This is a genomic window from Ligilactobacillus salivarius DSM 20555 = ATCC 11741, assembly GCF_001435955.1.
Lineage (GTDB): Bacteria > Bacillota > Bacilli > Lactobacillales > Lactobacillaceae > Ligilactobacillus > Ligilactobacillus salivarius.
This window is the reverse complement of the sequence record NZ_AYYT01000009.1, coordinates 1-57,671: the sequence shown is the minus strand read 5'-3', so window position 1 is coordinate 57,671 and position 57,671 is coordinate 1. Positions and strand designations below refer to the sequence as shown.

Sequence of the window (57,671 nt, the reverse complement as noted above, 5' to 3'; positions counted from 1 at the left end):
TAGGTAAGACAGCTTTCGCCTTGAATATTGCTCAAAATGTTGCAACGTCTACGGATACAAGTGTTGCTATTTTTTCTCTTGAAATGAGTGCTGAGTCTTTAGTAAATCGAATGTTGTGTGCAGAAGGTTCAATAAATGCTAACCATTTACGTACAGGGCAATTAGATGAAGGAGAATGGCAAAATTTAATCGTTGCAATGGGGGCTTTATCAAACACCTCAATCTTTATTGATGACACTCCAGGCATTAAAATGGCCGAAATCAGAGCAAAATGTCGTCGACTAGCAAAAGAAAAGGGTAATTTAGGTTTGGTAGTTATCGATTATCTGCAATTAATTGAAGGTAGTAATAAAGAAAGTCGCCAACAAGAAGTATCTGAAATTTCACGACAATTAAAGAAATTAGCTAAAGAATTAAGTGTGCCAATTCTAGCCTTATCCCAACTTTCACGTGGAGTAGAGCAAAGACAAGACAAACGTCCTGTATTATCTGATATTCGTGAATCTGGATCTATTGAACAAGATGCGGATATAGTTGCTTTTCTATACCGTGATGATTACTATGAACGTGGTGAATCAAAATCAGAGGAAGATGGCGATGATCAGGATTCATTAAATCAAGATGTTGGTGAGGTTGAATTAATCATTGAAAAGAACCGTGCTGGAGCTAGAGGAACGGTTAAATTATTGTTTATTAAATCCTATAATAAATTTTCAAATATTTCATATGCTCAAGAGCCACCAATGTAGAAAATATTATTCATAAAACTTTTCCTATGATAGAATATAATTATACAAATAATTATAGATAGGATTGATTAGAATGTTAATTTTGGGCATTTTAGTAGTAATAGTGATTATTGCTTTAATATGGCGATATTTTTCACACTTAGTAAACCCAACTGATACTAAGGTAGAAGGTGGGATCAATAAATCTTTAATACTATATTTCTCACCTGCTGGAAAAACTAAGCGTTTAGCTCATTTGGTTCAACAAGAAACTAGTGCAGATATTATTGAAATTGAAGGTGTAAAAGAATATAGTGGCGATGATAAAGCACGTGCTTTTCGTGAATGGATAACAGGTGCTACACCAGAAGTGAAGAACAAGCTTGATAATATTGATAAGTACGATATGGTTTACTTGGCTTATCCTATCTGGTACGATACTGCTCCAATGATTATGAAGCAAGTTATTAAAAAGCATAATTTTAGTAACAAGTATGTAGTCCCTGTAGTATCGCTTAATAAGGCTTCTCAAGGTAGTGGACGTAGTATACGTTTAATTAGACATCACGCACCTCGAGCAAAGGTATTGCCTCGTTTATTGTTACAAGACGACGGTAAAGATTTGCAACGAATTCAAGAATATTTGAAGCAAATTAACATTAAATAATATAGTTAAAAATACTCGGTTTATTGTCGAGTATTTTTTATTTATATACATGAATATATAATTAAAACACGAATTTAATTGATGATAATTTGCTAAAAAGGTTTTATTAAAGTTAAAATATTCGGTTTTTACTTGAATATAATCGTTTTTCTTGTTACAATTATCGAGGTTGCGTTGGTTTGATTGACGCAAAAGTTATGGTTATACATAAAATATAATTACGAGGTGGATTATAATGTCATCAGTAGTAGTCGTTGGTAGTCAATGGGGAGACGAAGGAAAGGGTAAGATCACAGACTTTCTTAGTCAAAATGCTGAAGTTATTGCACGTTACCAAGGTGGCGATAATGCAGGACATACAATTGCATTTGACGGAAAAACATATAAATTACGCTTGATCCCATCAGGTATTTTTTATTCTGATAAGATTAGTGTTATTGGTAATGGGGTAGTTTTAAATCCAAAATCCTTAGTTACAGAATTAAAGTACCTTCATGATAATGGAGTATCAACAGACAATCTTCGTATTTCAAATCGTGCTCATGTTATCTTGCCATATCATATCGTTTTAGATGGCTTACAAGAAGCTGCTAAAAAAGATAATAAGATTGGTACAACAAATAAAGGTATTGGACCAGCTTATATGGATAAAGCAGCTCGTGTAGGTATTCGTGTTGCAGATTTATTAGAAAAAGATACTTTTGAAGAAAAATTACGTACAAACCTTGAAGAAAAGAATCGTTTATTTGAAAAAATGTATGGTCACGAACCATTAAAATTCGAAGATATTTTTGAAGAATACTACGAATATGGACAAGAACTTAAAGATTATGTGACAGATACATCTGTTATTTTAAATGATGCTTTAGACTCTGGTAAACGTGTTTTATTTGAAGGAGCACAAGGTGTAATGTTAGATATTGATCAAGGTACATATCCATTCGTTACATCTTCAAATCCAGTTGCTGGTGGAGTTACTATCGGTAGTGGTGTAGGACCAGCTAAGATTGATAAAGTTGTTGGTGCATGTAAGGCATATACTTCTCGTGTAGGTGATGGTCCATTCCCAACAGAATTACATGATGAAATTGGTGATCATATCCGTGAAGTAGGTCATGAATACGGTACAGTTACTAAACGTCCTCGTCGTATAGGTTGGTTTGACAGTGTTGTTATGCGTCACTCAAAACGTGTTTCAGGCTTAACTAATTTGTGCTTAAACTGTGTTGATGTATTAACAGGTCTTGATGAAATTAAGATTTGTACAGCATACGAATTAAATGGTGAAAAAATTTATCATTATCCAGCAAGTTTGAAGGAATTATCTGCATGTAAACCCGTATATGAAACATTACCAGGTTGGAAAGAAGATATTACTAACTGCAAGACATTAGAAGATTTACCTGAAAATGCTCGTAACTATATTCACAGAATTCAAGATTTAGTAGGTGTAAAGGTATCTACATTCTCTGTAGGTCCAGATCGTGAACAAACAAATGTCTTAGATAACGTATGGGCACATATTTAATTTAGGATAAAGATATTAGAAGAAAAAGATGTAATAGGGGCTAATACAGCTTTTATTTCATCTTTTTATTTTTTATTGAATTATAAGTTGAAAATTATATAAAATTAGAAATAATTCTGTGAATAACACAAAGAAGTTAGAGTATACCTTTATATGAAGAATTCTTCAATATTTAAATGGAAAGTTACATACTATAAAAATATGATTAAATCAAGGTATTTGCTTAAAAATACAGATAATTTTCTAAATCCATATTAAAATAATTTTTTCTAAGGCTAGAAAACTGATTAAATTAACGATAGGGCGGATATATCTAAAATTAGAACAATATTAAGGCTTTATTTTTATCTGAAATAGATATACAATAAAAAAGTGCTAATTAACTAGAACGGATGTTTGTATATAGGAGGAAGAGTTATGGCAATGACAGAAGAGCGTTTGAGTTCAACTCAAAAGATAATCCAGCAGGTAATGAATGAGCGAAAGCTATCTTATAAAGAAGCTATCGCTTTCCTTCTAGAATATACAGAAAAAAGGTAGTGATTTTTAATCACTACCTTTTTTGTAACTCATTAATTTTTATCTTTCAAGCTTTCAATATAAGCAAATGCTTCTTGTCCTGCAATACCTGCATCACCAACAGCTGTTGTAATCTGACGTAGGAACTTAGAACGAACATCACCAATAGCAAAAATACCTGGAACACTTGTTGCCATGTGATCGTCAGTTACAATCCAGCCCTTATCATCAGTAATGCCAAGTTTTTGGAATGGTTCACTCATTGGAACTGAGCCAACGTAGATAAATACACCATTGGCTTCGATTTCACCATCTTCACCAGTCTTTTTATTATGGGTCTTTACACCTGTAACCTTTTTATCATCACCAACAATTTCAGTTACAATTGTATCCCATGTGAAGTGCATTTTATCATTAGCAAAAGCACGATCTTGTAAAATCTTTTGTGCACGTAGCTCATCACGACGATGAATTACATTAACAGAAGATGTTAATTTAGCAAGATACATACCTTCTTCAACGGCAGAATCGCCGCCACCAATAACTACAACGGGTTTATCACGGTAGAAAGCACCATCGCAGACAGCGCAGTAAGATACGCCACGACCACTATATTTTTCTTCACCAGGAACACCTAATTTGCGATATTGAGAACCTGTGGCAATAATAACAACGGGTGCTTCCAACTCGCCATCATCAGTCTTAACATGCTTAATGCCATTATCATCAACGGTAAGATCTTCAACATTACCATAGACAAATTCGGCACCAAATTGTGTAGAACTTTGGAACATCTCTTCAGCTAAATCTGGACCTAAAATAGATTTAAAACCAGGATAATTTTCAACCTCAGCTGTGTTATTCATTTGACCACCATATACGCCACGGTCAAGCATAGCTACTTTTAAATTAGCACGAGAGGCATATAAAGCAGCTGTCATACCACCAGGGCCAGCCCCAATCACAATTACATCGTATTTGTCAGACATTCAGTGAAACCTTCTTTCTTTTTAATTATCTTAACTATCATATCATACTTATTAATAATTGAAGTAAAGTAAGTCTTAGAATGTTAATTTATTATTACTTACTTTTTACAAGTAATAATATAATACAAGATAATATATTTTGCAACATGTTTGTTTGCTAATTCTTATCCCAAGGTAAATGTAAAGATATATGCTGGTTTAATTCTTTTTGACGAGCAAATTTTTTAGATTTTTCTAGTTTACGATCTTTGTATCCAGCACAAATAATTTTTTCTTCTTCAGTTATAGGAGTAATTTGGGGTAGAATAATTTGTTTATCTGGTACAACAAAAGTTAAAAATGCCGTTAATCCTAAAAATCTTTCGCCAGTAGTTAAATGCTCACCGATAATTTTCGCAAAAACCTCAATTGAACGAGAGCCAACGCCACTAACGTATGATTCGATACATAAAGAATCATTAAGGATAAATGGTGCTAAAAAATTAAGTTCATCAACTGATGCTGTAACATTGCTAGCTCTAGCAAGACGAATGGCGGAAATGGAGGCAGTTCCATCTAACATTTCTAAGAGTCTACCACCGTATACGGTTTCATGTTCATTTAAATCACTAGCTAAAACACGATGGCTAGTAATAGCTAGAGTTTGTCTACATGTTAAATCTTCCAAGTATAACAACCCTTTCATAAAAATTACACATATAATTATAACAGTTAATGATTGAAATTAGATTATTAAGAATAAAAATGATAGATTTAAAATAGATAGTGGAAAGGAATGAAACTATGGAAAAGAAGACATTTATAATTCCGGTAGGGTTAGTGGGGCTATATGCAGTATTACTAGTTATTAGTGGAATAATAGTTCAGTTATTAAGTTTAAATTCCAGCAATAGTAAGACATTTGCCTCTGTAATAATTAATTTTGTGATATGTGCGTTATTTTTGTGGCTCAATAAAAAATATATAAGAGTAAAAATCGACTTTAAATTTACTTTTAGCTTTTTTAAGAGACATATAATATTGGCTACAGTTTTAGCAATTATCACAATCTTAATTGTTATAGGTAATGTAAAAAATCTTCCACTGGCATTAATGGTATCTTTACAGGCAGGAATAGTTGAAGAGGTAATATGTCGAGGTATTATTAGTAAATATATTTATAATGATTTAAACAAAGTAGAGGAAAAAAGAAGAATATGGATAAGTGCGATTTCTTCAGGTCTAGCATTTGGAATGTTACATTTTATCAATCTTTTTAGGCAAGGACTACTACCTACTATTAATCAAGTTATAGCGGCTACAGCAATAGGGATGTTTTTTGGGGTAATATATTTAGTATATAAAAATTTATTTGGAACGATTTTTATTCATTTTTTGAATGATTTTTGGATTATTGCAGTAACAGGTACAATTACTGAGCAAGATTCAGGTACTATAGCGATGATTATTTCTTCAGTGCTATATTGGATAATATTAGGATTTATTGCATGGCGAATTATCAAGAAAAAAGTAGCATAGAATAATGTAGAAGGGAAATAACCTAAATGAAAATAATAATTTCTCCAGCTAAGAAAATGGTAGAAGATACGGACAGCTTTGATATTAGTAAATTGCCAATATTTAAAGACAAAGCGGAAGTGTTATTAACATGGTTAAAGAGTAAAAACTATGATGAATTAAAGAATATTTGGAAATGTAATGATAAAATTGCCAAACTTAACTATGATAGAGTTCAAGATATGAATTTAGATGAAAACTTAACACCAGCAGTTATGGCATATTCAGGAATTCAATATCAAGCGATGGGACCACAAGTTTTTACGCAAGAAGCACTACAAAGAGCAGCAAAAGATTTATATATCATATCAGGATTTTATGGAATTTTAGGAGCGATGGATGGTATTACGCCATATAGATTAGAAATGCAGGCAAAAGTAGATATTAATGATCATCATACTTTGTATCAATTTTGGGGTGACAGTATATATCAAGAATTATATAGAGATAATGAATTAGTAGTAAATTTAGCTTCTAAAGAATATTCTAAAGCCATTGAGAGATATCTAAAGCCTCAAGATAAATTCATCACTTGTTCGTTTAAAAAGGAAAAGAATGGTAAATATGTACAACAGGCACCAGCTGCTAAGCAAGCACGTGGTGATATGGTAAGGTATATTTTAGAAAATAATATTAAAGAAATTGATGAAATAAAGAACTTTTCAGTAAATGGATATCAATATGAACCTCAATTTTCAACTGATACTGAATTAGTGTTCATTAAAAACTAAGTGCGTTTCACGTGAAACAAAGTATAAGTGTGTTACACTATACTTATAAATAGTTAGCAAAGGGGTGGGATTTATGATTGAAAATGAAACAATTAAACATCAACTAAATCATCGTGCAATTAGGGCTTTTAAAGATCAAACTTTGTCAGAAGAACAATTAACGACTTTATATGAAGTAGCTAGACATACAGCTACTAGTATGTTTATGCAACAATTTAGCATCTTACATATTACTGATGAGGAGAAACGTAAACAAATTAGAGAAATAACAGGTCAAAAATACGTAGGAGCTAACGGTGATTTATTTATTTTTGTCATTGATTTATATCGAAATAAACAAATTCGCAAACAAATGGGAAATGATGATGGGCGCTTGCATACAATGGATATTTTCTTTCAAGCATTTCAAGATACAATGTTAGCAGTCCAAAATGTAATTAATGCTGCTGAGAGTATGGGACTTGGAATAGTACCTTTAGGGACGGTTAATGATGATCCTAAAGCAATGTTAAAAGTATTAGATTTACCAGAACTCACATACCCAGCTTTGGGCTTACAAGTTGGTGTACCAGATCAAGAACCACAATTAAAGCCAAGACTTCCATTAGAATTTACAACTTTTGAAAATGAATATCCACGTGATTTTGAAGTTAGTGAGCTGAAAGATTACGATGAAATAGTACAAACATACTATGATTTACGTGATGCTAATCGAAGAATTGATTCATTTACTAATCAAATTAACGGAAAAAAATTGAATACACATCAAAATAAACGTGATGACATTGTAGAAGCTATTCATAGTCAGGGGTTAGCACTAGATTTTAATTAATTTATAATTTAGGGTTGACAGCGGGTAACATAAAAGATATTATTATGACATAATAATTAGAAATAGCTAAGAAAAGATGAGTAATTAATGTGAGTATTACTAAAGAGAGTCGTGAATGGTGAGATGCGATGTGTTGAAAGCTTAATGAAGATGGTCTTGGAGCTAGATTATCTGTGAGCCATGGCAAGCAGATAACAGGGGTCGCCTGTTATAGCGAACGAGTATAGCTTGTATAGTGTACTTAGTGAGGATATTACTGTGAGGTAGTATCGAATAACGGGTGGTAACACGTGAATAAGATGATGACACGTCCCTAGAACAACATTTGTTGTTCTAGGGACTTTTTTATTTTTATACGAAAGAAAGTAGGAAAAAATTATGACAAAGACGATTAAAGATTTAGCACATTATGATATTGTAGGAAGTTTTTTAAGACCTGAAGAATTAAAAAAAGCACGCAAAGATTTTTCAGAGAGAAAGATTTCTCAAGATGAATTAAAGGAAATTGAAGATAGACTAATCGATGAGTTGGTGGAAAAAGAAAAAAAAGTGGGGCTAAAGGCTGTGACAGATGGAGAATTTAATCGAGGCTGGTGGCACATTGACTTTCTAGAAAATTTAGATGGAGTAGAAGGATATGTTCCACAAACAGGATATAATCAACAATTTAAAGGGACTGATGCACCTGCTTATAATGTTCGAGTAGTAGGGAAAGTAAAATTTAATCCTGATCATCCATTTTTGAAGAATTTTTCTTATCTTAAAGAAGTTGCAGATAAAAGAAATCTCATAGCTAAAGCTACAATTCCTAGTCCAACAATGTTATATCGTCAGGAAATTTTAGCTAACGATGGTTCTTCAAAATTGAAAGAAATTTATCCCAACGTAGAAGAATTCTATGCGGACTTATCGCAAACTTATGCTGATGCAATTAAAGCTTTTTATGATTTAGGTTGTCGATATCTACAATTTGATGATACAAATTGGGCGTTTTTAGTTGATAAAAATAAACGTGAATCTTTATTAGAAAAAGGTATTGATCCCAAAGAAGCAACAAAAATTAGTAAGGAAATTATCAATAATGCATTAGCGAATAAGCCTGATGATTTAATAATTACAACTCATGTATGTCGTGGGAATCATGCATCTTCTTGGTTATTCTCAGGCGGGTATGAAGCTGTTGCAGAAGATTTATTTGACACAGATTATGATGGATATTTCTTAGAATTTGATGATGCACGTTCAGGTAGTTTTGAGCCATTGAGATTTGTTCCTGCTGGTAAAAGAGTGGTATTAGGACTAGTAACTAGCAAAAAGCCTGAATTAGAAGACAAAGATGAATTGAAACGAAAAATTCAAGAAGCAACTAAATATGTTGATTTAGATGATTTAGCATTAAGTACACAATGTGGATTTGCTTCAACGGAGGAAGGAAATAAACTTACAGAAAAAGATCAAGAAAACAAACTGAAATTAGTAATTGAGACAGCTAAGGAAGTTTGGGGAGATTAAAAGAAGGTGAGAATGATGACAGTACAAGCTGTAAATGGAATAGCTTTAGCACAAAAACAATGGAAGAATAAACTGAACGATAAACAAAATTTAGAAATATTAATTGTAAATTTAATGCCAACCAAGGAAACAACAGAATTACAATTTTTAAAGTTATTGGAAAAAACAAAAATTAATTGTAGAGTGACTTTTGCATATCCTGATAGTCATCATTTTCATCATGGTAATAGTGAAATTATAAAGAAACATTATCTGCCCTTGAGCAAGGTTTTACAACAAAACTTTGATGGGCTAATAGTTACAGGTGCACCAGTAGAACATCTGGATTTCACAGAAGTAGACTATTGGGATGATTTTCAAAAGTTGGTTGAATGGAGTAGACAAACAAAAATTTATACGATTTTTGAATGTTGGGCTAGTCAAGCAGCTTTGAAAGTAAAATTTGATATTGATAAGTTACCTTTAGTTTCTAAATTATTTGGGGTCTATCAAGCAGAAAAAATAGACATGAATAGTTCCTTCTTATTAGGTTTTGGAAGTGGGGGACCAATTCGAATGCCACAGTCTCGACATACTAAATTAATTTTACCGGCAAAATTACCTGATGAGTTACAGGTATTGGCTAAGAGTCAGGAAGTAGAGGCATTTCTATTAGCGACTACTGATCAAAAAAATTTATTTATTACTGGTCATCCAGAATACGATACAAGAACGTTAGATAGAGAATATAAACGAGATTTAGAAAAAGGGAAACCAATTAGTAAACCTAACAATTACTATCAAAATAATCAGATAGTTAATCAGTGGTTTCAAAGTAGTGTCAAGCTATATACGAATTGGTTGAACCTAATTCACACAACTTAGAAAAGAGGATAATTATGACAATTCAAGATCAAACAAAAGCAACAGATAGATTCGAAACTTTACAAGTACACGCTGGACAAACAATTGATGAAACAGGATCAAGAGCAGTGCCTATTTACCAAACAACATCATATGTTTTTAAGAATGCACAAGAAGCAGCAGATAGATTTGCATTGAGAGATGCAGGAAATATTTACACTAGGTTAACAAATCCTACCACTGATGTAGTTGATAAAAGAGTAGCAGCGTTGGAAAAAGGAAGTGCAGGTATAACATTAGCAACTGGATCAGCAGCTATTACATATGCGATATTGAATATTGCAGGACAAGGCGATGAAATTGTTGCTGCTAGCACACTTTATGGTGGTACTTATAACTTATTTAGTATTACTTTAAAACGATTAGGGATTAAAAAAAATTTCGTAAATCCTGATAATCCTGCAAACTTTGAAGCAGCAATTAATGATAAGACTAAGGCAATTTATGTAGAGAGTATTGGAAATCCCGGAATTAATTTAGTCGATTTTGAAGAGATTGGGAAAATTGCTCATAAATACGGTATTCTCTTTATTGTTGATAATACTTTTGGAACACCATACTTAGTACGACCACTTGAACATGGAGCAGATATTGTCGTACATTCTGCTACAAAATTTATCGGCGGTCATGGGACAACCATGGGTGGAGTAATTGTTGAAAAGGGAGATTTTGATTATGAAGCTAGCGGACGTTATCCTGATTTCACAGAACCTAATCAACAATATGAAGGATTGAAATTTGCAGATATTAAAGGTGCAGCTTTCACTACTAAGGTACGAGCTGAAATTGGTCGTGATACTGGTGCTTCAATTAGTCCTTTCAACTCATTTTTACTATTACAAGGTTTAGAAACATTATCCTTGCGAGTAGAACGTCATGTTGAAAATACAAGAAAACTAATTTCATTCTTGAAGTCTCGTCCAGAAGTAGCATGGATTAATTATCCAGAGTTAGAGGATAGCCCTTACTATGATTTGGCACAGAAATATTTCCCTAAGGGTGTAGGTTCAATCTTTACTTTAGGATTAAAAGGTGGCAAAGAAGATGGTAAGAAATTAATTGAAAATTTACGACTATTTTCTCTATTAGCAAATGTTGCGGATGCTAAATCTTTAATTATCCATCCAGCTTCAACAACACATGCACAATTAAGCGACGAAGAATTGAAGGCAGCTGGAGTAACGCCAGAATTGTTAAGAATTTCAGTTGGAATTGAAAATGCAGATGATTTAATTGATGACTTTGCTCAAGCTTTGGATAAATTGAAAGATTAAAAATATAAGTTATAAAAAATGAGGCTAGAAAAAAACTATATTTTCAGATGAATTTTAGAAAATGGTTATATTAAAAACCGCTAGGAATCAACGCTTTTAGTAACGTGATTTCTAACGGTTTTTAAGTTTTGAGACTTTTTTCCCAGCCTCATTTTTTATGATTAATCGATGACTAACAGTGATTTAATAGTCTTACGATCTGCCATGTCTTTATAAGCTTGATTAATTTCATCAAGACTATAACTATGAGTAAAAACTTTTCCAGGATTGATTTGTCCATCAAGTACAGCTTTAAGTAAAACTTTTTTATCATAAGTTGTAACAGAAGCAGGACCACCAGCTAGAGTAACGTTGCGATAGAATGTAGCAGCAGGGTTCATATCTTTTCCGTGAGGTAGACCAACTCTACCAATAAAACCACCAGGACGGACAACACCCATAGCTTGTTCAGTAGATGCTTGAGCGCCTACACATTCGAGAACAGCATCAGCACCTGTTCCACCAGTTAGAGCAATAACTTTAGAAATACCTTCTGCTCCACGTTCAGCAACAATATCAGTAGCACCGAATTCTAAAGCTAAATCTTGGCGATCCTTATGACGACTCATCATAATAATTTGAGAGGCACCTAACATTTTAGCTGCAATAACAGCACATTGACCAACAGCTCCGTCACCGACAACAACTACTTTATCTCCAGGCTTAACATGAGCTGTGCGAGCAGCATGATAACCAGTAGCCATAACGTCAGATAGAGTAAGTAATGACTTCAACATTCCTTCACTATAATCTTCAGGTTTACCAGGAACTTTAACTAAAGCCCATTGAGCATACGCAAAACGAATATATTGAGATTGGAAACCAACGCTAAAATTATCTTCATGATCTTGACATACACCATCGAAACCTGCCAAACAAGCTGCACAATGACCGCATCCATGTGTAAATGGAACAATCACAAAATCGCCAGGTTTTACAGTTGTTACATCAGAGCCTACTTCTTCAATAATACCTAATGCTTCATGACCACTATTAACGGAATGTGTTTCTTTACTGTCCAATCCAGAATAAGCCCATAAATCAGAGCCACAAACACATGCACGAATAACGCGGATAATAGCATCACCACTATCTTGAATTGTAGGTTTACTAATTTCTTCTAGACTGACTTTTCCCTTATTTTCAAAAACTGCACTTTTCATTGAAGATACCTCATTTTTTAAATCTATTCTATAGTTTGAATTCTAAACCTTTGAGTTAACTCCAAGGCAAGAAAAAAGTTATTTTAATTTTGGTAAATGTTGATTAAGAAAGTTGTAGAAAAGTTTATTTTCTTTTGAATAGTGTTTCTTATTTAATCTAGCTAAAAACAAATTAAATGATGCAGGATTTTTAATTCGTTTAATAATAATGTTATCAGTAGAGGAAAATGTTGGGACTAGCGATGGCATTAAAGTAATTACAAAATTGCGTTGAATAGCATCTGTTAGATATTGCCATGAAGATGATGTGTATGCAAAATGAGGCTCTAGTCCACGTATTCTAAATTGTTCCATTACTTTAAAGTAGGTCTGATATTTGTCTGATAAAGAGACAAGCGGATATTCAGCTAGATCTTCCCAAGTTAGTATTGCTTTTGAAGTGAGAGGATGTCCTAGGGGAAGAAAGGCAACAATCTCATCTTCAGCAACTAAATGCACATCAGCTAAATCAGGTGGTAATTCAAAAGGATTAACTAGTAAAGCAAAATCAAATTTTTTTTGTAAGAAATCATGTAAGATATTTACACCACCATCCTCAATAATTTCAATGTGGATGTTAGGATGTGTACTTTCAAAATCAATAAAGAGACCAGGAAATAAAATCTGTGGGGTACTAGCAATGGCTCCAAATTTAATAAGCGAAGGTTCAGTTCCAAGTTGATGCAATTCATTTTCTAATTCTTCGTATTTCTCTAGAATATCTAACATCATGGCATAGAGAATTTTACCTTGTTGACTTAGTCCAACTAATCGATGCTTATCTCTTGTAAAAATATGTACATGATATTCGCTTTCAATTAAATTAATTGATTTACTGAGAGCGGGTTGACTGATATGTATTTTATGAGCCGCTGCAGTAATATTGAAGTCATTTTCAACAATGGCTTGGATATATTTAATATGATTAATTTCAAAACTCATAACAGATTCTCCAATATAACAGTGATAGTTACTAAAATTTTTATGATTAACTAAATTTTTAATCATAACCTAAAGTTATAATAACATGATTAATAGAAATTAGAAAACGATTACTTTTATACCTATAGTATTTTATAATTATATATGTGAAATATGTAACTTGATAAATCCTATGAGGAGGAATTTTAGATGGTTAAAGTAAATAATTGGGATGCTGAGTATGATGTAGTTGTTTTAGGATTTGGTGGAGCTGGAGCCACAGCAGCCAGATTCGCTGCAGATGAAGGGGCAAAAGTTTTATTAGTTGATGCTGCTCCTGAAGGTAATGAAGGTGGTAACACTCGTTATTCTGCTCAAATGATCAGTGCAAGTGATGACTTTGAAGCTGAAAAGAAATACTTCGCAGCTCTAACAGATCCGATGACACTTGACCAAGAAATAGCTGATACTTATGTTGAAGGTATGGCAAATATGGCTAAATATTTAAAGGAACATTTAGGCGTGGAACCTTATCAATATAAGCGCGATTATTGGAATAATCCTAAATTTGCAGCATTGAGAAAAGCTATTATTGATAATACAGTGGAATATCCAGAATTTGAAGGTAGCGAACACCATGATATTTTATCAGTTAGTTTGGGATTCTTTGATGGTGCTTTGTGGAAGATGCTAAGACAAAATGTAGTTGATCGTTCAGATAAGATTGACGTATGGTTTAGTTCACCAGCTCGTCATTTAATTCAAGATCCTGCAACAAAAACTGTAATAGGGGTTCAAATTGAACGTGATCATGTATTGAGAAATATTAAAGCTAATAATGGTGTAGTTATGGCTACTGGTGGTTTCGAAAATAACCCAGAAATGTTAGAAGATTACCTGGGTGCATCTAAGTTAGTACCATTAGGAACCTTATACAATAAAGGCGATGGAATTAAGATGGCAACTGAAGTCGGTGCTAGTTTATGGCACATGAATAACTATGAATCTTTAGGAATGCTTCATGGACTAGCATTTACGGTTCCAACTGGTAAACGTGGTAAATTAATTTTGGGAGATTGGAAAGCTATTTATGACGGCAGTGTCTTCCTTGCAGGAGATGATGGTACACGCTATTATCCTGAAGATATGACTAATAGACATGGCCATGTTTATAGCCATGGTTATTGGAAAGTTCCACAAAATAATCATCATCCACATATTATTTTTGATAAAAAACAATACGAAAAATTTGCAGATAAAGAGACAAGTATCTACCCACAAGCACTAGATATGGTGATTGAAGCTAACACACTAGAAGAATTAGCTAAAAAGATAGGTGCTGTACCAGAAAAATTGCAAGAACAAGTGGCAGAGTTTAACTTCTTTGCAACTGAAGGAAAGGATTATGCATTCCACCGTAATCCAGAAACGATGCAAGCATTTGATGCTGAGGGTCCATACTATGCCTTATCAGTATCACAAACAGTTTTAAACACACAAGGTGGGCCACGCCGTAATGCACGTGCTGAAATTTTGTCCAATGATGGTACACCTATTCCACATCTTTATGGAGCTGGAGAACTCGGTGGAATTTCTGCTGGACGTTATCAAGCTGGAGAAAACATTGCTGAATGCTTAATTTTTGGTAAAATTGCAGGCTTAAATGCAGCTCGTGTTAAAGAAGAAGTTTTTGAACACATGACAGAAGAACCTGACGCTGTATCTTCAGCATCTCAAACTGAAAAAAAGGTCAATTTAGGTAGTGACTTAGATGTTAAAGAAACTTATATGGTGGGTGCTAACCAATATTTAGGAAGAAGTAATGCTGGTGTAGGTAACGAAGTTGTAGTTAGAATTACAGTAGATGATGATAAAAAATTAAAAGATATTGAGATTTTAAAACAAAGTGAAACTGGAATTGGAGCCCAAGCAATTGAGAGTATGCCAAAAGAAATGATCAGTAAGAATACTTACGACGTTGATAGCATTTCGGGAGCATCAGCAACAAGTAGAGCTTTAAAAGAAGCTGTAAAAGATGCGATGAATAAAATTTAATTGAAAAAATTGAAGTCCAAAAAATAGTGAAGTAATACGATTTTTTTGGGCTTTTTATTAGATTAAGATAATAAAAAAATGAATAAACGTAGTTGACAGATTATAAAAAAGTGTTAATATGATGACAACGAATAGAGAGATTAATAGCAATGACAAGGACAGTAGTAAATTTTTACGCTTAAAGAGAGTTTTCGGTTGGTGTAAGAAAACAGTATGGAAGTTTACGAATATCACCTTAGAGCTAAAAATGCGAAGAGTGTTTTTAGGTTGTACCCTTTAACGTACTAGCGTATCGCTTAGAGAAGTCTAGGCCGCACGTGAAAAGAGATGTTGATTAATTTTTGTTGATCAATAAAAATAGGTGGTACCGCGGAAACGCCCTATAGAAGTAATTAAACTTCTATAGGGCGTTTTTAATTGCTTAATAATTTTCTCAATAAAATTATGAGGTGAATTACTAATGAAACAAGGAACAAAACTTTTAGAACTAGATAATGGGTACCATCTATTTACTCGAAAGGAAGGGAAAGGTCCCGTTAAGATGTTATGCGTGCATGGTGGTCCTGGAGGAAATCATGAAGAATTTGAAAATTTTGCTCAAAATTTAAATGATAAGGGTGTAGAAGTTTATACCTACGATCAATTAGGTTCGTTTTATTCAGATCAACCAGACTTTTCTTTGGAAGAAAATAAACATTATTTAACGCTTGATTATTATTTGGAAGAACTAGAAGAAGTTAGAAAAAAATTGGGATTAGATAATTTTTATTTAGTTGGACATTCATGGGGCGGACTTCTAGCACAAGAATATGCTTTAAAATACGGAGAACATTTAAAAGGTTTAGTTGTTTTCAGTATGATTGATAATATTGAAGAATATACAACTCATATCAACAAGTTAAGAGAAGAAATGTTTAACAGTTTAGAAGTTCAATATATGAAAGATGTTGAAGAAACTGAAAATTTTGATGATCCAATGTATCAAGAATTGTTGAAAAAGCTCTATGCTAAATATGTTACTAGACATCCAAAAGTTTCACATATGGTCAATACAATGGCAACAGATGTATACAATTATTTCCAGGGAAATAATGAATTTGTGATGGTAGGAACTTTGAATGGTTGGAGTGTACGAGATAAGTTAGCAAATGTAAAAGTACCTACTTTATTGACATTTGGTGAATTTGACACAATGCCATTAGATGTAGCTAGAAGAATGCAAGATACTTTGCCAAACTCTAGATTGGTATTAACTCCGGACGGTGGACATTGCCACAATGAAGATAATCCAGAAGCATTCTTCAAGAGCTTATACGAGTTTGTATCAGAAGTAGAAGACGGAACATTTGGGAAAGAATAATAACGATTAAGAGAAGAGAGAAGATGAGGATATGAAATTCAAGAAAGTATTACGATTAGTTCCAGTTGTTTTAGCAGGCACATTCTTACTAGCATCATGTTCAGGAAAGAATAGTTCAAAGGACACATTAAAGTTAATGCAAACAGCTGAAATTCAATCGTTGGATAATTCTAATGTAGCAACTTTGCCTCAATGGAATGTGCTAGTTCAATCAATGGAAGGTCTATATAGAATGGACAAAAATGGTAAACCAGTAGCAGCGATGGCTACAAAGGTTGTAAAACCAACTAACAATGGTAAGACTTATACCTTCCATATCAGAAAAGATGCTAAGTGGTCTGATGGTTCTAAAGTTACAGCTCAAGACTTTGTAACTTCATGGAGAAGATCAGCAAGTCCATCAGCTAAATCAGGATATAACTACATATTTACTGGAATTAAAAATGCTACTAAAGTTTCGAGTGGTGAATTGCCAGCTTCTGACTTAGGTGTAAAAGCATTAAATGACACTACACTTCAAGTTCAGTTAGAGTATCCAATGCCTTACTTCAGCCAAATGATGGTAATGCCAGCTTTCTTCCCACAAAGTACAAAATACGTTAACAAAGAAGGAAAAAGATATGGTACTTCAAGTACAAGATTAGTATATAACGGACCATTTAAGGTAACAGGTTGGACCGGTACTAATGAAAGTTGGGATTTAACACGTAATAAGTACTACTATGATAAGAAAGATGTTCATTTGAAGAAGATCTCTATGCAAGTAGTTAAAGATTCAAATACTGCTCACCAATTGTTCCAAGATAATAAGTTAGATGATGCATTAGTTACAGGAACTACAGCTCAAGGTTTGCAAAAAGATAAAGATTTGAAGCACGTATACAGAGCAGGAACATATTATTTAAGACTAAATCTACAAAATAATAAAGCATTCCAAAATCAAAAATTAAGACAAGCTTTGTATCTAGTTTTAAATAGAAAACAATTAGCCAATAAAGTACTAAGTGATGGATCAACAGCAGGAGATACTTATGTTGCTCCTAGATTAGCTAAAGATCCTACTACAAACAAAGACTTTGCAACAGAAATGAAGCCTTCTACAACTTATGATTTGAAAAAAGGTCAAGAATTATGGAATGAAGGTTTGAAGGAACTTAATAAGAAGAAAGTAACATTGACACTTGTTACAGATGATCAAACAATTTCTAAGAATGTAGGTCAATTTGTTCAATCACAAGTTGAAACAAAATTAAAAGGTGCAGAAGTGGATGTAGTATCTGTTCCTGACAAGAGTGCTAATGATAAAGTAAGCAACGGTAATTTTGATATGAATTATACTTTGTGGTTAGCTGATTTTGCAGATCCAATCAGTGATTTCGATGTATTATCTAAAACTAATCCACAAAATTATGGTAAGTATGCTAGTGAGTATTACAACAAGCAATTGGAATTAGCTAAGCAAAATGGTACTGATACTAATAAGTATTGGGAAAATATGAGAAACATGCAAAAACAATTAAATGATGACATGCCAGTAGTACCATTGTACACAATGACAGAAAGTCACTTAGTAAATAGCAACTTAAAAGGTGTTATGTGGCATTCAGTAGGTGAAACAGACTATACAAGAGCATATTTCGGTAAGTAATAGATAAAGATTGAGATTTAGATCTCTAAACTAAAATAATCGCTAAAGATTAACGTTTTAACTACGTAATCTTTAGCGATTATTATTTTGTGTATTATATTTTATTGATATAAAGCAGTAGAAAGATAACGTTCACCATTGTCAGGAGCAACAGTAATAACTTTCTTACCTTTGCCTAATTTTTTAGCCAATTCAATTGCGCCATGAATGTTAGCACCAGCAGAGATACCAGGTAGGAAACCTTCTTTTTTAGCAACTTCACGTGCAGTTTCAAATGCTTCATCGCTTGAAACTTCTACAACATCATCATAAATTTCACGATCTAAAGTATCAGGGATAAAGCCAGCGGAGATACCTTGAATTTTGTGTGCACCTTTTTTGCCTTCTTTGAGTAGTGGGGATTCAGAAGGTTCAAGAGCATATACTTTTACGTCTGAAGAAGCCTTCTTTAAAGCCCGACCGATTCCAGTTAGGGTACCACCAGTACCTACACCAGCGACAAATGCGTCTGGTAAATTATCGCTACCAAAAGCAGCAACAATTTCTTTACCAGTTGTAAGTTCATGAATTTCAGGGTTAGCTAAGTTCTTAAATTGCATAGGCATGAAGTAACCTTTAGTTTGAACTAATTCTTCAGCTTTAGCAATGGAACCTGCCATACCTTCAGAACCTGGTGTAAGAATAAGTTCAGTGCCATAAGCACGCATTAATTTTTTACGTTCGTCACTCATAGTTTCAGGCATAGTAATAATTAAATGATAGCCTTTAGCAGAAGCTACTGCAGATAAACCAACACCGGTATTACCAGAAGTTGGTTCAACAATAGTATCACCTGGTTTTAAAATGCCATCTTTTTCAGCTTTTTCAATCATTGCTAAAGCAATTCGATCTTTAACTGAACCTGCAGGATTAAAGAATTCAAGTTTTACATAAACATCAGCAGCATTTTCAGGTACAACATGATTTAATTTCACGATAGGTGTATTTCCAATAGTATCTAAGATAGAGTTATAAATTTTTGACATAGGGAGTCCTCCTTAATGATTAGTTATTGTAGTAATCCAATTTTTAAAGAATTTTTTTTGTGTATTTTCCCAAGTAAATTGGGGTTGGCTCATATTATTATCATCCTTAAAGTATCCTGTTGGTTTTGCCAAGCCAACAGCATCACCTCCTCGAGCATTTAATTCGCGGTGATATTCCTTTATAAAGGCATTAGGACCGTATTCTAGGTGTGAGAATAAGAAGTGTTGAGGCTTATTTTTTGCAGACACTAAGAATAAGTGTCCGGTTGATGAATAAGCATTAATAATTAAGTCTTTAGATGAAAGAATGTCATCTTTATTCATTTCAGCGTAACGTGCATGCGGTGCTAAGAAACCATTAGTCAAACCCTTAAGCAAATTACTTTGATTAGTAATTTTTTGCGGATAAATACCGAAAAGTTTAGTATCTAGCATTTCTTTATGAATACCATAGAAGTAATTAAGAGCAACCATACCACCCCAGCAAACATAGAGTTGAGAGATATTTTGCTTTTCTAGAGTATCCATTAGTCCCTGTAATTCATCAAGATAGGTAATATCTGAAAATGGTAATTTTTCCAAGGGTGCACCTGTAATGATGAAAGCATCCATCTGATGAACTAATTTTAAATCTAATGGTTGAGATATTTTAGCCACTAATTCTGGAACTTCACGATTCTTATAGTGGTTAACAGGATAGAAATAAGTTATTTCTAAATTTTCACCTGTATCTCTTAAGACTCTAGAAAATCTTTTTTGAGTATCTTCTTTGTCATGCATAAGATTTAAAATTCCGATTTTTAATGGTTGCCGCGACATTCTTTCCACTTCTTTCTACACCAAAATTTTCACTTATTTTATCAGTTTATGTATTTAAAACAATAAAAAAACACAGAACAAAATGAAATTGTCCTGTGCCCTTGATATCTACCAAAAGAATACAAGCATACTAAATGGTGGATGGCGTAGGGCACAATCCACAACAACAAATATCTGTTTTTACTTGATATTCATTAGACATTTAGTATTACCTCCGACAAATAAGTTACTTGAATTATAACTTACGAAAAGTTAGCTGTCAATTGTTACGCTTACAAACAAAAAAATATAATTTATAAAAACGCTTGCAATTAAAAAACGAAGGATTATAATAATAATTGTAACAAAACTTGAAACGTTTAAAGTTTATAAATTGTTAAAATAACAACAAATAAAAAGCATTAATTTAAACGTTATACTAGGAGGAAGAAAAATGACAGTAGTTTTAGCTAGGGTTGATGAAAGGTTAGTACACGGTGTTACAGTAAATCAATGGAACCGAGAATTACATCCTAAAAGATATATGGTAGTAGATAATGAAATTAGTAAAAATGAAATGATAAAGGCAACTATGAGAATGAGCAAGCCTGCAGGAACAGGAATGTCAATCATTGATGAAGAAAAGGCTATAACTAATTTTAATAATGGGAAATATGATTCACATGCTGTTTTCATTCTGGTTAAAGAACCGGAGACATTATTAAATATGATCAGGGGTGGTGTGAAAATACCAGCAGTCAACTTAGGAGCTATGTTTGAAGAAAACGATAGGAAATCTTTTACTTCCAGGATTGCCATGGATGATAAGGAAATTGAAGATTTGAAAAAAATCCAAGAGTTAGGTGTAAAGATATATGCACAGTATACACCTGATGATGAAAAAATTCTGCTAGATGATTTATTGAAGAAAGGGGAATAATAATATGCCACATTTTTTACAAGATATTTTAGTAATATTAATTGCAGCATACATGGCTTGGGATAATGGAACAGGAAACCAAATAACAGGTAACTGGCCAGTAACAATAGGATTACTTGTAGGGTTAGTAATGGGAAATGTAAGTGTTGGTTTAGTGATAGGAGGAACACTTCAATTAATGTCATTGGGTGTAGCAGGTATTGGAGGCTCTTCAGTTCCTGAATATGGAGTCGCTACGATTGTTAGCATTTATTTAGCAATTAGGACTGGGGCAAGTACAGGAACGGCCATTGCAGTAGGATTACCCGTAGGAATGTTAACGCTTCAATTAGATGTAGTTTTAAAGATTATTAATAACTTCTATGCACATTGGGCTCAAAGATTATTACATGAGAAAAAGTTCAAAAAAATTGATGCAGTATTTTATTTAACAGTTGTAACATGGATGCTTAAATATGTAATTCCTGTAACTTTAGTGGTACTCTTTGGAACACCAATTGTAAAACTTATATTAAATGTAATTCCAACTTGGTTTACTAATGGTTTGCAAATAGCTGGTGGTATGTTACCTGTTGTAGGTATTGGAATGTTGTTGAGATACATGCCAGTAAAAAAATATTTAACATATTTAATCATTGGATTTGTTGCTGCTGCATACCTTAAAGTTCCAGTACTAGGAATTGCCTTATTGGGTGGAGCTGCAGCTTATGCTGTATATATGAAAAATATTCAAAAGACAAATAGTACGGTAGCTACAGCAGAGCAAGATATTGTTAATGATGAAGGAGATGATTTTGATGAGTAATAATAAATTAACGGTAAAAGAAAGAAAAAATATGTTTAGAAGATGGATTTTTTCTGCAGGATTAGGGTATAACTATGAATCCCAACAGGCACCATCTGTTGCATTTTCAATGAGAAAGGCTTTAAGAAAGATTTATTCTAATGATGATGAATATATTGATGCAATGGATAATCATTATAAATATTTTAATGTAACTCCACAAATGGGAAATGTAATTTTAGGGGCAACTTTGGCGATGGAAGAGAAGGATGGTATTGAAGCTAAAGATGCTGTTCAATCTCTAAAAACATCATTAATGGGTCCTCTCTCAGGTGTAGGTGATTCTGTATTTTGGATATTAATTCCAACTATTATGGGATCTATTGCAGGGTATATGGCACTTCAAAAAAATGCTGTTGGAGCAGTTTTATGGATGTTAATGTATATAGCTTTTTATTGGCTAAAAATGTGGTTATTCAATTTAGGATATGAGTCAGGAACAAAATTAATTACTACGCTTGGAGAAAAAATTAATGTATTTACAGATGCAATTTCAATCATGGGATTGATGGTGGTTGGATCATTAGTACCAGCAGTTGTAAAAGTTTATACACCATTAAAATTTGCTACGGGTAAAGTTTCTTTGTCCTTGCAAAAAGGAATATTTGATAAAATCATGCCAGGATTACTTCCAGTTTGTTTAGCATTATTAGTGTATTGGCTTTTAGGGAAGAAATCATGGACACCAACTAGAATTATTTTATTAATTATCCTAATTTGTTTGATTGGTGCAGCAACGGGGATTTTAGGTATAGCTGCATAAATGTTAAGAGAAAGAGAGATAAATAGATGAATAGACATATAATTATAGCAAGTCATTCTACACTGGCAGCTGGGATAGCAGAAACACTTAGATTTTTCGAAGGAGAAGGATTGAAGTTAACAGTTATTACGGCCTATGTAGATAATAAACCAATTGAAGATACAATTAGAGATGTTTTTAAAGACTATAATGAAGATGACGAATACATTATTTTGACAGATTTAATGGCAGGGTCTGTAAATCAAAAATTTGTAGAAAATATTTTCAATAAAGAACATGTGCATTTAATTGCAGGAATGAATTTATCCCTTGCAATGGCAATAACGATGGAACCTAAGGATTCATATATATCAGAAAAAAGAATAAATGAAATTATTGAAGAATCTAGAAAACAAATTATTTATGTTAATGAATCTTTAGCGATAGTAGGTGAGGATGAGGAAGATGAATGATTGGAAAAAGAAAGGTGTAGTATATGAAATTTATGTTCAAAGTTTCAATGATACTAATGATGACGGTATAGGAGATATACAGGGAGTAATTCAAAAATTAGATTACTTAAAAGAATTAGGAGTAAATATTTTATGGCTAACTCCAATTTTTGAATCACCACTAGTTGATAATGGATACGATATTTCAAACTATCAAAGTATAAATAATATCTACGGAACAATGGAAGATGTGGAGGAGCTAATAAAAAAATCACATGACTATAATATAAAAATTGTGATGGATTTAGTAGTAAATCATACTTCTGATCAGCACAAGTGGTTTCAAGAATCAAAGAAAAGTAAAGATAATAAATATAGTGAATACTACATTTGGCGTGATCCTAGACCTGATGGGTCAGCACCAACAAATCATGGTTCCGCATTTGGAGGATCAGCATGGGAGTATGTTCCAGAAAGAGATCAGTACTATTTACACTTATTTGCTAAAGAACAACCAGACTTAAATTGGGATAATAAAGAATTAAGAAATGAAATTTATAATATGATGTCTTTTTGGGCAGAAAAGGGTATTGATGGGTTTAGAATGGATTCTATTAGCTTTATATCTAAACCTCAAAAATTTACAAATGCACCAGTGGTAGATAATAAAGAATATGGCGCATATTATTATGGAATAGCCAATGGAAATAATATTCACAGATATTTAAAAGAAATGAATGAAAGAGTATTAAGTAAATATGATCTTATAACAATTGGGGAAACTCCTCATACAAATACGGAAGAAGGATCCAAATTTTTAGATTCAAATGAATTAGATATGATCTTTCAATTTGAGCATATGCATGTAGACTATGGTAAGTATGGTAGATATTCTGATGTATCATTTAAGATGAGTGATTTAAGAGAAAGTATAAACCATTGGCAAGAAAATCTTACATGGAATTCTAATTATTTAGGAAATCATGATCAACCTAGAATAGTTTCAAGATTTGGAAATGACAAAAAGTATAGAGAAAAGTCAGCAAAAATGTTAGCAATGCTAACATTATTTCAACGTGGGACACCATTTATTTATCAAGGTGAAGAGATAGGTATGACTAATGTGGATTTTCAGTCTATAGATGATATGAAAGATTTAGAAGCGCACAATACATATGATTTTTTGACAAGAGTGGGTATATCAAGCGAAAAAGCCTTAGATATGGTTAACAGGAAGACAAGAGACAATAGTAGGACACCTATGCAATGGAATGCTAGCAAAAATGCAGGTTTCACTGACGGACAACCATGGATACGGATTAATAATAATTATAAAAATATTAATGTGGAAAAAGATTTATTAAATAAAGATTCCATTTACAAATTTTACCAAAAGTTAATTTCATTAAGAAAGAGTAATGATATTTTGATAAATGGCGATTGCAAATTGCTAGATTTAACAGATTCTGATATTATAACCTTTACTAGAAATAATAATGGGGAGAAAATCTTGGTGATTTGTTCATTTTCGGATAAAAAAATTAAATTCGATATTCCAAAAGAGTATAAAGCAACGAAATTATTAATAAGTAACTATGATAGCGCTGACTTTGAAGGGGATGTGACAACTTACCTGGAGCCTTATGAAGGGAGAGCTTATATAATTGGTTAATATGAAAGATGTAGCTAAAGATGCTAACGTATCTGTAGCAACAGTTTCAAATTATATTAATGGGAAAAAAGTTAGACCTGAAGTCGAAGAGCAAGTCAGACAATCTATTGAAAAGTTGCATTATGTAAGAAATGCAGCTGCTAGGGCATTGAAAACTAGTGAATCTAAATATGTAGTTTTTGTTTTACCTACAGTTTGGTCTCCGTTTTTTTCAGAACTAACATTTTGGGTACAACAATATTTAAATGATATGGGATATAAATTAATACTCAGTGTTTCTGAAAATAATTATTCTAAAGAGAAATCATATGTAAAAATGGCTGAAGAGCAAAGAGTAGCAGGGATAATATCAATTTCTTACTCTGATTTAAATAGCCATGTTCCAGCTAATATTCCATTGGTATCAATAGAAAAAGATGATACAGGAATGTTTCCATTAGTAACATCTAATAATTATGATGGTGGTAAAATTGCAGCATCTGAATTCCATAAAAGAGGAGTAACTAGTGCAATATATGCTGGTACATTACATGAAGAATTTTCACCAATGATTGCTAGAAAGTCTGGATTTATAGATCAGTGTAATAATTTAGGAATACATTATAGCATTTTAGATGTTCCATCTTCTAAAAATACTGAAGACTTTCATAAATTTTTAAACCAGCTATTAGAATCAGTAAAAGATAAAGAAGCAGATTTTGGAAAACTGGGAATATTTGCTTATTCTGATGAGGTTGCTATTCACATAAAAGAAAAGCTAGATGAAGAGGGAATAGAAGTACCAGAACAAGTTCAAATTATAGGCTTTGATGGTAGTAAAATATATCCTAATACAAGATTAACTGTGTCTTCTATTAGACAGGATGTTCAACAGATAGCAAATAAAGCAACTGAAATACTGGATAAACAAATAAAAGGAAATTCAGAAAGAGAAGCATCACGAATAATGGTTCCTGTAAATTTTCAACAAGGTTTAACAACTACATCAATATAGAAAATTTGTATCAAAAAGAAAGTGTCATATATCAAGTTAACAAAAACTTGATATATGACACTTATTGTTTTTTCGAACTTACGCTTACACACTAGCCTCACTAGTTATTGAATTGCTATAAGGAATAACCGTAATGTAATTGAAAAGCATATCAGCATAAGAAGGATCATGATAAAAATCATTTATTTTACTATCTAAAGCTGACAAATTATCGGTAATAATACCATCAGTATTTAACCACAAAATTCTATCCATTTCACTGTCAGTATTAACTGTCCAAGCATATACTTTTTGTTGATTAAAGAGAGAATCAACAATAAAAGAATCGTTTAATGTTGATTGCTCCATACTATATGCATTGGCAGATGTTTGAGGATAGGTGAAGTTATAAGGCAAGATATAACTTACAAATATTTTAGGAGCTTTAGCTTTAATTTGTTTAACAACATTGTAATCCAAGGAATGAACCTCGTGATGATGTTTCAAAATATCTTTCTTATACTTTTTCAAAAAGATATCAACGACATCTTTTGAATCGTGTGGAGTAGTTTTAACTTCAATTAACAACTTTTGGTGATGCTTATTAGCATAAGCTAAATAATCGTCAAAACTTACAACGTGAGCAGCATGACCATTCTCATGAGCTACTAATTTAGTAATTTGAGATAAAGTCAACTGATAAGGAGCTTTGTTGACGCCAGTAAGATTTTTAAGGTTTTCGTCATGCATAACGACAAATTGGTGATCTTTAGTTTCATGAATATCCATTTCAATAAAATCTGGATGTTCTTTAATAGTAGCAGCCATAGCTGGAATTGTATTTTGTACACCATTACCGTCATCAACACCGCGATGTGAGATGCGAAGGGGTGGGATATTATTACTATGTAAATAAAAGTAATCATTGGTTAGTGATAGTAATGCAATGAAACCAACCAAAATAACAGTAGTAATTCTGATCTTTTTCTTACGTTGATTGATACGATTACTATGGTAAAAAGTAGGATGTCCCTTAAATACTTCAGTTGGTAAAGTCATTTGAAGTAAGAGGAAACTAACAATTGTTGCAATAAAAGTACTAAAAATCTGGATAATTGCGAGCATGATAATAGCCATAATTAAGTCAAAAGGCTTAGGAAGTTTGTCAAATCCCACCTGAAGAAGTAAGACTAGTAAGTATCCAACCGCAGTAATGGCACCGAAATAAATAGAGATAACAGCCATTCTACGAAGATTAGCAAGATTTTGATGTCTAGTTAACTTAAAACTTTTAGATACAGCTTCGCGAGTATGATAATTTTGAATAATCATTAAAGGCAAAGTGTACAGTAATCTGAGTCCTAGGTAAAAGACGACAAGATAAGCAACTGCAAGTAATAAGGCAAATTGCCATTTAGCTAATAAGAAATCAACGATGAATGCCGGAATCTTAGCTTTATTCAGTAAAGGTGTTTTAAAAATTAAATTAGCAAAGGGCATAATAAGGGTAAAATATCCAATGAAGAATAGAATACTTGTTGGTCGGAGTTGAATTAAACGTTCCCAAGAAGTAAACCAAACTTCTTTAAGTGAAAAATTATCCCTAGAAATATTAGTAATACCTGTTAGTAAAAATGTAAATTGGAAGAAAATTACACCAACTATCAGAACTAATTCTAAAATGAGAGCCAATGATCCAACAGGATGATGAGTGATAATTTCTAAGATATTAGTATATGAAACATATGGAATATGACTTAGCTTTAAAATCCAACTAGTTAAAAACGTAAAAATGGGGATAACAATTGCCTCAATAAACAAATTAATCCCTAAAAAGAAAAACAAGTAGCTTCCCCAACTACGTTTGAAAACATTGATATAGTGATCGATAAATTGCAAATCTGAACGAATTTGTTGCAAAATAAACGCCTCCCTTAAATATATTTTCTACGGTCTAATTATAACATAGAGAATTTTCTGACCATAAAAATAAGCAAATGAAGTCTACGGTCATTTGCTTAAAAGAGATAGGATTTAATATTTAGGAGATTTTTTTTACTAAAAGGTCTGCAACAGCGAAGCCAGACATGGGGTTTTGGCCCGTAATAAATTGTCCATCTTGAACAGCAAAACTAGCAAAAGGTCTTTTTTGAACAAATTTAGCTCCGGCTTTCTTAGCTTGGTTTTCGGTTAAAAATGGTACTTTAAGTAATTTGCCACTGAGAATTTCTTCAAAGTTAGTAAAGCCAGTGATCTTCTTGTTATTGATTAAATAATTGCCTTGATCATCTTTAATTGTAACGAGTCCAGCTAATCCGTGGCAGATTGACATGATGAAGCCACCTTGCTTAAAGATGCTATTAGTTATAGAGCTAAGGGCTGGTTGATTAGGAAAATCCCATAATACCCCATGACCTCCAGTATAGTAAATTGCAAAATAGTCTTGAGGATCAAGATCAGAAACTTTTAAACTGTGTTTTAAAGCGCGATTTTGAAAGTCATTAGAATAATAAATTTCATCAACCTCTTTAGAACGATAAGTACTTTTTAAACTACGAGGATCTAGAGGAACTTCTCCACCATTAACACTGGCATAATCAACTTGATAGCCATGTTCTTGCACTTTATAGACAAATTCAGCAGCTTCAGCTAACCATAAACCTGTCTTATCTTTACTATTATTACCATAGTATCTGGTGTTAGTTAGAATAATTAATATTTTTTTCATTAATTTTCTTCCCCCAAATTTATTTCTTGAATCAAAGATATGATATCTTGTGATAATTTGGAAAGGTCATGCCATTGTTGAGTATTAGTTTCCAAATAATAGAAATTCTTAGTACCTTCTTTTCTCATGCCGACAATACCAACTTGTTTCAGCAGTTTTAAATGATGTGAAACAGCAGGTCGAGAAAGATGTGTCTTTTCTGTAATCTCTCCAACGCGGACACCACCTTTGGATTTGCAAGGAAGAGAAAAGAGAGTATAGATGAGATGTTGTCGATTTTGATCGCCCAATACTTCGAACAGTTGAGCTAGATTTTCAAAACTGAGCTTGATTTGTTTCATTTTTTCTTCTTTAGTCATAATAAAATTCCTTTCCACATCTTATTCGTTAATCAAATTAAACCATTCAACAATCATATTTTCAAGGAAAAGAGATATTGAGAAAGAAAATCGAGACGAAAGAATAAGTGTGTTAACTAATGAATCTTAAGTTGAGGATTTTTATGATTCAAATAGGTTAGTAAAGTTAAAAATAATTGGAATAAATCTGTAAATTTATGAGGATTTAGTCCAATTAAATTGTGTATTTTAGACAATCTGTATAGTAGAGTATTACGATGGATATGTAGGTCTGAGGCAGTTTTATTCATATTTCCACTATTTTTTAAATATGTTAATAGTGTGTTTAATAAATCTGTTCCAGATTCAGTATTATCAAGCATAGAAAATTTTTCTACTAATGTTTTATCTGCTAGATCAGAAGTAAGTAACTGTTGAATAAATTTAACCTCTCGATAATAAATATAGTCTTTATCTAGTAATGTAGAAATTTTAATAACTGTTTGAGCTTCATAAAAGGATTTTCCAATGTTTTTAGTTGTAGAACCTACGCCAACTCTATAATTATGATTATGCGCAAAATTTATGCATTTTTTGACTGTAGACAAATCTTTGCAAATTAAGACTTGTGTATTTACAGAACGATTGAGATGAAAATTATCTTGTTCTAGACGTAGGTCAAGTAATTTTTTTGCAGAGCATTTAATAATAACAACAGTTCGTTCGAAATAGAAATCAATATTTAGTTCTAAGGCCTCTTTTTCTAGATTTTGAGTTGTATCGAAATCTATATCTTTTTGTGTCCATCTAAATAGAAATCTAGTCAATTTATTTTGTTTGTTTTCTTCAATTTGTTGGAATGATTGCTGCTCGAGTAAGAGTTCAGTAGAACTTTTTAATAAAAGTGCAAAAGGTGTAACCTCTTGAGGATCACCAGTAATGCCGATGACACCAATTGTTTGATCATGAAAATTAACAGGAATATTCACACCTGGTTGAACATTCTCTTTTGGATCATTGTGTGAGAATTTAAGTATTTTGTTCTTTCTGAGTACTCTGATGGCTTCAGTGTGCAATTTTCCGATACGAGTATGATCACCGCTAGCAATGATAATACCTTCGTCATTCATCATATTTATGTTATAAGGGATAGTCTTCATCATTCTGTCAACGATTACTTGAGCTAGTTTTGTACTAAGTTCCATATGGAAAACACCTTCTAAATTAATTTGTGCAACTGCATAATGAAAATAGCAATTGTAATATGATAAATTATAACCTGTAAGCGTTAACGTTAAAAGAAAATAATTTAACATATGAGGTGTAAGTAATGGGAAGTATTACAATACCGTGGTTTTCTGCTATTTTCGGATTACTATTAGCAATATTTTTAATCTTAAAAAAATTTAATCCTGTATACTCTTTGTTTATCGGTGCAATTGTGGGTTGTTTGTTAGGTGGTATGTCATTTGCACAAACAGTTAATGTGATGATATCAGGCACTCAAAGTATTATTGGAACTGCAATTAGAGTTCTAGCAGCTGGAATGTTAGCCGGTGTTATGATGGAATCAGGAGCAGCTGAATCTATTGCACATGCAATTGTTACTAAAATGGGTAATAAGCAAGCGTTACTGTCGTTAGCACTATCAACAATGATAATCACAGCTGTAGGGGTATTTATTCCAGTGGCGGTTTTGATTGTTGCACCAATTGCATTATCTGTTGGTAAGCAGACTGGTATTAGTAAGTTATCTTTACTAGTAGCATTATCTGGAGGAGGAAAAGCAGGAAATATAATTTCTCCTAATCCTAATACAATTGCTGCAGCTAATGGATTTCACTTAGAATTAAGTCATGTAATGTTAGCAGGTTTCATTCCAGCTCTATTCGGATTAGCAACAGCTGTAATTGTTGCTAGTTTAGTCAAAAATAAGGGTGAATTTGTTAATTCAAAGGATATTGATGAGGAAGTAACAGAAAAGCATATCATTTCTTTAAAGAAAGCTTTAATAGCACCTGTATTATCAATAATTTTACTTTTAATGAATCCAATTGGAAGTATTTTACATATAGAAGTACTAGCTAATTTCAAAGTAGATGCGATGTATATTTTACCCTTTGCTTCCGTTATAGGTGCAATTGCGATGGGGCAAGGAAAGAAAATAGGTTCTTATGCAAAATTAGGATTAGCTAAAGTTACAGATACTGTTCTAATTTTGATTGGAGCTGGAGCAATTGCTGGATTAATATCAAGTTCAGATTTGTCGAAAGAAATTGTAAATCTTATTAATATGGCAGGAATATCTGGTACTTTCTTAGCTCCAATTTCTGGTATTTTAATGGGACTAGCTGTAGGTTCTACTTCAACAGCTGTAATTTTAGCTACTGGTTCATTTGGAAATGCAATTCTAGGTACAGGAACTTCAGCAATAGGTGCAGCTGTGATGGTACATACAGGTGCAACGGTAATAGATTCTGTACCACAAGGGAATTATTTCCATATAACAGCACAAAGTATGCATATGAGTATTAAAGATAGAATGAAAGTTATACCTTATGAAGCATGCGTTGGTGGAGTTATGACGATTGTAGCAACTATTTTATACGGATTTATTTTAAATTAGTGAGGTAATGATTATGAAGAAATTTGTATTAGCACCAGATTCTTTTAAAGAAAGTATGACAGCTAAGGAAGTATGTGTTGCTATGGAAAAAGGTATAAAAAAGGTTTTTAGCGATGCAGAAATTATACATGTACCAATGGCAGATGGTGGAGAAGGTACAGTGGAATCTTTAGTTGATGCTACAAATGGTCATAAAGAGTATCTTGAAGTTCAAGGACCTTTACCTGAACAGAAAGTAAAGGCGTACTATGGAATTTTAGGTGATGAAAAGACAGCTGTAATTGAGATGGCTCAAGCAAGTGGATTAATGTTAGTAGAACCTAGAGATAGAAATCCTCTGACAACTACTACTTATGGTACTGGAGAATTAATAAAAGCAGCACTAGATAAGGGAGTATCAACTGTTATTATAGGAATTGGTGGAAGTGCAACCGTTGATGGCGGTATAGGTATGGCCCAAGCCTTAGGGGTGAAATTTACTGATAAATATGGAAATAATATTGAGCCAACTGGTAGAGGTCTTACTAAGATTGATAAAATTTCAACGGAAAACATGGATAAACGAATCAAAAATGTAAACTTCATTATTGCTAGCGATGTGGAAAATACATTAACTGGTAAAAATGGTGCTGCAGCAGTATTTGGTCCACAAAAAGGTGCAACTCAGGATGAAGTTGAATTATTGGATAAAGGATTATCACATTATGCCGAGATATTAAGAAAGGATCTAGATAAAGATGTAGAAGACATTGCAGGCAGTGGTGCTGCAGGAGGCTTAGGAGCTGGTTTAATAGCATTCTTGGATGCTAAGTTACAATCTGGTGTGGAAGTAGTAGCTAATACAGTTAATTTAGCAGAAAAAATATCTAACGCAGACTACGTATTTACTGGTGAAGGTGGAATGGATTTCCAGACTAAATATGGGAAAACACCATTTGGAGTCGCACAAGTTGCTAAAAAGTATCATAAAGCAGTTTTTGCTGAAGCAGGATATTTAGGAGAAAGAATTGAAGACCTATACGATATAGGAATATCTGCAATTTTTGGAATTGTAGATAAAGCTGAAAGTATAGAAGAATCTTTAGAAAAAGGTCCACAAAACGTAGAAAGAACAACTGAAAATATTGCCCGATTAATATCGAGTATCCTAGATTAGGAAAAATATACTGGTATAGGTAAGAAACTTAGGCCAGTATATTTTTCTTTTATTGACAACTATAATTCTTAAGATTAATATATAGTTGTGATTACAAATGTAAATTAAAAAGGAGTGAGCCTATGATTACAAAAATTATTGCCTTAGTAATAGGGATTGCTTTAATAGGTTTTATTTCATGGTGGTTTTTTGGAAAACATGAAAAAGAGGCTGTTACAGCTGATGTTGCAGATAATGTTCAAGAAGTTACAGTTAAAGTTGACGGTGGTTATTCGCCAGAAACAGTGGTACTTAAAAAAGGAGTTCCAGCGGTAATTAATTTTTATCGTAAAGATCCTTCTAGTTGTTTGGAACAAGTTGTATTCTCTGATTTTGGTATCAGCAAGATGTTGCCAGAGAACGAGAATACTAAAATAGAAATTAATACTGATAAAGCAGGAGAATATGGTTTTGCCTGTGGTATGAATATGTTTCATGGAAAAGTAATTATTAAATAGAAAGTAGGAATCAAATATGAATAAAGTAGAAATAACAGTAGATGGTGGATACAAACCAAGTGAAGTTAAGGTTAAAGTTGGAGAACCAGTTAAATTAGTGTTTAATCGAATTAGCGATAAAGGATGTCTAGATCAATTAAATATTCCAGCATTGAATGTTAAGCAACAAGATTTACCATTAAATGAACCACAAGAATTTGAATTAGATACAAGTAAAGCTGGTGAAGTTGATTTTGCTTGTGGCATGAACATGTTTAAGGGTAAGGTAGTGATTGAGTAATGACGATTAAATCAAGATTTTGGATTTCATTGATATTCTCATTACCAATGTTTTTCGAAATGATATTAAAGCCATTTGGCTGGATGCTGCCAGGACATACCTATACAATGTTTATTTTAACAACAATTGTAATGGCAATTTCAGCAAGACCATTCCTTCATAGTGCATGGGCGGCTTTTAAAAATCATCATGCTAATATGGATACATTGGTAGCAATTGGAACAGCTACAGCTTATGTGTATAGTATTTATGCGATGTTTACAGGCCAAGATGTGTTTTTTGAGAGTGCAGCTTTTGTTATAACATTCATCCTGTTAGGTCAAGTTTTTGAAGAAAAGATGAGAAACAATGCTAATAGTTCAGTTGAAAAATTATTAAACTTACAAGTTAAAGAAGCTGAAGTAATAGTAGATGGTAAATCTCAAATGGTACCATTAGATGATATAAAAGTAGGCGACGTTATCCGTGTGAGACCTGGTCAAAAGATAGCTGTAGATGGAGAAATAATCGAAGGAAGTTCGACAGTAGATGAATCAATGATAACAGGTGAAAGTATGCCAGTAACGAAAAAAGTGGGCGATAAAGTTATTGGTTCAACATTGAATAATACTGGAACTTTCCTTTTCAAAGCTGACAAAGTAGGTAAAGACACAATGTTAGCTCAGATTGTTGAAATGGTTAAAAAAGCTCAGAATAGTCATGCTCCAATTCAAAAAACAGCGGATAAGATTGCAAATATTTTTGTGCCAGTAGTGCTAATTATTGCTATTCTTACTTATTTAGTATGGTATGTATTTTTAGGGAATAGCAATATTTCTTCATTATTATTTGCAGTATCAGTTGTTATTATTGCATGTCCATGTGCTTTGGGAATTGCAACTCCAACAGCCCTAATGGTAGGAACTGGACGTAGTGCAAAGATGGGAATTCTTATTAAAGATGGTGAAGTACTAGAAGCAACCGATAAAATTGATACCGTAGTCTTTGATAAAACAGGTACAATTACTGAAGGTAAGCCTAAAGTTACAGATATTATCGGTAATAAAGATGAAGTATTACAAATTGCTGCTAGCTTAGAGAAAAATTCTGAGCATCCATTAGCTACTGCGATTATGGATAAGGCAATAGAACAGCAACTTGAATTATTTGAAGTAAATGAATTTATGGCAGTTGAGGGAAAAGGAATTACTGGCTCAATTGCTGAGCAACGAGTAGTAGTGGGTAACACTAAGCTTATTGAAGATTGGAATATATTCCAAGAACTACAAGAAAAAATGAAGAACTTGCAATCTGAAGCAAAGACAGTTGTAGTTGTGGGTAAAAATGATGAAGTCATAGGTTTAATTGCAATTCAAGACATTCCAAAGGCAACTTCAGCTAAGGCAATTAGTGATTTGGAAAAACGTGGGCTAAAAACAGTTATGTTAACTGGTGATAATCAACAAGTAGCAGAAGTTATTGCCAACGAAGTAGGAATTGATGAAGTGATAGCGGATGTTTTACCACAAGATAAAGCACATCATATTGAAATGCTGCAAGATCAAGGTAGAAATGTTGCTTTTGTTGGTGATGGAATTAATGATGCACCAGCTTTAACAACTGCTAATGTCGGAATTGCTATGGGAGCAGGAACAGATATTGCAATTGAATCTGGTGGCATTGTTTTAGTGAAAAATGATCTAGAAGATGTAGTTAAAGCTTTAATGATGAGTGAAAAGACTTTTAATCGCATTAAGTTAAATCTATTCTGGGCATTTATCTATAATGGCTTGGGAATTCCAGTGGCAGCAGGGATCTTTTCTGGCATTGGTTTAACTCTAAGTCCGGAATTAGCAGGATTAGCAATGGCATTTAGCTCTATATCCGTAATGATAAGTTCTTTGATGTTGAATAGGGTAAAAATTGCATAAAAATTAATGACTAGGGAATTTCTCTAGTCTTTTATTTTGTAAAATTTTATTAACTAAAGTAACCGCTTTAAAAAGTGATATAATAGAATCAATGAGTTTAAATTTGGGAAGTGATAAAATGGCAATAACAGTCTACATTGTACGCCATGGGCAAACATTATTGAATCGTTATAAGAAGATGCAAGGATGGGTAGATTCACCGTTGACTGAAAAGGGAATTCAAGATGGTAAGCGAGCAGGTAAAATCCTAGAAAATATTAAGTTTGATAAAGCATATAGTTCAGATACAATGCGTGCAATTCGTACTTGTGAGTACATTTTGAGTGAAAATAAAGTATCAGGTGATTTAAAAGAACCGCAAGCAATGATGGAGTTTCGTGAACAAAAGTATGGTTATTTTGAAGGTAGTGATTCACCACAAACATGGATGCTAATTGGTGCAACGCATGGGGCAGGTTCATTTAAAGAACTTGTAAATAAGTATCCTTTAGATGAGATTAAGGATTTTATGCATGAGACTGATCCATTTCATGAAAGTGAAGATAGTAAGACGTACTGGAAGAGAATAAATTCAGGCTTTGACTATCTAAGAAAAAATCATAAAGATGGAGAAGCTGTTTTATTGGTATGTCATGGTAGTACAATTGCCAGTTTGGCTGACAAATATGGAGATAATATTAATGTTGGGGAAAACTATCCTCAGAATGGGTCAATTACTAAGTTAAAAGTAACAGAAAATGATATTGAAATTGAAGAATATAATAAAATAGATTAGAGATGGTGGGATTATTAGATGATACCTTTTAAAGCTGTAGCGATTGATATGGATGGAACCTTTTTAAGAGATGATAAAAGCTATGATAAAAAATTATTTTCTGAGTTATTAAATAAGATGAAAGAAAAGGATATCCATTTTATTGTAGCTAGTGGTAATCAATTTGAAAGGACGAGATTAGATTTTACTGAATATTGGAAAGATATGTCCTTCGTTGCCGAAAATGGAATGTACTTGGTAGATGATGGGAAAGATCTAAGCTATGAGCAATTGGACCGAAGTTTAGTTGAAGAGTTAGTAGAATTTATGGCACAAAGACCTGAATTAACACCAGCTTTATGTGGGAAAGAAAATGCATATCTAGAAAAGAATTCAGATTCAAAATTTGTCAAGATGATGAAATATTATTTACCTAAGCATAAAATTGTTGATAGTTTCAAGCAACTTCCTGATGATGTATTTTTTAAATTTACAGTTGATGTTCCTAAAGAAAAAACTTTATCAACGGTTGATGAAATTAACGAAAAATTTGCGGGAAGAGTTTTTGCTACTTCAAGTGGTTTTGGAAATTTTGATTTAATCTTGCCACATGTCAATAAAGCTGTCGGATTAGAAAAAATGCTAGCAAGTTGGAATTTAACCTTAGATGATTTAGTAGCTTTTGGCGATGGTGGAAATGATTTAGAGATGTTAAAAGCTGCAGGACTTAGCTATGCAATGGAAAATGGTAGCGATGAAGTGAAAAAGGTAGCTGATAAAATCGCCCCTAATAATAATGATTCGGGAGTATTGAAAGTTTTAGCTGACTATTTAATGTAAGTTAATCTAAACTACGGTATAATTAGAAGTATTACAATAGTAAAGCGAGGAAATTTTATGACACTAAGAGGATTCGCTTTACCACAGTCGCCTCCATCATTTTGTGACAATTAAACAATAAAATTATCACAAGAATAGGAGAAATTAGATTATGGTAGAAGCAATTAACTTGAAAAAAGGTATGATTTTTGAAATGAACGGTAAACTTATTAAGGTGTTGGAAGCAAATCACCACAAGCCTGGTAAGGGAAATACTGTTATGCAAATGAAATTAAATGATGTGCGAACAGGAGCAATCGTTCAAACAACCATGCGTCCTTCTGAAAAAGTAGAGTTAGCCATAGTTGATAAGAAAAATGCCCAATACTTATATGGTGAAGGCGACCTTGAAGTATTTATGGATATGGATACTTATGAACAATATGAATTAACTAAAGAACAATTAGCAAATGAAGAAAAGTATTTAATGCCAAATATGGAAGTTCAACTAGACTTTTGTAAAAATGAATTAATTGGGATTGAATTGCCAACAACTGTTGAAATGAAAGTAACTGAAACTGAACCAACAATTAAGGGTGCTACAGCAGCTAGTGGTGGTAAGCCAGCAACAATGGAAACAGGATTAGTCGTTACAGTTCCAGACTTTATTAATGTAGGGGACACATTAGTAATAAATACTACAACAGGTGAATATAAAGCACGTGCATAAAAAATGAAAGCCAATTATATACCGAGATTATGGTATATAGTTGGTTTTTATTTTAAAAATTAAAACTTGCACCCATTTTATTTTAATGGTATTCTAATAGTATACTCAAATGTAATTGGAGGTTGTAATGATGATTAACTTACATATTAATGATAACAACAAATTGAATACAACCACCACCTCAACCACTGTGTAAGCTGGTTGAGTTAATTTGGTATGCTATTATTAAAATGAATGCAAAATACAAAGTCAACTAGATCAGCTAATCACAAACTAAAAATGTATTGTGAGAAAAGTTGGATGGTTGGCTTTTTTATGTATTTAGACGATCCAACTGAGTAGAAATTTAGTTGGCAAGGAAAAGAGGAATCTATATGAGCAAAAATAAGGATAATATAAATGGGGGCCTGAATAGGTCGCTATCATCAGGACAGATGGAGATGATAGCTTTAGGTGGAACAATTGGTGTTGGATTATTCATGGGATCTACATCTACAATTAAATGGACTGGTCCTTCAGTATTATTGGCTTATGCAGTAGTAGGTGTATTATTATATGCTGTTATGCGAGCTTTAGGAGAAATGATCTATATAACACCAGGAACGGGATCATTTGCTGACTATGCGACTGATTACATTCATCCACTGGCTGGGTATTTAACAAAATGGAGCAATATATTCCAATATATTGTTGTAGGAATTAGTGAAGTTATCGCTGTTACTCAATATCTGAATTTCTGGTGGCCACATTTACCAGATTGGATTTCAGGATTAGTGGTTATCATAACATTGACTTTAGCAAATCTTGCATCTGCTAAAGCGTATGGGACATTGGAATTTTATTTTGCGATGATAAAAGTTGTTACGATTATCTTAATGATAATTATTGGATTAATGGTTATCTTCCTTGGATTAGGAAATAACTGGCATGCGATTGGATTATCAAATCTTTGGAAACATGGTGGATTCTTTACAGGTGGATTTAAAGGATTTATGTTTTCTCTATCTATTATTGTTGGTTCTTATCAAGGAATTGAGTTACTAGGAATTACAGCTGGTGAAGCAGAAAATCCTAAACATGCAATTGTAGCATCTGTAAAATCGATTGTATGGAGAATTTTGATTTTCTATATTGGAGCAATCTTTGTAATTGTGACAATTTATCCATGGAATCAATTAGCTTCTGTAGGTTCACCATTTGTTGAAACATTTACTAAAGTAGGTATTGCTGGTGCAGCTGGAATTATTAACTTTGTTGTTCTTACAGCTGCAATGTCTGGGGCTAACTCAGGAATTTATAGTTCTAGTAGAATGTTATTTAAGTTATCAGTAGATAAAGAAGCACCAAGTATTTTTAGTAAGTTATCTAAACATGTGGTACCTAATATCGCTATTTTGACAATATCAAGTGGGATTTTGATTGGATTTATTTTGAACATTGTCCTTTCTATCTTTAGTAAATCTTCAGCTAACTTATTTGTAATTGTCTATAGTTCCAGTGTATTACCTGGATTAGTACCTTGGTTTGTAATTCTATTATCAGAATTACGTTTCCGTCGTCAAAATGCACATATGCTAGAAGAACATCCATTTAAGATGCCGTTCTATCCATTATCTAATTATCTGGCAATCATTGCATTGGTAATAATAGTTCTCTTTATGTTTGTTAACCCTGATACACGAGTTTCAGTATCAGTCGGAGCAGTATTTCTATTATTATTGTCATTGATTTTCTTTATTAGACATGGAAAAGATGGACAAAAAGGAAAGAATTAATATAGAAGAAAATAGTCGCATCAATTGCGACTATTTTTTTATACCAATTTAATATTATTATGAGAAATATTGTAATTTAATAAAAATATGGGTTGCTTTTATAGGGATGATTTATTATTAAAATTCGTAATTTGATAATAAATATAGTTGTTAAAGAATCTAATTTTAGTTTTTACTAGAATGAACAAGAAATTAATTATAGCTTTTTTTAAAGTAGAATAAAAAAATTAATCGTAATAATAAGAGAAAATTTGAATTTTGTTAATCTGAATTATCATTATTTTAGAATTATTACAGCAATAGTTATAGCCTTTATATCAGTATTTATAAGGTGTTTTAAGTTTTAAATAGTATTTGATAGGCATAATTAAAATTTCAATTTAATAGCAAAAAAATATATTTATAAAAGAAAAATTAAAATGTTGTAATTTTTCGGTGAGTATTATATAATCTAACCATGATATAAGATAACTTTTTTAACTGAGGAAAGGGGTAAATGAAATGAAGTTTAAAAAGCTATTAGCAGTTGGCGCTACTTTAGCAGTGTCAGCATTCACATTAGCTGCTTGTGGATCAAAGAGCAGCGATTCTGGCAAAACTCTTCACTGGGAAGACAATGCTGAAATTTCCACATTAGACCCTTCTAAAGTAACAGACGTTGTTGGTTTTAACCAATTAAACAATGTTACTGAAGGTTTATATCGTTTAGGAAAAGACAGTAAGATCACACCAGGTCTTGCTACAAAGACAACCGTAAGTAAAGACGGCCTTACATATACATTTACTTTACGTAAGGATGCAAAATGGTCTAATGGTGATAAAGTAACCGCAAAAGACTTTGTATATTCCTGGCAACGTACAGTAAATCCTAAGACAGGTTCACAATATGCTTACCTATTCAGTGGTATTAAGAACGCTGACGCTATTATGGAAGGCAAGAAGTCAGTTTCTGAATTAGGTGTTAAAGCAGACGGTGACTACAAGTTAGTTGTTACATTAGATAAGAAGATTCCATACTTCAAGTTATTGATGGGATTCCCATTATTCTTCCCACAAAACCAAAAAGTTGTTGAAAAATATGGTAGCAAGTATGGTACAGCTTCTAAGTACTTCGTTTATGACGGGCCATTCAAGCAAGAAGGTTGGACAGGTTCTAACTTAAGCTGGAAATTAGTTAAGAACGATGATTACTGGGATAAGAAAGCTGTTAAATTAGATAAGATTACTTACCAAGTAGTTAAGGATTCTAATACAGGTTACAACTTATTCCAATCTGGTAAGTTAGATGGTGCATTATTAAGTGCTGAACAAACAAAGCAATTAAAGGGACAAAAGAACTACACAGTCTTCCACGAAAGTACAACATTCTACTTACAATACAACCAAACAAAAGAAGAATTTAAGAACGCTAATATCCGTAAAGCAATTTCTCTAGCTATCAATCGTAAGGACTACTTAAAAGTTCTTGGTGGTGAAAATACAGCTGCTACATCTGTAACACCAGTTGGATTGACAAAAGTTAATGGAAAAGACTTCCAAAGCATTGTATCTGACAAGACAGATATGACATACAACAAAGCTAAAGCTAAAGAATTGTTCAACAAAGGTTTACAAGAATTAGGTAAAGACAAATTAGAATTTGCTATCTTGACAGATGATACAGACGCCGCTAAGAAGTCTGTTGAAGCTCTTCAAAGTCAATTGAAAGAAGCATTTGGTGATAAGGTAACAGTTAATACACAAACAGTTCCATTTAAGACACGTCTATCCCGTTCAACAAGCGGTGATTTCGATGTAGTATTATCAGCTTGGGGTGCAGACTTCGCTGATCCTATCTCATTCTTAGACTTGTTTACATCAAACAACGAACAAAATGATGGTAAGTGGAGCAATGCTGAATATGACAAGTTGATCGCTGCTTCTAAGAATGCTAGTTCTGCAAGTGATCGTTGGAGTGATCTAGAAAAAGCTGAAAAGATCTTACTTCAAGATCAAGGTGTAACACCACTTTACTACAGAAACCAAGCATGGATGGTAAATGATAAAGTTAAAGGTATCATCTACAATACAGCAGGTGCTAACTTGAACTTCAAGGATACCTACATCGCAAAATAATTTATAGAAGTTTAGTTCTAAAATTATTTAATAAATCGGGGGCTAGATTTAGATTTAGTCACCGATTTTATTTTACCCCACAGTTATTTATGAGATTTTTTTAATTTAAATAATAGAATGAAGGGACTAATTGATATGCGTAAATACTTATTAAAACGTGTTTTGTATATGCTATTAACATTGTTCCTGGTTGCGACAATCACATTCTTCTTAATGAAATTGATGCCCGGAACACCATATACGAACCAAGCTAAAATGACAGCTTCACAAATTGAAATAATGAACAAACAATATGGTTTGGATAAACCTATTTGGGAACAATATTTGATTTACATCTTTGGTATGTTCCATGGTGATTTTGGAACTTCTTTCCAATATAGTAACCAACCAGTAGCATACTTAATTTCTAGTCGTTTAGGTGCTTCAATGCAACTAGGTTTACAAGCAATGATCTTCGGAGTTTTCTTCGGTGTAATTCTAGGTGCAGCTGCAGCTATCAAGCATAATACATGGGCTGATACAGGAGCAACAGTAATTGCGATTATTGGTAAATCTGTACCAAACTTCGTGTTAGCTATCTTGTTACAATACTATATTGCTTTGAAATTGGGCTGGTTCCCAATTGCAGGTTGGGGTCAATTCTCCAATACAATTTTACCAACAATTGCTTTAGGGGTAGGACCATTAGCTGAAACAGCTCGTTTTATCCGTACAAGTATGGTTGAAGTGTTGAACTCTGATTATATTGAATTGGCTAAAGCAAAAGGCTTAAGTAAATTTGAAGTGGTTTATCACCATGCATTAAGAAACAGTTTGATTCCATTAGTTACATTATTAGGACCTTATACAGTTGCTTTGATGACAGGTTCTATGGTTATCGAAAATGTCTTTAACATTCCAGGAATTGGAGAACAATTTGTTAAGTCAATCATGACTAATGATTACCCAACTATTATGGGGGTAACAATGGTCTTCTCAATCGGATTGGTAGTAGTTATTTTAATTACTGACATCATCTATGGATTGATTGATCCACGTATTAGACTTGAAGGAAATGGAGGGAATAAGTAATGGAAGAAAAATTAAAATTAAGTCCAGATAGTTTCGAACCTTTAGCAAAAGGCGAAGCTCAAGATAATGAAAAAATCGCTGCTCCCTCACTTACCTTTACTCAAGACGTATGGTTAAGATTGAAGAAGAACAAAGGTGCAGTTGTCTCTTTGATTGTTATCTTATTGATGGTGATTGTAGCATTTGGTTCAACACCATTCATTAATAAAAGTACATTAGTTAAGTCTCAGCCACAATATGCAAACTTACCAGCTAAGGTTCCAGGTCTAGATGCAATTAATGGTCTTAACGGTAAGATTAAGCAAGGCGGTGTCTGGGTAGATGCTTATGCTAAAAATGATGTTCCAAAAGATAAGTATTTCTATTTAGGAACTGATTATTTAGGACGTTCATTAGCTCAACGTATTATTTACGGTACAAAAGTTTCATTGATTGTAGCTTTAGTCGCAACATTCTTTGATTTAACAGTTGGGGTCGCCTATGGCATCATCTCAGGGTGGAAAGGGGGTAGAGTAGATAATGTTATGCAACGTATTATCGAAATTATTTCCTCTATCCCTAACCTTGTTATCGTTGTTTTGATGTTGGTAGTATTGAAGCCAGGTATGACTTCTATTATCTTAGCTATCGCAATTTCTTCATGGACAACCATGGCTCGTATGATTCGTGCCGAAACGCTGTCCTTGAAAACACAAGAATATGTATTAGCCGCAAGAACATTAGGTGAGTCACCTACAAAAATTGCATGGAAACACTTGGTACCAAACTTATCAAGTATCATCATTATTCAAACAATGTACACAATTCCATCAGCTATCTTCTTCGAAGCATTTTTGAGTTTTATCGGTATCGGTATTACAGCTCCAGAAACTTCTTTAGGGGTATTGTTGAATGAAGGTCAAAAGAACTTCCAATTCTTACCATATCAAATGTGGTATCCAGCAATTGTATTGTGTGTATTGATGATTGCATTTAACCTTTTAGGTGACGGTTTACGTGATGCATTCGATCCAAAGACAAGAAGGTAGGTTTTAAACAATGGCAGAAAGAATTTTAGATGTTAAAAATTTAAAAGTGGATTTCCACACCTATGCCGGCGAAGTTAAAGCCATCCGCGATGTGAGTTTCCACTTAGATAAAGGTGAAACCCTAGCAATTGTAGGGGAATCAGGTTCAGGTAAGTCTGTTACAACTAAAGCAATAATTGGTCTTTTAGCAAATAATGCTAAGGTTGTTGGTGGTGAAATTAACTTCAACGGACAAGACATTTTGAAAAAATCAGAAAAAGAAATGCAATCCGTTCGAGGAAAAGAGATTTCCATGATTTTCCAAGATCCAATGACTTCTTTAGACCCAACAATGAAAATTGGACAACAAATTGCTGAACCTCTAATGAAACATAAAGGCATGAATAAGAAGGATGCTTGGGCAAAAGCTCTTGATATGTTAAAGGCTGTTGGAATTACAAATGCTGAAAAACGTATCAATGACTATCCACACCAATTTTCAGGTGGTATGCGTCAACGTATCGTAATTGCGATTGCATTGGTATGTGATCCTGAAATTTTGATTGCTGATGAACCAACAACTGCGTTAGACGTTACTGTTCAAGCACAAATCTTGGATTTAATGAAAGAAATGCAAGCTAAAGTAAAAACATCTATTATCTTCATCACTCACGATTTAGGTGTTGTAGCTGGTATGGCTGATAGAGTAGCTGTTATGTATGCTGGAGAACTTTTAGAATATGGTACAGTTGATGAAGTATTTTATAACCCACAACATCCATATACTTGGGGACTTTTGAATTCCATGCCAACTTTAGCAAGTGATAAGTTAGAATCTATTCCAGGAACACCACCAGATTTACTTGATCCACCAAAAGGCGATCCTTTTGCTCCAAGAAATCCATATGCGATGAAGATTGATGCTGAACAAAAGCCACCATTCTTCAAGGTGTCGGATACACATTATGCTGCTACATGGTTGTTACATCCAGACGCTCCTAAAGTAACACCACCTGAAGAAATTGTTAGACGTCAGGAAAAGTATGCAGAATTAATGGCTAAAAAGAAAGATTAACAGAAAGGATGAGAATTAATGCCAGAAAGAAAAAAATTGTTACAAGTTAAGCATTTAAAACAATACTTTACTTCCGGTAAGTCCACTGTTAAGGCTGTTGATGATGTTACTTTTGACATTTACGAAGGTGAAACATTTGGACTTGTAGGAGAATCAGGTTCAGGTAAAACAACAACAGGACGTAGTATTATTCGTTTATACGATCCAACTGATGGGGAAATTATTTTCGATGGAAAAGATGTCAGCAAGTTAAAATCACGTGCTGATAAGCGTGAATTCAATCGTAAAATGCAAATGATCTTCCAAGATCCATATGCTTCCCTAAATCCAAGAATGACAGTTGAAGATATTATCGCTGAAGGTATTGATATTCATGGTTTGGCCAAGAGTAAGAAAGAACGTTCAGAAATGGTTGAAAATCTACTTGAAACAGTTGGTTTGAATCGTGATCATGCTAGTCGTTATCCACATGAATTCTCTGGTGGTCAACGTCAACGTATAGGGATTGCTCGTGCATTAGCCGTACAACCTAAGTTTATCATTGCTGACGAACCTATTTCAGCTTTGGACGTTTCTATTCAAGCTCAGGTAGTTAACTTATTGAAAGATCTTCAAGAAGAAAAGGGATTAACTTATCTCTTTATCGCCCATGACTTATCAATGGTTAAGTTTATCTCCGATAGAATTGGAGTTATGCATTATGGAAGACTATTAGAAGTAGGACCAGCTGATGATGTCTATGATAAGCCTCTACATGACTATACTAAGAGTTTGATTTCTGCAGTTCCAATTCCAGATCCTGAAATTGAACGTCAACGTCATAGAATTGACTATGATCCTTCTATTGAAGGTGATGATGGTGATAAGGTTCGTTCTTTACATGAAATTACACCAGGTCATTTTGTAAGATGTACGGATGATGAAGTGGAAATGTATAAGAAAAAAGCTGCTGAATACGAAAAATAAGTAATTAGAAAATAAAATTAATATCGCACCATTTCCTAGTTATTAAACTTTGAAATGGTGCGATTTTTGTTTATTATGATAAATTATTTCTGTTGTTGATCTTCTTCTTTAATATGAGCGTGTACAAAGTAACGATAAATCGCCATACCGACGATCAATAATAAAATACCGACGACATTTAAGATTAAGTTCTTATAGTCATCATGGATAATCAGTAAGTTTCGTAATAAAGCTGTTAGTCCAAGTCCCATCAATAAAGTAATAGATACATGACCATTATTTTTAAGAGAACTAATTACAATCATGAAAAATTCAAACAGTAAAAAGAAAACTATAATCTTATCTATCATAAGGTAAATGTCACTAGTTGTAGGTTCAAGTGCAATTTGGAAAAGTCGAATAATCTCTTTTGCGATTTGAATTAGTAAAACTATTCCCAATAAAATTATAACCACGAAGCTAAGTACACTGAAAAGTTGGGCAAACTTATCTGCGTATTTTTGAATTAACTTTGAGAATCTCAAAATAGTGGCCCCCAATCTAATAATGCTAAACTGCATACTTTTTATACACATAGTGTACTAAATAACAAGCTAAAACAAAAGGAATTGTGCAGTATAAAGCGACACGTTGATTAGGATCGAACCAAATTAATACACAAGATAAAATGCTGGTAATTAAAGCGAACAGTGGAATAACAGGATACCAAGGTGTCTTATATTTTAACTCAGATAAAGAATGTCCGGATTTTAAAAATTGTTTTCGGAAATTAAGCTCTGCTAAGGCAATAGCTGCCCAAACGATTACAACGGCTAATCCAGAAACAGAAACCAAGACTAGGTAGATAGTATCTGCTGCAAAAATACTTGAAAGCAGTGCTAACAATCCACCAAGCATACTCAAACATAGTGCGATGACAGGGATACCGTTTTTATTAGTTTTTGAGATATTCTTAGGGATTGTTCCTTCATTTCCTAATGACCAGAGCATACGAGTTGATGCATATAATCCAGAATTAGCTGCAGAAATAATGGCAGTTAGAACGACAAAATTCATAATATCAGCAGCATAAGGAATACCCATCATTTTTAAAACATAAACAAATGGACTTTGCGTAACTCCAGCTTTTTGGTAAGGGATAAGAGCGGCCATAACAACAATACTTCCAATGAAAAATATAACCAATCTCCAAAGAGTTGTGTGAATAGCCTTAGGAATAGTTTTATCAGGTTCCTTTGCTTCGCCAGCTGTAATGGCAATTAGTTCAGTACCAGAAAAAGCAAAATTGACAGTTAACATAGTTGTAAAAACGCCACTAAATCCATTAGGAAAAATACCGTTTTTATATAGATTGCTGATGCCAGGAGCGTGGGTGAAACCATTTAAAGGAATAATTCCAACCATTGCTAGGACACCGAGTAAGATAAAGGCTACAATTGCAAAAACCTTAATTGCAGAGAACCAAAATTCACTTTCAGCGAAAACTTTAACTGAATAGGCATTGGAAAGAAATATTAATATAATAAAAATAGCACTCCAAATCCAAACGGGAGTATGAGGAAACCATTCTTGCATGATGAGTCCAGCAGCTGTAAATTCTGAGCCCAGAGCAATCGTCCAGGTTAACCAATATAAAATCGCGACAGTAAAGCCAGTACCTTCGCCGATATACTTTTTAGCATAAACATGGAAAGCACCAGTATAAGGCATTGCTACTGATAGTTCACCAAGACATAACATCACTGAGTAAACAATTAAGGCTCCAATTAAATAGGCAATGATAGTACCAATTGGCCCAGCTTGATGGATTGTGTAACCTGAACTTAAAAATAGTCCAGTTCCAATAACACCACCTAAGGAAATCATCCGGATGTGACGAGTTTCCATTTTACGAGCAAGATGTGTTTTCTTAGACATATTTAATCCTCATTTCTTTAAATTACAGTAATTAAAATGGTTATTATAACTACAAATTAACTTTAGATTAGATTATAATTAGTATATTAACATGAAAAAGTAGGTGAGTAAACGTGGACTTTACAGAGTTTTTAACTAACAATCCAGTTGTTTTAGATGGAGCGATGTCAACTCCTCTTGAAAGATTGGGTGCAGATACAAATAATGATTTATGGACAGCTAAAGCATTGATTGATAATGAAGAATTGGTATATGAAGTTCATAAAATGTATTTCGAAGCTGGAGCGGACTTAATAATTACGGATACTTATCAAGCTAATGTTCAAGCATTTGAAAAAGTTGGATACAGTGAAAAAGAAGCTAGAAATTTAATTAAAAAAGCAGTAAAAATCGCACAAAAGGCACGCGATGATTATGAAAATAGAACAGGAAAGCATAATTATATTGCTGGAACAATTGGTCCATATGGTGCTTACCTAGCTAACGGAAGCGAGTATAGAGGAGATTATGAGTTATCTGTTGAAGAATATCAACAATTCCATTTACCAAGGATTGAAGAATTGGTAAATGCAGGGGTCGATATCTTGGCTATTGAAACTCAACCTAAGTTAGATGAAGTGCTAGCAATTCTAGAATTGTTAAAGAAAAAATATCCGCAACAAAAAGTGTATGTTTCTTATACTTTGAGCGATGATGATACAATCAGCGATGGAACACCATTGCCTAGAGCTATCCATGCACTTGAGGATTATTCGCAAGTAATAGCAGTAGGAATAAATTGTGTAAAGCTAGAGTTAGTAGAACCGGCTTTGAAAAATATGAAAGAAATCACAGATAAGCACTTAATAGTATATCCTAATTCAAGTGCGGTTTATGATCCTAAGAGTAAGACTTGGTCTCAACCTAAAACTAGTGCAACCTTTGAAGAATTGATTCCTAATTGGTATGAAGCAGGAGCTAGAATTATTGGTGGTTGTTGTACAACAGGACCAAAGGAAATCAAAGCAGTGGCGGATTTTATTAAGCGTAATAGATAATATTATAAAGGTCATCTATCATGGGATAGGTGGCTTTTTTGTCGTTTAAGAATGAATTTTAACCGTTTAATAAAGATAGTGAACCGTTCATACAAAGAGACGTAAAATGTACTTTAACTATGCTATATTAAAAGTGGAAAGGGGGAATCAAAGATGAAAGTTAACATTAATATTGATGAAAATTTAGTAGAAGATAGAGCAGAATTTTATCTACAAGAAATGACTGATAAAATTACAAGAATTGCCAAAGAGTTAACTAACGATAATAGCGGATTATGGTGCTATAAAAATAGAGATATTATTCCCGTGAAATATGAAGAAATTATTCTAATTCAAAGTGAAAATAATATACTTATGGTCTATACAGATGAAGATAGCTATGAATACCATGGCAGATTGTATCAGGTAAAAGATGAGTTACCAAATATGTTTATAGAAGCTTCTAGAAGTGCAATTTTTAATTATCAAAAGATTGATCATTTGGAAATTCTAGGAAGTGGCATGATTGACGTAATCTTAGAAAATCAAATGAGAGTAGGGATTTCAAGAAGGAAAATTAAGATTTTGAAAGGGAGGTTAGGGCTATGACCATTAAAAAAATTGCTAGACTTGGAATCAATGGTATCACTTATGGTGTAACAGTAGGGATGATTCTCTCATTAATCTTCTCTTATTTAGCTGGTAGCAGTAGTTACTACCCTTCCACCCCAGCTTTTGTGGCAGAGTTTAATAATAATCTAACAGCAACACTTATTTCAGTATTGTTATGGATGGTAGTTGGATTATTTTCAGCATATTCAAGCATAATTTTTGAATTGGAAAATATATCCTTGCTAATTAAAACTGTGATTCATTTTTGCTTAGTATATGCGATTGTGTTGGCAGTAGGAATATATTTGAAGTGGTTCACGACTAATGGATTTATCTTAGTTACTATCTCGTTTGTAGTTGTTTATACTGCTATCTGGGTAATTACATGGTTAACGATAAAGAATGACATTAAAAGGATAAATAAACAAATAACAAAATTAAAAGAAAAATAAAAATTTATGTAGTAGTAAACCTTATTAAAAAGTGTTAGAATTAATTTGTAATAATTCTAAACTAACTTTGGAAGGGGAAATTATTATGGCAATGAATCCTAGCAAAGCACAAGATGTGTGGAAAGATATTGGAAAGAGCGTACAATTTACAGTTCTTGAATTAAAGCGTGAAAATCAAGCTCATGAACAAGAAGTAATTCAAGAATTTGCAGATCGTTATCAGGCAATTATTCGTTCCTTGAGAATTAGAAATGGTGATGGTTACTTAAAAGCATCTTTCGGTATTAGTAATGATGCTTGGGATTATCTATTCCCTAATGCTCCAAAGCCTAAGGAACTAGAAACATATGAAACAATTAGTGGTCCAGAATACTCAATGCCTGCAAGTAAAGGCGACTTATTCTTCCATATTCGTGCTGATAGCGAAGCATATGTATACGAAGCAATGAGTCAATTCCGCAGATTCCTTGAAGACATTACAACAGTTGTTGATGAAACTAAAGGCTTCCGTTATTTTGAAGGTCGCGCTATTATCGGTTTTATCGATGGAACAGAAGCTCCACAAGTAGAAGATGCTGCTGATTATGCAATCATCGGTGATGAAGATCCTTTCTTTGAAAATGGTTCATATGCATTTGCTCAAAAGTGGAAACATAACATGGACTTCTGGAATCATATGAAGACTGAGGAACAAGAAAAAGCTGTTGGTCGTGAGAAATTTACTGACCTAGAACTTGAAGATGAAGATAAGTTTAAGAATGCTCATAACGTAGCATCTAAGGCTGAAATTGATGGTGAGGAACAAAAGATTGTACGTATGAACGTTCCATATTCTGATCCAGCACAAAATAATACTGGTACTTACTTTATTGGATATGCACGTCATTGGAAAGTAACCAAAATGATGTTACAAAATATGGTAGATAAATCAGACTTCTTGTTGACATTCTCAGATATTTTATCAGGTCAATTATTCTTCATTCCTTCACGTGATATGTTGGATAAGATAGCCGATGGTGAATTGAATAAATAATATAGCCAAAAATAATAACTTAGCTCAAAAGATTACTATAGTCTTTTGGGTTTTTTACATTCTATAAAGATACAAAATTAAATAAATGTCCGATAAATGATTAAAAGTATTGCTTTGATGATATAAGCATATTATTATCAGAATAGATAGTTTATTATTTTATTGAGTGTTTGAGAAAAGGGGGAGTTCGATGCACCAAAATGATTTAAGGGTGAGAAAGACTCGCGCAAAGATAAAAAGGGCATTGATCGAAACTATTAACGAAAAAGGTTTTGGAAATCTAACAGTATCTGATATTACTGAAAGAGCTGGAATTAACCGAGGAACTTTCTATATTCATTACAAGGGTAAACAAGATTTGTTGGAACAATTAGAGGAAGCTATATATTCTGACATTATACAGTTATTCCATGATAATGGAACAATTTCCTCAGCGACTAGTTATGAAGATTTGAACAGACAATTTTTTCAAAAGTTTTCGGCCTACATTTATGGAGAGCGAGACTTTATCTTAGCGATGGTGTTAGGAAATGGTGACCCAATGTTTTACCATAAAATTAAGCAAATCTTGACTCGAGAATTGCTTAAAAGGATGGAGTATTTAGGTATCAAGATGAGTGACGAGATACCACACGAATATATCGAAGAATATGCAATCGGTAGCATGTTAAATTTATCAATTTATTGGTTGGAAAAGGACAATCCTGAACCACCAAATGAATTTGCAAAAATAATGATGCGTACACGAACGAAAGCACCATTAGCATTTGCGGTTAAGGAATAATTGCTAGAGGTGAGGAATAATGTATTCAGAAAATAAACGTAATTTTGATGTGTTTAGTTTGGTCATAGGTATTTTGCTAATATTTTTAGGAGGATATTCCTTATATCGTCCAGATACGACACTGGCTTTTATCTCAATCATGATTGGGATGATAGCCATTATCAAAGGAATTTATGAATTATGGTTCAGACGTGGAATATCATTTTGGCTAGGAGAAAAATCTGGTTGGCTCTTAGTTATGGGTATTTTAGATATTATTTTAGGCCTTATATTCATTTTTAAGATCGCAGTTGGTGCAAGCTTTATAGCGGTAATTTTTGCTGTTTGGTTTATTTTTGATGCAATAACTCAACTTGCAACAGCCAATTTCTTTAAGAGATTAGATAAAGGGTATTATTGGGTAATTGTCATTTTAAGCATTTTGTCCTTAATTATGGGGATAATGCTATTATTTAACCCAATGTTATCATCTCTAACAATTGTATGGATTATTTCTATATATTTGATTACAATTGGAATTTTAAAAATTATTCAAGCATTCTAAAAGAAGAATAGCAGCCTTTGATTTAAAATAATCGAGAGCTGCTATTTTTGTGGTTTAAGCTAGACTATCTAAAAATTGTAGTACACTTTCATAGTCTGGTTCATCTGTTTGTTCAATAACTAATTCACGATATAGAACCTTACCGTCATTATCTAATACCCAAACGCTGCGAGCATCAGTATCGTTATCAGCAACATAAAGACCAGCATTCTTGCCAAAATCGAAAGCTTTGTCAGAAAGAAGTTGCATATTCTTAACGCCTTCAGCTGCACACCAATTTGCTTGTTCTTCAATTGTGTTTGTAGAAACTGTATAGAAAGCGATGTTGGAATATTTGTCTACATCTTGATTAAATTTTTTAGTAGAAATACTACATACTCTAGTGTTGATGTCAGGAACAACACTGATAAATGTCACTTTCTTTAATAAATCAGAACTACTTACATTTTCACCTTTGGCATTTTGAACTGTAAATTCTGGGAAAACTCCATTAACATCTACAGGAGTTCCGTTAGTTGATAGAGGTTCGTCATGACGAGTAATTTTCATAATTAATCGATCCTTTCGTTATGTACTATCCTAATTATAGAACGAGTGAGCTTAATAGTGGTAAATATATGCTTGTAAAAATATTTCGTAAAACCTAACGTTCGCATAATTATTATACACGAACATTAGTATGTTAAGCATTATCATTATTTTTATATTAGAAATGCTAATTTTATGTTGATTAATCACAAAATACCATATATATTTTAAAGTGTAATATATGAACTATTGAAGCAGTTGTTTATTTTATTGTTCGTTTTTAAAAACAGGAGGTACAAAAGTGAGAAGTAATCGATATGTTGTTGCCTTAGCGGGTGTTATCTTTCATTTAATGATTGGTTCAGTGTATGCTTGGAGTGTTTATGCAAAGCCTATTGCAAGTCAAACTTCTTGGTCAGAATCAGCTATTTCATTTGCTTTTAGTTTGGCTATTTTCTTCTTGGGAATGTCTGCAGCTTTTATGGGTCGCTTAGTTGAAAAATTCGGCCCTACAGTGACAGGAACTATTTCAGCTCTCTTATTTGGAACAGGTATTATTTTGACAGGTGTTTCAATTCATTTGAATCAATTATGGATGCTTTACTTGTCATATGGGGTAATCGGAGGATTAGGATTAGGTTCTGGTTATGTAACTCCTGTTTCTACAATTATCAAATGGTTCCCAGATAAGCGAGGCTTGGCAACAGGTTTGGCTATCATGGGATTCGGATTTGCTGCTTTACTTACAAGTCCAATTGCACAAAGATTAATGAGTGTAGTAGGGTTAGAGACAACATTTTACATTTTAGGTGCATTTTACATGATTGTTATGCTTATTGCAGCACAATTTATTAAGCGTCCTAAAGAAGGCGATGTTCCAGAAGTAGCAGTTGCTAAAGGTAATAAAGTTAGTTTAGGTGCTCAACTTACAGCTAACCAAGCTTTAAAAACTAAAGCATTCTACTCTTTATGGTTCATGTTGTTCATCAACATTACTTGTGGAATTGGTTTAGTATCTGCAGCTTCACCTATGGCCCAAGAAATGACTGCTATGAATGCAGGTGCAGCAGCTGTTATGGTAGGTATTATCGGATTATTTAACGGTTTTGGTCGTCTTATCTGGGCAACATTATCTGACTATATCGGTAGACCTTTAACATTTAGTTTGATCTTCATTGTAGATATTATCATGTTAGCAACATTACTAATTTTCCACGTACCAATGGTATTTGTTGTAGCATTATGCTTGTTAATGTCATGCTATGGTGCTGGTTTCTCAGTAATCCCTGCATATCTAGGTGATGTATTTGGTACAAAAGAATTAGGTGCTATCCACGGTTACATCTTAACTGCATGGGCAATGGCAGGTATGGTTGGTCCAGTTTTACTATCTTACACTCACCAAATGTTACATAGTTATGCAACAACAATTATAACTTTCATTATTGTTGATATGGTAGCATTGTTTGTCTCCTTCTGGGTACAACGTGACATTTTGAGAATTAAGAAACAAGTATTTGAAAAATAAACTAGTATTGAATTGAAAATAAGGGTTCAAGGCCGGTAAGCGGCTTTGAACCTTTTTTGTTTGAAAATATATTGTTCAAAGCATAATAATTGTTGTGTAACCGCTTGTATGTTATAATTTTTCTAAATTAAAAAAGAGAGGTATGGGCGATGGCAATACTTAGCTTACAGAATGTAGGATATAAAGTTGATACTAATGAGATATTGAAAAATATAAATCTAGACATCAACGAAAATGAATTTATAACAATCACCGGTCCTTCGGGTGGAGGGAAAAGTACTTTATTAAAGATAATAGCTACTTTACTAACTGCGACAACTGGAGAAATCTTCTTTGATGGGAAAAATCAAGATGAGTATGCGATAACTGAATATAGACAACAAGTGTCATATTGCTTTCAACAACCTAGTTTATTTGGAGAGACAGTATTTGATAATTTGAGTTTTCCTTATGAGATTCGTCAAAAAGAATTTGATGAAAAATCTGCAATTGAAGCTTTGAAATCTGTAAATTTACCAGAAACTTATTTACATAAGGATATTAATAGTTTATCCGGTGGTGAGCGTCAACGAGTAGCTTTGTTGAGAAATACGATGTTCTTACCAAAAGTTTTGTTGTTAGATGAAGTAACGGTAGGGTTGGATGCTCGTTCAATTGAAATTGTGCATGAATTTATTGATAAGATTTGGAAACAAGGAGTAACAATTCTACAAATTACACATCATGAAGGAGAAATTAAGCAAGCTAATAAAATAATTTGGGTAGAGGAAGGGATGATTAAAGATGTCACAACTAAGCGTTAATAATTTATCTTTAGCATTGGCTTTTGCATTAGTATTAGTAGCCGTTTATATTAGTAACCGTGAAAAATTAGGTTTAACAAAGGATATTTTTTATAGTATTTCCCGGGCAATAGTCCAACTTGTAATCGTAGGATATATTCTTAAATATATCTTCAATGTAAATAATGTTATCTTAACAGCAGCAATGAGTTTCTTTATTGTGTTAAATGCTGCCTACAATGCTCATAAGCGAAATCCTAATGACCACAAGAGTTACTTTAATTCATTATTAGCTATTTTTGTTAGTACATATGTAACTATGGGAGTATTAGTAGCTTCCGGTTCAATTAGATTTATTCCATCTCAAATTGTCCCTATCAGTGGGATGATTGCAAGTAACTCTATGGTTGCGATTGGTCTTTGCTACAGAAATTTAAATACACTTTTTAAAAACCAAAGACAACAGGTTTTAGAAAAATTGGCCTTAGGAGCATCTATGAAGCAGGCTTCATTACCTTTATTACATGCAAGTATTAAGACAGCGATGCAACCAACGATAGATTCTGCAAAAACAGTTGGTTTGGTAAGTTTACCAGGAATGATGTCAGGTTTGATTTTTGCTGGAGTAGATCCAGTAAGAGCAATTAAGTATCAGATTATGGTTACGTTCATGCTTTTATCGGCTACGAGTTTAGGATCAATTATTGCAGGATATCGAACATATAAAGATTACTATAACGAAAAATTACAATTGAGAATTAAATAGTAAGGAAGACTGATTATTTAATAAATAGAATTGAAAATAATAAAAAAATCACTAGAGAGCAAGTTTTAAATGACGAGCTCTTTAGTGATTTTTTGGTTTTGACATTGTTTTTCGTTTAGTCATAGTTTACAAGTTCTACATCTTCACCGCGTTTTTTCAGCATATCTACATGCATTTCGCCCCAAGTACAAAGATCACTAAGCACGGTACTTAATGATTGACCATAATCACTTAAAGAATATTCAACTTTAGGTGGAACTTGATTATATACTTTGCGGTTGATAATATCGGCTGCTTCTAATTCGCGTAATTGTTGAGTCAACATCTTTTGGCTGATATTAGGAATTAATCTTTTTAGTTCACTTGTACGTAATGATTGGTGGCGAAAATTACATAAAATAATTGGTTTCCACTTTCCACCAATGACATCCATAGTAGCTTCTACACCAATGTTATAAATTTTTTTGGTCAAAATTATCGCTCCAATCTCAATGTTTATACAAAAGTTACTAAAAGGTATCTATATAACAAAAAAGTACGTACTATGCAAAGTACAGGGTATATTATATTATAATCTCAAGAATTTACAAGGAGGAACAATTATGATTAAGTCGCTATCAGATAGAGTTGAATTAAATAATGGTACTAAAATTCCAGGTCTAGGATTAGGAGTTTTTCAAATTCCCGAAGATCAAACTGCAGAAGTTGTAAAAAATGGAATTATTAATGGGTATCGTCTGATTGATACAGCTGCTATTTACGGGAATGAAAAAGGTACAGGTATTGGGATTAAAGAAGGACTTAAAGCAACAGGTTTAAAGCGCGAAGACTTGTTTATTACCTCTAAAGTCTGGAACAATCATTTGACTTATGATGAAACTATTGCTGCGTTTAATGAAAGTTTGGCTAAACTAGATTTAGATTATCTAGATTTATATTTAATCCATTGGCCAGGACAAGACGCTTTTGAAGAATCATGGAAGGCATTGGAAACTTTATATGCTGAAGGAAAAATTAAAGCAATTGGCGTAAGTAACTTTGAAATTCATCACTTAGAGAAATTGAAAACTTTTGCTAAAGTTGTACCAGTTATCAATCAAATAGAATTACATCCCAAGTTGGCACAAAAGGAATTACGCGAATATGCAGCTAACATGGATATGAAAATTCAAGCTTGGTCACCATTAATGCAAGGACAATTATTAAAGAATGAAGTTATTTTAGATATAGCTAAAAAGCATAATAAATCAGCCGCACAAGTGATTTTACGTTGGGATATCCAACAAGATATTTTATTAAATGTTAAATCAGTACACACTGATCGCATGATAAGCAATGCTAGTGTATTTGACTTTGAATTAGACGATGAAGATATGGATAGAATTAATATGCTCAATGAAGATTTGCGTGTGGGTCCTAATCCAGATGAATTTGATTTTTAAGAGTAATTAGTAAATGGAGGAATTTAAAATGAATAATGGATTTTCGTTAGTAAATCACGTAGGAATTACAGTAAGTAACTTAGAAAAGTCAATTGAATTTTACGAAACATTAACAGGTAAAAAGATTTCTAATAAAGATGAAATAGGTGGCAAGCGTATGGCTCAAACACAAGGATTAGATGATACTTTGATAAGATATGGCAACTTACACCTAGATAATATTAATATGGATATTTTAGTGACAGATGGGGCGTAACCTCCCTTACTTTAGTGAGGGGATATAAGCCCTAGTGAGGCTGGGAAAAAACTATATTTTCAGATGAATTTTAGAAAATAGTTATATTAAAACCCGCTAGGAATCAACGTTTTTAGTAACGTGATTTCTAGCGGGTTTTAAGTCTTGAGACTTTTTTCCCAGCCTCTTATATCTTTATTTTATCCAATATGATATAATATAGACATGGATAAAAGGTGGTGAAATTAAATGAAAACAGTAATTACAGCTAAAG

The 57,671-nt window shown here is 33.0% G+C and carries 57 protein-coding genes, 1 pseudogene and 1 other annotated feature (1 of these 59 running past the window's edge); of the genes and pseudogenes, 44 read left to right on the top strand and 14 right to left on the bottom strand.

The window, feature by feature from the left end; translation table 11 throughout:
- The 4 genes from dnaB to FC55_RS10210 form a co-directional block, all read left to right on the top strand.
- Positions 1-749, top strand: partial view of a replicative DNA helicase gene (gene dnaB / locus FC55_RS05650; RefSeq protein ID WP_035150090.1) — the 3' portion only. The gene continues 643 nt to the left of window position 1, outside the view; the window shows 749 of its 1,392 coding nt (coding positions 644-1,392); its start codon lies beyond the left edge, outside the window; its stop codon occupies positions 747-749.
- 73 nt (positions 750-822) lie between these two features.
- Positions 823-1,395, top strand: coding sequence for a flavodoxin (locus tag FC55_RS05645; RefSeq protein WP_003700900.1), 573 nt, complete (start codon positions 823-825; stop codon positions 1,393-1,395).
- Between the two features lie 235 nt (positions 1,396-1,630).
- A complete protein-coding gene (locus FC55_RS05640; protein WP_003700902.1) occupies positions 1,631-2,923 on the top strand; it encodes an adenylosuccinate synthase in 1,293 nt (430 codons plus the stop codon).
- A 417-nt stretch (positions 2,924-3,340) separates the two neighbouring features.
- Entirely contained in the window at positions 3,341-3,463 is a 123-nt protein-coding gene (locus FC55_RS10210; protein ID WP_003700904.1) for a hypothetical protein, read from the top strand.
- 32 nt (positions 3,464-3,495) lie between these two features.
- On the opposite strand, the gene trxB is transcribed toward FC55_RS10210, so the two are convergent.
- Together trxB and FC55_RS05625 are read right to left on the bottom strand one after the other, a co-directional pair.
- Positions 3,496-4,431 carry a thioredoxin-disulfide reductase gene (trxB, locus tag FC55_RS05630; RefSeq protein WP_003700906.1) on the bottom strand — a complete coding sequence of 312 codons (936 nt, stop codon included), beginning with the start codon at positions 4,429-4,431 and terminating at the stop codon, positions 3,496-3,498.
- A 157-nt stretch (positions 4,432-4,588) separates the two neighbouring features.
- Entirely contained in the window at positions 4,589-5,116 is a 528-nt protein-coding gene (locus FC55_RS05625; RefSeq protein WP_003700907.1) for an acyl-CoA thioesterase, read from the bottom strand.
- A gap of 98 nt (positions 5,117-5,214) precedes the next feature.
- Here FC55_RS05625 and FC55_RS05620 point away from each other — a divergent pair, with 98 nt between their 5' ends.
- The 6 genes from FC55_RS05620 (at position 5,215) to FC55_RS05595 (ending at position 11,240) form a co-directional block, all read left to right on the top strand.
- On the top strand, positions 5,215-5,949 hold the full coding sequence (locus tag FC55_RS05620; RefSeq protein WP_035150094.1) for a CPBP family intramembrane glutamic endopeptidase: 735 nt from the start codon (positions 5,215-5,217) through the stop codon (positions 5,947-5,949).
- Positions 5,950-5,975: 26 nt separating this feature from the next.
- Positions 5,976-6,719 carry a peroxide stress protein YaaA gene (gene yaaA, locus FC55_RS05615; RefSeq protein WP_003700910.1) on the top strand — a complete coding sequence of 248 codons (744 nt, stop codon included), beginning with the start codon at positions 5,976-5,978 and terminating at the stop codon, positions 6,717-6,719.
- A 73-nt stretch (positions 6,720-6,792) separates the two neighbouring features.
- Positions 6,793-7,551 carry an NADPH-dependent oxidoreductase gene (locus tag FC55_RS05610; protein WP_003700912.1) on the top strand — a complete coding sequence of 253 codons (759 nt, stop codon included), beginning with the start codon at positions 6,793-6,795 and terminating at the stop codon, positions 7,549-7,551.
- A 378-nt stretch (positions 7,552-7,929) separates the two neighbouring features.
- On the top strand, positions 7,930-9,063 hold the full coding sequence (locus tag FC55_RS05605; RefSeq protein ID WP_003700913.1) for a 5-methyltetrahydropteroyltriglutamate--homocysteine S-methyltransferase: 1,134 nt from the start codon (positions 7,930-7,932) through the stop codon (positions 9,061-9,063).
- A 12-nt stretch (positions 9,064-9,075) separates the two neighbouring features.
- Positions 9,076-9,927 (top strand): homoserine O-acetyltransferase/O-succinyltransferase family protein, encoded by an 852-nt coding sequence (locus FC55_RS05600; protein ID WP_003700914.1) that lies wholly within the window; start codon positions 9,076-9,078, stop codon positions 9,925-9,927.
- Between the two features lie 14 nt (positions 9,928-9,941).
- Positions 9,942-11,240 (top strand): O-acetylhomoserine aminocarboxypropyltransferase/cysteine synthase family protein, encoded by a 1,299-nt coding sequence (locus tag FC55_RS05595; RefSeq protein ID WP_003700915.1) that lies wholly within the window; start codon positions 9,942-9,944, stop codon positions 11,238-11,240.
- A 161-nt stretch (positions 11,241-11,401) separates the two neighbouring features.
- Here FC55_RS05595 and FC55_RS05590 read toward each other — a convergent pair whose 3' ends face one another.
- The gene (locus tag FC55_RS05590; protein ID WP_003700917.1) at positions 11,402-12,442 is read right to left on the bottom strand and encodes a zinc-binding dehydrogenase; all 1,041 of its coding nucleotides are present in this window, start codon (positions 12,440-12,442) and stop codon (positions 11,402-11,404) included.
- Positions 12,443-12,520: 78 nt separating this feature from the next.
- Positions 12,521-13,423, bottom strand: coding sequence for a LysR family transcriptional regulator (locus FC55_RS09750; RefSeq protein ID WP_099452473.1), 903 nt, complete (start codon positions 13,421-13,423; stop codon positions 12,521-12,523).
- Between the two features lie 189 nt (positions 13,424-13,612).
- Here FC55_RS09750 and FC55_RS05580 point away from each other — a divergent pair, with 189 nt between their 5' ends.
- From FC55_RS05580 to FC55_RS05570, 3 genes are all read left to right on the top strand, one after another.
- On the top strand, positions 13,613-15,457 hold the full coding sequence (locus FC55_RS05580; RefSeq protein WP_003700919.1) for an FAD-dependent oxidoreductase: 1,845 nt from the start codon (positions 13,613-13,615) through the stop codon (positions 15,455-15,457).
- 140 nt (positions 15,458-15,597) lie between these two features.
- Positions 15,598-15,843: a binding site (T-box leader), on the top strand.
- A 74-nt stretch (positions 15,844-15,917) separates the two neighbouring features.
- Entirely contained in the window at positions 15,918-16,817 is a 900-nt protein-coding gene (locus FC55_RS05575) for a proline iminopeptidase-family hydrolase (RefSeq protein WP_003700920.1), read from the top strand.
- A 31-nt stretch (positions 16,818-16,848) separates the two neighbouring features.
- On the top strand, positions 16,849-18,465 hold the full coding sequence (locus FC55_RS05570; RefSeq protein ID WP_003700921.1) for a peptide ABC transporter substrate-binding protein: 1,617 nt from the start codon (positions 16,849-16,851) through the stop codon (positions 18,463-18,465).
- A 101-nt stretch (positions 18,466-18,566) separates the two neighbouring features.
- Here the strand turns inward: FC55_RS05570 and cysK are convergent, their stop codons facing one another.
- Together cysK and FC55_RS05560 are read right to left on the bottom strand one after the other, a co-directional pair.
- Positions 18,567-19,490, bottom strand: coding sequence for a cysteine synthase A (cysK, locus tag FC55_RS05565; protein ID WP_003700922.1), 924 nt, complete (start codon positions 19,488-19,490; stop codon positions 18,567-18,569).
- A 12-nt stretch (positions 19,491-19,502) separates the two neighbouring features.
- Entirely contained in the window at positions 19,503-20,309 is an 807-nt protein-coding gene (locus FC55_RS05560; RefSeq protein ID WP_003700924.1) for a homoserine O-acetyltransferase/O-succinyltransferase family protein, read from the bottom strand.
- A 433-nt stretch (positions 20,310-20,742) separates the two neighbouring features.
- Here FC55_RS05560 and FC55_RS05555 point away from each other — a divergent pair, with 433 nt between their 5' ends.
- Genes FC55_RS05555 through FC55_RS05530 form a run of 6 tightly spaced genes read left to right on the top strand, consistent with a single transcriptional unit; the run spans position 20,743 to position 25,932 of the window.
- Entirely contained in the window at positions 20,743-21,228 is a 486-nt protein-coding gene (locus FC55_RS05555) for a PTS sugar transporter subunit IIB (RefSeq protein ID WP_003700926.1), read from the top strand.
- A 4-nt stretch (positions 21,229-21,232) separates the two neighbouring features.
- Positions 21,233-22,033 carry a PTS mannose/fructose/sorbose/N-acetylgalactosamine transporter subunit IIC gene (locus FC55_RS05550; RefSeq protein ID WP_003700927.1) on the top strand — a complete coding sequence of 267 codons (801 nt, stop codon included), beginning with the start codon at positions 21,233-21,235 and terminating at the stop codon, positions 22,031-22,033.
- Positions 22,026-22,835: a PTS system mannose/fructose/sorbose family transporter subunit IID gene (locus FC55_RS05545; RefSeq protein WP_003701643.1), complete on the top strand. Its 810-nt coding sequence runs from the start codon at positions 22,026-22,028 to the stop codon at positions 22,833-22,835. Before FC55_RS05550 ends, FC55_RS05545 begins: the two co-directional genes overlap by 8 nt.
- Before the next feature lie 26 nt (positions 22,836-22,861).
- Positions 22,862-23,287 (top strand): PTS sugar transporter subunit IIA, encoded by a 426-nt coding sequence (locus FC55_RS05540; RefSeq protein WP_003700930.1) that lies wholly within the window; start codon positions 22,862-22,864, stop codon positions 23,285-23,287.
- Positions 23,280-24,938, top strand: coding sequence for a glycoside hydrolase family 13 protein (locus FC55_RS05535; protein WP_003700932.1), 1,659 nt, complete (start codon positions 23,280-23,282; stop codon positions 24,936-24,938). Before FC55_RS05540 ends, FC55_RS05535 begins: the two co-directional genes overlap by 8 nt.
- Position 24,939: 1 nt before the next feature.
- Positions 24,940-25,932: a substrate-binding domain-containing protein gene (locus tag FC55_RS05530; protein WP_003700933.1), complete on the top strand. Its 993-nt coding sequence runs from the start codon at positions 24,940-24,942 to the stop codon at positions 25,930-25,932.
- Positions 25,933-26,016: 84 nt separating this feature from the next.
- On the opposite strand, the gene FC55_RS05525 is transcribed toward FC55_RS05530, so the two are convergent.
- The 4 genes from FC55_RS05525 to FC55_RS05510 all read right to left on the bottom strand — a co-directional run bounded on the left by FC55_RS05525 (position 26,017) and on the right by FC55_RS05510 (position 30,182).
- Entirely contained in the window at positions 26,017-27,831 is a 1,815-nt protein-coding gene (locus tag FC55_RS05525; protein WP_003700935.1) for a glycerophosphodiester phosphodiesterase, read from the bottom strand.
- A gap of 121 nt (positions 27,832-27,952) precedes the next feature.
- On the bottom strand, positions 27,953-28,639 hold the full coding sequence (locus FC55_RS05520; protein WP_003700937.1) for a type 1 glutamine amidotransferase domain-containing protein: 687 nt from the start codon (positions 28,637-28,639) through the stop codon (positions 27,953-27,955).
- Complete coding sequence (locus FC55_RS05515) at positions 28,639-28,998, bottom strand: ArsR/SmtB family transcription factor (RefSeq protein ID WP_003700939.1); 360 nt, start codon at positions 28,996-28,998, stop codon at positions 28,639-28,641. Before FC55_RS05515 ends, FC55_RS05520 begins: the two co-directional genes overlap by 1 nt.
- 116 nt (positions 28,999-29,114) lie before the next feature.
- On the bottom strand, positions 29,115-30,182 hold the full coding sequence (locus FC55_RS05510) for a CdaR family transcriptional regulator (RefSeq protein WP_035150100.1): 1,068 nt from the start codon (positions 30,180-30,182) through the stop codon (positions 29,115-29,117).
- A 125-nt stretch (positions 30,183-30,307) separates the two neighbouring features.
- Here FC55_RS05510 and FC55_RS05505 point away from each other — a divergent pair, with 125 nt between their 5' ends.
- The 14 genes from FC55_RS05505 to FC55_RS05440 all read left to right on the top strand — a co-directional run bounded on the left by FC55_RS05505 (position 30,308) and on the right by FC55_RS05440 (position 45,758).
- Positions 30,308-31,603 (top strand): GntP family permease, encoded by a 1,296-nt coding sequence (locus FC55_RS05505; protein WP_003700942.1) that lies wholly within the window; start codon positions 30,308-30,310, stop codon positions 31,601-31,603.
- A 13-nt stretch (positions 31,604-31,616) separates the two neighbouring features.
- Positions 31,617-32,759 (top strand): glycerate kinase, encoded by a 1,143-nt coding sequence (locus FC55_RS05500; RefSeq protein ID WP_003700944.1) that lies wholly within the window; start codon positions 31,617-31,619, stop codon positions 32,757-32,759.
- Between the two features lie 122 nt (positions 32,760-32,881).
- The gene (locus FC55_RS05495) at positions 32,882-33,256 is read left to right on the top strand and encodes a cupredoxin domain-containing protein (protein ID WP_003700946.1); all 375 of its coding nucleotides are present in this window, start codon (positions 32,882-32,884) and stop codon (positions 33,254-33,256) included.
- Between the two features lie 16 nt (positions 33,257-33,272).
- Positions 33,273-33,536: a cupredoxin domain-containing protein gene (locus FC55_RS05490; RefSeq protein ID WP_003700947.1), complete on the top strand. Its 264-nt coding sequence runs from the start codon at positions 33,273-33,275 to the stop codon at positions 33,534-33,536.
- Positions 33,536-35,446 (top strand): copper-translocating P-type ATPase, encoded by a 1,911-nt coding sequence (locus tag FC55_RS05485; protein WP_003700949.1) that lies wholly within the window; start codon positions 33,536-33,538, stop codon positions 35,444-35,446. The genes FC55_RS05490 and FC55_RS05485 overlap by 1 nt, the downstream gene beginning before the upstream one ends.
- 118 nt (positions 35,447-35,564) lie before the next feature.
- Positions 35,565-36,221, top strand: coding sequence for a histidine phosphatase family protein (locus FC55_RS05480; RefSeq protein WP_035150104.1), 657 nt, complete (start codon positions 35,565-35,567; stop codon positions 36,219-36,221).
- A gap of 18 nt (positions 36,222-36,239) precedes the next feature.
- Positions 36,240-37,040, top strand: a complete 801-nt coding sequence (locus FC55_RS05475; protein WP_003700952.1) for a Cof-type HAD-IIB family hydrolase — start codon at positions 36,240-36,242, stop codon at positions 37,038-37,040.
- 151 nt (positions 37,041-37,191) lie between these two features.
- The gene (gene efp, locus FC55_RS05470) at positions 37,192-37,749 is read left to right on the top strand and encodes an elongation factor P (protein WP_003700953.1); all 558 of its coding nucleotides are present in this window, start codon (positions 37,192-37,194) and stop codon (positions 37,747-37,749) included.
- Positions 37,750-38,123: 374 nt separating this feature from the next.
- Positions 38,124-39,524: an amino acid permease gene (locus FC55_RS05465; protein WP_003700954.1), complete on the top strand. Its 1,401-nt coding sequence runs from the start codon at positions 38,124-38,126 to the stop codon at positions 39,522-39,524.
- Positions 39,525-40,025: 501 nt separating this feature from the next.
- Positions 40,026-41,639, top strand: a complete 1,614-nt coding sequence (locus tag FC55_RS05460) for a peptide ABC transporter substrate-binding protein (RefSeq protein ID WP_003700955.1) — start codon at positions 40,026-40,028, stop codon at positions 41,637-41,639.
- Positions 41,640-41,774: 135 nt separating this feature from the next.
- Complete coding sequence (gene opp3b / locus FC55_RS05455) at positions 41,775-42,710, top strand: oligopeptide ABC transporter permease (RefSeq protein ID WP_003709355.1); 936 nt, start codon at positions 41,775-41,777, stop codon at positions 42,708-42,710.
- Positions 42,710-43,738 (top strand): ABC transporter permease, encoded by a 1,029-nt coding sequence (locus FC55_RS05450; protein WP_003700958.1) that lies wholly within the window; start codon positions 42,710-42,712, stop codon positions 43,736-43,738. The genes opp3b and FC55_RS05450 overlap by 1 nt, the downstream gene beginning before the upstream one ends.
- Before the next feature lie 10 nt (positions 43,739-43,748).
- A complete protein-coding gene (locus FC55_RS05445) occupies positions 43,749-44,792 on the top strand; it encodes an ABC transporter ATP-binding protein (protein ID WP_003700959.1) in 1,044 nt (347 codons plus the stop codon).
- A gap of 18 nt (positions 44,793-44,810) precedes the next feature.
- The gene (locus FC55_RS05440; protein ID WP_003700961.1) at positions 44,811-45,758 is read left to right on the top strand and encodes an ABC transporter ATP-binding protein; all 948 of its coding nucleotides are present in this window, start codon (positions 44,811-44,813) and stop codon (positions 45,756-45,758) included.
- 83 nt (positions 45,759-45,841) lie between these two features.
- Here FC55_RS05440 and psiE read toward each other — a convergent pair whose 3' ends face one another.
- Together psiE and FC55_RS05430 are read right to left on the bottom strand one after the other, a co-directional pair.
- Complete coding sequence (gene psiE, locus FC55_RS05435) at positions 45,842-46,282, bottom strand: phosphate-starvation-inducible protein PsiE (RefSeq protein ID WP_035150108.1); 441 nt, start codon at positions 46,280-46,282, stop codon at positions 45,842-45,844.
- A 25-nt stretch (positions 46,283-46,307) separates the two neighbouring features.
- Positions 46,308-47,675, bottom strand: coding sequence for an amino acid permease (locus FC55_RS05430; RefSeq protein WP_003700964.1), 1,368 nt, complete (start codon positions 47,673-47,675; stop codon positions 46,308-46,310).
- 113 nt (positions 47,676-47,788) lie between these two features.
- Between FC55_RS05430 and mmuM the strand changes: the two genes are divergently transcribed.
- From mmuM to FC55_RS05400, 6 genes are all read left to right on the top strand, one after another.
- Entirely contained in the window at positions 47,789-48,712 is a 924-nt protein-coding gene (gene mmuM, locus FC55_RS05425) for a homocysteine S-methyltransferase (protein WP_003700965.1), read from the top strand.
- 153 nt (positions 48,713-48,865) lie between these two features.
- Positions 48,866-49,300 (top strand): LytTR family DNA-binding domain-containing protein, encoded by a 435-nt coding sequence (locus FC55_RS05420; protein WP_003700966.1) that lies wholly within the window; start codon positions 48,866-48,868, stop codon positions 49,298-49,300.
- The gene (locus FC55_RS05415; protein WP_003700967.1) at positions 49,297-49,755 is read left to right on the top strand and encodes a DUF3021 domain-containing protein; all 459 of its coding nucleotides are present in this window, start codon (positions 49,297-49,299) and stop codon (positions 49,753-49,755) included. Before FC55_RS05420 ends, FC55_RS05415 begins: the two co-directional genes overlap by 4 nt.
- An 85-nt stretch (positions 49,756-49,840) precedes the next feature.
- Complete coding sequence (locus FC55_RS05410) at positions 49,841-50,788, top strand: Dyp-type peroxidase (RefSeq protein ID WP_003702688.1); 948 nt, start codon at positions 49,841-49,843, stop codon at positions 50,786-50,788.
- Positions 50,789-50,978: 190 nt separating this feature from the next.
- Complete coding sequence (locus tag FC55_RS05405) at positions 50,979-51,572, top strand: TetR/AcrR family transcriptional regulator (RefSeq protein ID WP_003700971.1); 594 nt, start codon at positions 50,979-50,981, stop codon at positions 51,570-51,572.
- A 19-nt stretch (positions 51,573-51,591) separates the two neighbouring features.
- Positions 51,592-52,116, top strand: a complete 525-nt coding sequence (locus FC55_RS05400; RefSeq protein WP_003700973.1) for an HdeD family acid-resistance protein — start codon at positions 51,592-51,594, stop codon at positions 52,114-52,116.
- A 54-nt stretch (positions 52,117-52,170) separates the two neighbouring features.
- Here FC55_RS05400 and FC55_RS05395 read toward each other — a convergent pair whose 3' ends face one another.
- Entirely contained in the window at positions 52,171-52,665 is a 495-nt protein-coding gene (locus FC55_RS05395) for a thiol peroxidase (protein WP_003700974.1), read from the bottom strand.
- 280 nt (positions 52,666-52,945) lie between these two features.
- Between FC55_RS05395 and FC55_RS05390 the strand changes: the two genes are divergently transcribed.
- The 3 genes from FC55_RS05390 to FC55_RS05380 all read left to right on the top strand — a co-directional run bounded on the left by FC55_RS05390 (position 52,946) and on the right by FC55_RS05380 (position 55,720).
- Positions 52,946-54,172 carry an L-lactate MFS transporter gene (locus FC55_RS05390; RefSeq protein WP_003700975.1) on the top strand — a complete coding sequence of 409 codons (1,227 nt, stop codon included), beginning with the start codon at positions 52,946-52,948 and terminating at the stop codon, positions 54,170-54,172.
- A gap of 149 nt (positions 54,173-54,321) precedes the next feature.
- Entirely contained in the window at positions 54,322-54,975 is a 654-nt protein-coding gene (locus tag FC55_RS05385) for an ABC transporter ATP-binding protein (RefSeq protein ID WP_003700976.1), read from the top strand.
- On the top strand, positions 54,956-55,720 hold the full coding sequence (locus tag FC55_RS05380) for an ABC transporter permease (RefSeq protein WP_003700977.1): 765 nt from the start codon (positions 54,956-54,958) through the stop codon (positions 55,718-55,720). The genes FC55_RS05385 and FC55_RS05380 overlap by 20 nt, the downstream gene beginning before the upstream one ends.
- A 115-nt stretch (positions 55,721-55,835) precedes the next feature.
- Here FC55_RS05380 and FC55_RS05375 read toward each other — a convergent pair whose 3' ends face one another.
- Positions 55,836-56,192, bottom strand: a complete 357-nt coding sequence (locus tag FC55_RS05375; RefSeq protein WP_003700979.1) for a winged helix-turn-helix transcriptional regulator — start codon at positions 56,190-56,192, stop codon at positions 55,836-55,838.
- 130 nt (positions 56,193-56,322) lie between these two features.
- Here FC55_RS05375 and FC55_RS05370 point away from each other — a divergent pair, with 130 nt between their 5' ends.
- A complete protein-coding gene (locus tag FC55_RS05370; protein WP_035150113.1) occupies positions 56,323-57,162 on the top strand; it encodes an aldo/keto reductase in 840 nt (279 codons plus the stop codon).
- A gap of 28 nt (positions 57,163-57,190) precedes the next feature.
- Positions 57,191-57,400, top strand: a pseudogene (locus FC55_RS05365) (VOC family protein); the annotation flags it as partial.
- Positions 57,401-57,671 lie beyond the last annotated feature (271 nt).

What these genes read in the sequence shown, in the direction of transcription:
- FC55_RS05625 (WP_003700907.1), bottom strand. Translation starts at nt 5,116, where the DNA reads ATGAAAGGGTTGTTATACTTGGAAGATTTAACATGTAGACAAACTCTA.
- FC55_RS05485 (WP_003700949.1), top strand. Translation starts at nt 33,536, where the DNA reads ATGACGATTAAATCAAGATTTTGGATTTCATTGATATTCTCATTACCA.
- FC55_RS05410 (WP_003702688.1), top strand. Translation starts at nt 49,841, where the DNA reads ATGGCAATGAATCCTAGCAAAGCACAAGATGTGTGGAAAGATATTGGA.
- FC55_RS09750 (WP_099452473.1), bottom strand. Translation starts at nt 13,423, where the DNA reads ATGAGTTTTGAAATTAATCATATTAAATATATCCAAGCCATTGTTGAA.
- FC55_RS05450 (WP_003700958.1), top strand. Translation starts at nt 42,710, where the DNA reads ATGGAAGAAAAATTAAAATTAAGTCCAGATAGTTTCGAACCTTTAGCA.
- FC55_RS05605 (WP_003700913.1), top strand. Translation starts at nt 7,930, where the DNA reads ATGACAAAGACGATTAAAGATTTAGCACATTATGATATTGTAGGAAGT.
- FC55_RS05555 (WP_003700926.1), top strand. Translation starts at nt 20,743, where the DNA reads ATGACAGTAGTTTTAGCTAGGGTTGATGAAAGGTTAGTACACGGTGTT.
- FC55_RS05515 (WP_003700939.1), bottom strand. Translation starts at nt 28,998, where the DNA reads ATGACTAAAGAAGAAAAAATGAAACAAATCAAGCTCAGTTTTGAAAAT.
- FC55_RS05560 (WP_003700924.1), bottom strand. Translation starts at nt 20,309, where the DNA reads ATGTCGCGGCAACCATTAAAAATCGGAATTTTAAATCTTATGCATGAC.
- FC55_RS05495 (WP_003700946.1), top strand. Translation starts at nt 32,882, where the DNA reads ATGATTACAAAAATTATTGCCTTAGTAATAGGGATTGCTTTAATAGGT.
- FC55_RS05620 (WP_035150094.1), top strand. Translation starts at nt 5,215, where the DNA reads ATGGAAAAGAAGACATTTATAATTCCGGTAGGGTTAGTGGGGCTATAT.
- FC55_RS10210 (WP_003700904.1), top strand. Translation starts at nt 3,341, where the DNA reads ATGGCAATGACAGAAGAGCGTTTGAGTTCAACTCAAAAGATAATCCAG.
- FC55_RS05385 (WP_003700976.1), top strand. Translation starts at nt 54,322, where the DNA reads ATGGCAATACTTAGCTTACAGAATGTAGGATATAAAGTTGATACTAAT.
- FC55_RS05370 (WP_035150113.1), top strand. Translation starts at nt 56,323, where the DNA reads ATGATTAAGTCGCTATCAGATAGAGTTGAATTAAATAATGGTACTAAA.
- FC55_RS05570 (WP_003700921.1), top strand. Translation starts at nt 16,849, where the DNA reads ATGAAATTCAAGAAAGTATTACGATTAGTTCCAGTTGTTTTAGCAGGC.
- FC55_RS05395 (WP_003700974.1), bottom strand. Translation starts at nt 52,665, where the DNA reads ATGAAAATTACTCGTCATGACGAACCTCTATCAACTAACGGAACTCCT.
- FC55_RS05600 (WP_003700914.1), top strand. Translation starts at nt 9,076, where the DNA reads ATGATGACAGTACAAGCTGTAAATGGAATAGCTTTAGCACAAAAACAA.
- FC55_RS05535 (WP_003700932.1), top strand. Translation starts at nt 23,280, where the DNA reads ATGAATGATTGGAAAAAGAAAGGTGTAGTATATGAAATTTATGTTCAA.
- FC55_RS05430 (WP_003700964.1), bottom strand. Translation starts at nt 47,675, where the DNA reads ATGTCTAAGAAAACACATCTTGCTCGTAAAATGGAAACTCGTCACATC.
- FC55_RS05545 (WP_003701643.1), top strand. Translation starts at nt 22,026, where the DNA reads ATGAGTAATAATAAATTAACGGTAAAAGAAAGAAAAAATATGTTTAGA.
- FC55_RS05420 (WP_003700966.1), top strand. Translation starts at nt 48,866, where the DNA reads ATGAAAGTTAACATTAATATTGATGAAAATTTAGTAGAAGATAGAGCA.
- yaaA (WP_003700910.1), top strand. Translation starts at nt 5,976, where the DNA reads ATGAAAATAATAATTTCTCCAGCTAAGAAAATGGTAGAAGATACGGAC.
- FC55_RS05480 (WP_035150104.1), top strand. Translation starts at nt 35,565, where the DNA reads ATGGCAATAACAGTCTACATTGTACGCCATGGGCAAACATTATTGAAT.
- FC55_RS05490 (WP_003700947.1), top strand. Translation starts at nt 33,273, where the DNA reads ATGAATAAAGTAGAAATAACAGTAGATGGTGGATACAAACCAAGTGAA.
- FC55_RS05645 (WP_003700900.1), top strand. Translation starts at nt 823, where the DNA reads ATGTTAATTTTGGGCATTTTAGTAGTAATAGTGATTATTGCTTTAATA.
- FC55_RS05500 (WP_003700944.1), top strand. Translation starts at nt 31,617, where the DNA reads ATGAAGAAATTTGTATTAGCACCAGATTCTTTTAAAGAAAGTATGACA.
- FC55_RS05405 (WP_003700971.1), top strand. Translation starts at nt 50,979, where the DNA reads ATGCACCAAAATGATTTAAGGGTGAGAAAGACTCGCGCAAAGATAAAA.
- FC55_RS05510 (WP_035150100.1), bottom strand. Translation starts at nt 30,182, where the DNA reads ATGGAACTTAGTACAAAACTAGCTCAAGTAATCGTTGACAGAATGATG.
- FC55_RS05590 (WP_003700917.1), bottom strand. Translation starts at nt 12,442, where the DNA reads ATGAAAAGTGCAGTTTTTGAAAATAAGGGAAAAGTCAGTCTAGAAGAA.
- FC55_RS05595 (WP_003700915.1), top strand. Translation starts at nt 9,942, where the DNA reads ATGACAATTCAAGATCAAACAAAAGCAACAGATAGATTCGAAACTTTA.
- FC55_RS05610 (WP_003700912.1), top strand. Translation starts at nt 6,793, where the DNA reads ATGATTGAAAATGAAACAATTAAACATCAACTAAATCATCGTGCAATT.
- FC55_RS05505 (WP_003700942.1), top strand. Translation starts at nt 30,308, where the DNA reads ATGGGAAGTATTACAATACCGTGGTTTTCTGCTATTTTCGGATTACTA.
- FC55_RS05550 (WP_003700927.1), top strand. Translation starts at nt 21,233, where the DNA reads ATGCCACATTTTTTACAAGATATTTTAGTAATATTAATTGCAGCATAC.
- FC55_RS05445 (WP_003700959.1), top strand. Translation starts at nt 43,749, where the DNA reads ATGGCAGAAAGAATTTTAGATGTTAAAAATTTAAAAGTGGATTTCCAC.
- FC55_RS05440 (WP_003700961.1), top strand. Translation starts at nt 44,811, where the DNA reads ATGCCAGAAAGAAAAAAATTGTTACAAGTTAAGCATTTAAAACAATAC.
- FC55_RS05465 (WP_003700954.1), top strand. Translation starts at nt 38,124, where the DNA reads ATGAGCAAAAATAAGGATAATATAAATGGGGGCCTGAATAGGTCGCTA.
- FC55_RS05400 (WP_003700973.1), top strand. Translation starts at nt 51,592, where the DNA reads ATGTATTCAGAAAATAAACGTAATTTTGATGTGTTTAGTTTGGTCATA.
- FC55_RS05575 (WP_003700920.1), top strand. Translation starts at nt 15,918, where the DNA reads ATGAAACAAGGAACAAAACTTTTAGAACTAGATAATGGGTACCATCTA.
- FC55_RS05475 (WP_003700952.1), top strand. Translation starts at nt 36,240, where the DNA reads ATGATACCTTTTAAAGCTGTAGCGATTGATATGGATGGAACCTTTTTA.
- FC55_RS05530 (WP_003700933.1), top strand. Translation starts at nt 24,940, where the DNA reads ATGAAAGATGTAGCTAAAGATGCTAACGTATCTGTAGCAACAGTTTCA.
- FC55_RS05415 (WP_003700967.1), top strand. Translation starts at nt 49,297, where the DNA reads ATGACCATTAAAAAAATTGCTAGACTTGGAATCAATGGTATCACTTAT.
- FC55_RS05640 (WP_003700902.1), top strand. Translation starts at nt 1,631, where the DNA reads ATGTCATCAGTAGTAGTCGTTGGTAGTCAATGGGGAGACGAAGGAAAG.
- trxB (WP_003700906.1), bottom strand. Translation starts at nt 4,431, where the DNA reads ATGTCTGACAAATACGATGTAATTGTGATTGGGGCTGGCCCTGGTGGT.
- opp3b (WP_003709355.1), top strand. Translation starts at nt 41,775, where the DNA reads ATGCGTAAATACTTATTAAAACGTGTTTTGTATATGCTATTAACATTG.
- FC55_RS05520 (WP_003700937.1), bottom strand. Translation starts at nt 28,639, where the DNA reads ATGAAAAAAATATTAATTATTCTAACTAACACCAGATACTATGGTAAT.
- cysK (WP_003700922.1), bottom strand. Translation starts at nt 19,490, where the DNA reads ATGTCAAAAATTTATAACTCTATCTTAGATACTATTGGAAATACACCT.
- FC55_RS05540 (WP_003700930.1), top strand. Translation starts at nt 22,862, where the DNA reads ATGAATAGACATATAATTATAGCAAGTCATTCTACACTGGCAGCTGGG.
- FC55_RS05460 (WP_003700955.1), top strand. Translation starts at nt 40,026, where the DNA reads ATGAAGTTTAAAAAGCTATTAGCAGTTGGCGCTACTTTAGCAGTGTCA.
- FC55_RS05580 (WP_003700919.1), top strand. Translation starts at nt 13,613, where the DNA reads ATGGTTAAAGTAAATAATTGGGATGCTGAGTATGATGTAGTTGTTTTA.
- FC55_RS05380 (WP_003700977.1), top strand. Translation starts at nt 54,956, where the DNA reads ATGTCACAACTAAGCGTTAATAATTTATCTTTAGCATTGGCTTTTGCA.
- efp (WP_003700953.1), top strand. Translation starts at nt 37,192, where the DNA reads ATGGTAGAAGCAATTAACTTGAAAAAAGGTATGATTTTTGAAATGAAC.